Below are 57,671 nucleotides of genomic sequence, written 5' to 3'. Positions count from 1 at the left end.
CGTCAAAGAGATGAAGGAACAGGAAGTCTACATGGGCGAATTGCCGCTCATGACGACCACCGGTTCGTTCGTGATCAACGGCACGGAGCGGGTTATCGTTTCCCAGTTGCACCGTTCGCCTGGCGTGTTCTTCGAGCACGACCGCGGCAAGACCCACTCGTCCGGCAAACTGCTGTTCTCCGCGCGTATCATTCCTTACCGCGGTTCGTGGCTGGACTTCGAGTTCGACCCGAAAGACATCCTGTTCTTCCGCGTCGACCGCCGCCGCAAGATGCCAGTGACGATCCTGCTCAAAGCCATCGGCATGTCGCATGAGCAAATCCTGGCGAACTTCTTCGTCTTCGACAATTTCAACCTGCGCTCCGAAGGCGCGGAAATGGAATTCGTTTCCGAGCGTCTGCGCGGCGAAGTGGCGCGTTTCGACATCGTCGACAAGTCGGGCAAAACCTTGGTGCTGAAAGACAAGCGTATCAACGCGAAACACGTGCGTGATATCGAAGCTGCCGGCATCAAGCACATTTCCGTACCGGAAGACTACCTGCTGGGCCGCGTATTGGCGAAGAACATCGTCGATGGCGATACCGGTGAAGTCGTCGCTTCCGCGAACGATGAGCTGACCGAAGATCTGCTGGGCCGCCTGCGCGATGCCAACATTTCCGAAATCCAGACCTTGTACACGAACGACCTGGATCAGGGCGCCTACATCTCGCAAACCCTGCGTATCGACGACACCGCCGATCAGATGGCTGCGAAAGTGGCGATCTACCGCATGATGCGTCCAGGCGAACCGCCAACGGAAGATTCCGTTGAAGCGCTGTTCAATGGCCTGTTCTACAACTCGGACCGCTACGACCTGTCGGCCGTGGGCCGCATGAAGTTCAACCGCCGCATTGGCCGCGATGAACTGACCGGCGCCATGACCCTGTCGAACGAAGACGTGCTGGCCGTGATCAAGATCCTGGTGGAACTGCGCAATGGCCGCGGCGAAGTCGACGATATCGATCACCTGGGTAACCGTCGCGTACGTTGCGTGGGCGAACTGGCCGAGAATCAATTCCGCGCCGGCCTGGTGCGTGTTGAGCGCGCCGTCAAGGAACGCCTCGGCCAAGCCGAAGCGGACAACCTGATGCCGCACGACCTGATCAACTCGAAGCCGATTTCGGCCGCGATTCGCGAGTTCTTCGGTTCGTCCCAGCTGTCGCAGTTCATGGACCAAACCAATCCTCTGTCGGAAATTACCCACAAGCGCCGCGTATCGGCTCTGGGACCCGGCGGTCTGACACGCGAACGCGCCGGCTTTGAAGTGCGCGACGTGCATCCGACCCACTACGGCCGCGTCTGCCCGATCGAGACACCGGAAGGTCCGAACATTGGTCTGATCAACTCGCTGGCTCTGTATGCCCGCCTGAATGAATACGGCTTCCTGGAAACCCCGTACCGCAAGGTCGAAGGCTCCAAGATTACCGATCAGATCGACTACCTGTCCGCCATTGAAGAAGGCCGCTACATCATCGCTCAGGCGAATGCGACCATCAACGACGAAGGCATGCTGTCCGATGAACTGGTCTCGGCCCGTGAAGCCGGCGAAACCATCCTGGTCTCCCCGGAACGCATCCAGTACATGGACGTGGCGCCAGGCCAGATCGTTTCCGTCGCTGCCTCGCTGATTCCGTTCCTCGAACACGATGATGCAAACCGTGCATTGATGGGCGCCAACATGCAACGCCAGGCTGTGCCTTGCTTGCGTCCGGAAAAAGCGCTGGTCGGTACCGGTATCGAACGCACTGTTGCGGTCGACTCGGGCACCACCGTGCAAGCGCTGCGTGGCGGTATCGTCGATTACATCGATGCGGGCCGTGTCGTGATTCGCGTCAACGATGACGAAGCTACCGCTGGTGAAGTGGGCGTCGACATCTACAACCTGATCAAGTACACCCGTTCGAACCAGAACACCAACATCAACCAGCGTCCTATCGTGCAAGTGGGCGACCGTGTTGCCAAGCGCGACGTGATCGCCGACGGCGCATCGACCGACCTGGGTGAATTGGCTCTGGGCCAGAACATGACCGTGGCCTTCATGCCATGGAATGGTCTGAACTTCGAAGATTCGATCCTGATCTCGGAAAACGTCGTCAAGGACGACCGCTACACCTCGATTCACATCGAAGAGTTGTCGGTTGTTGCCCGTGACACGAAACTGGGCGCGGAAGAAATTACGCGCGACATCTCGAACCTGGCTGAAAATCAGCTGGCACGTCTGGATGAGTCCGGTATCGTCTACATCGGCGCTGAAGTACAAGCCGGCGATACCCTGGTTGGTAAAGTGACGCCAAAAGGCGAAACCCAGCTGACCCCGGAAGAGAAGCTGCTGCGCGCGATTTTCGGCGAAAAAGCCTCGGACGTGAAAGATACGTCGCTGCGCGTGCCTTCGGGCATGATCGGTACCGTGATCGACGTGCAAGTCTTCACCCGTGAAGGCATCGTGCGCGACAAGCGTGCCCAGCAAATTATCGATGACGAACTGAAACGCTTCCGTCTGGATTTGAACGACCAGATGCGTATCGTTGAAGGCGATGCCTTCCAGCGTCTGGAAAAAATGCTGATCGGCAAAGTTGTCAACGGCGGCCCTAAAAAGCTGGCCAAAGGCGCCAAGATCACCAAGGATTACCTGGCCGATCTGGACAAATACCACTGGTTCGACATCCGCCCTGCGGACGACGATGCAGCGGTAGCGCTGGAAGCGATCAAGGAATCGATCAACGAGAAGCGTCACCAGTTCGATCTGGCCTTCGAAGAGAAGCGCAAGAAACTGACGCAAGGCGATGAGCTGCAACCAGGCGTGCAAAAAATGGTCAAGGTGTACCTGGCCGTGAAACGCCGCCTGCAGTCGGGCGACAAGATGGCAGGTCGCCACGGTAACAAGGGTGTGGTTTCCCGTATTGTTCCTGTGGAAGACATGCCATACATGGCCGACGGCACGCCAGCCGACGTTGTGCTGAACCCGCTGGGCGTTCCTTCGCGGATGAACGTTGGTCAGATTCTCGAGACTCACTTGGGCTGGGCTGCCAAGGGTCTGGGTATCCGCATCGGCGAAATGCTGAAGGCGCAAACCAAGGTCGAGCAAGTGCGCAAGTACCTGACGACGATCTACAACGACAACGGCCGTGCCGAAGAGCTGAACGACTTCGACGACGAAGAGATCATGAAGCTGGCGGAAAACCTGAAAAAAGGTGTTCCATTCGCCACGCCAGTGTTCGACGGCGCCAATGAAGAAGAGATCCGCCGCATGCTGGACCTGGCGTATCCGGACGACATCGCCAAGAACCTGGGCATGACCGCTTCGAAAAACCAGGTGACCATGTATGACGGTCGCACCGGTGAAGCGTTCGAACGCAAGGTCACTGTCGGCGTCATGCACATGCTGAAACTGCATCACTTGGTGGATGACAAGATGCATGCGCGTTCGACCGGTCCTTACTCGCTGGTGACGCAACAGCCACTGGGCGGTAAAGCCCAGTTCGGTGGTCAGCGTTTCGGTGAGATGGAAGTCTGGGCACTGGAAGCGTATGGCGCGTCGTATGTCTTGCAAGAGATGTTGACCGTCAAGTCCGATGACGTGAATGGCCGTACCAAAGTGTACGAGAACCTCGTCAAGGGCGACCACGTGATCGACGCCGGCATGCCGGAATCGTTCAACGTGCTGGTCAAGGAAATCCGTTCGCTGGGTATCGATATCGACCTCGAACGCAACTAAACGACAGGCTTATTGACCCAATAAGCGTCATTTGGTTTGGGAAACACAAAGCCCGGCTGGGAAACCACGCCGGGCAATGTAGTCTCAGGAATATAGAAATTTAATCACCTCTGGAGTGATACATGAAAGCACTGCTCGATCTATTCAAGCAAGTACAGACCAACGAGACCTTCGATGCAATCAAGATCGGTCTCGCTTCGCCTGAGAAAATCCGTTCGTGGTCCTACGGCGAAGTCAAGAAGCCGGAAACCATCAACTACCGTACCTTCAAGCCTGAGCGCGACGGCCTGTTCTGCGCCAAGATCTTTGGCCCGATCAAGGATTACGAATGCCTGTGCGGCAAGTACAAGCGCCTGAAACACCGCGGCGTGATCTGCGAAAAGTGCGGCGTCGAAGTCACGCTGGCCAAGGTGCGCCGCGAGCGCATGGGCCACATCGAGCTGGCCTCGCCGACCGCCCACATCTGGTTCCTGAAGTCGCTGCCGTCGCGTCTGGGCATGGTCCTGGACATGACCCTGCGGGACATCGAACGCGTGCTGTACTTTGAAGCATACGTCGTGACCGATCCAGGCATGACTCCGCTGAAAAAGTGCCAGATCATGTCGGAAGACGACTACGCCGCCAAGTACGAAGAGTACGGCGACGACTTCACCGCCTTCATGGGCGCCGAAGGTATCCGTGAACTGCTGCGCTCGATCGACATCCACCGCGATGCCGAAACCCTGCGCGTGGAACTGAAGGAATCGAAATCCGAAGCCAAGATCAAGAAATACGCGAAGCGCCTGAAAGTGCTGGAAGCGTTCCAACGTTCGGGCATCAAGCCTGACTGGATGATCATGGAAGTGCTGCCAGTGCTGCCGCCGGAACTGCGTCCGCTGGTACCGCTGGATGGCGGCCGTTTCGCGACCTCGGATCTGAACGATCTGTATCGCCGCGTCATCAACCGTAACAACCGTCTGAAACGCCTGATGGAGCTGCGCGCTCCAGAGATCATCACGCGCAACGAAAAGCGCATGCTGCAAGAAGCGGTCGATTCGCTGCTGGATAACGGCCGTCGCGGCAAAGCGATGACCGGCGCCAACAAGCGTCCGCTGAAATCGCTGGCAGAGATGATCAAGGGCAAGGGCGGCCGTTTCCGTCAAAACTTGCTGGGCAAACGCGTCGATTACTCCGGTCGTTCGGTCATCGTCGTGGGCCCGCAATTGAAACTGCATCAGTGCGGCTTGCCGAAACTGATGGCGCTGGAACTGTTCAAGCCATTCATTTTCAATAAACTGGAACTGATGGGTCTGGCGACCACGATCAAGGCCGCGAAAAAGCTGGTCGAGATCCAAGAGCCGGTCGTGTGGGACATCCTGGAAGACGTGATCCGTGAACATCCGATCATGTTGAACCGCGCACCTACGCTGCACCGCCTGGGTATCCAGGCATTCGAGCCAGTCCTGATTGAAGGCAAGGCCATCCAGTTGCACCCGCTCGTCTGCGCCGCATTCAACGCCGACTTTGACGGTGACCAAATGGCGGTCCACGTTCCTCTGTCGATCGAAGCGCAGATGGAAGCACGCACTTTGATGCTGGCATCGAACAACATCCTGTTCCCATCGAACGGCGAACCATCGATCGTTCCTTCCCAGGATATCGTGTTGGGTCTGTACTACGCGACCCGCGAAGCGATCAATGCGAAGAACGAAGGGATGATGTTCCCTGACGTATCGGAAGTGATCCGCGCCTACGACAACAAGGAAGTCGAACTGACGACCCGCGTGACCGTGCGTATTACCGAATACCCGAAAAACGCCGAAACGGGCGAATTCGAGAAAACGGTAACGCGTTACGAAACGACGATCGGCCGTGCGATCCTGTCGGAAATTCTGCCTAAAGGCTTGCCGTTCTCCGTCCTGAACCGCGCGCTGAAAAAGAAAGAAATTTCCAAGCTGATCAACACGTCGTTCCGCAAGTGCGGCCTGCGCGCCACCGTGGTGTTCGCAGACAAACTGATGCAATCGGGTTTCCGCCTGGCGACACGCGCCGGTATCTCGATCTGTGTCGACGACATGCTGGTACCGCCTCAAAAAGTCACGCTGATCGCGACGGCCGAGTCGGAAGTCAAGCAGATCGAACAGCAATACGCCTCGGGTCTCGTGACCGCCGGCGAGCGTTACAACAAGGTAGTCGATATCTGGGGCAAGACCTCGGATGAAGTCGGCAAGGCCATGATGGACCAGCTCAAAGTCGAAGACGTGATCCGCCGCGACGGCACCAAGTCGACGCAAGAATCGTTCAACGCCATTTACATGATGGCCGACTCCGGCGCGCGCGGTTCCGCAGCCCAGATTCGCCAGTTGGCCGGTATGCGTGGTCTGATGGCCAAACCGGATGGCTCGATTATCGAAACGCCGATTACCGCGAACTTCCGCGAAGGTCTGAACGTTTTGCAGTACTTCATTTCGACCCACGGCGCTCGTAAAGGTCTGGCCGATACGGCGCTGAAAACGGCTAACTCCGGTTACCTGACGCGTCGTCTGGTTGACGTGACGCAAGACTTGGTGGTGATCGAGGACGATTGCGGCACCATGAACGGCGCCGTCATGAAGGCACTGGTCGAAGGTGGTGAAGTCATCGAACCGTTGCGTGACCGTATCCTCGGCCGCGTGGTGGTGCATGACGTCGTCAATCCTGAAACCCAGGAAACGCTGTACGAAGCCGGCACGCTGATGGACGAAGACATGGTCGAAGAGATCGAGCGTCTGTCCATCGATGAAGTCAAGGTCCGCACGCCACTGACTTGCGACACGCGCTTCGGCCTGTGCGCCAAGTGCTATGGCCGCGATCTGGGCCGCGGCATGCTGGTCAACGCCGGCGAAGCCGTCGGTGTGGTGGCAGCGCAGTCGATTGGTGAGCCTGGTACCCAGCTGACCATGCGTACGTTCCACATTGGTGGTGCGGCATCGCGTGCAGCAGTGGCATCGTCGGTGGAAGCCAAGTCGAACGGTACCATCCGCTTCACGGCAACCATGCGTTACGTGACGAACGGCAAGGGCGCGCAAATCGTCATTTCCCGTTCCGGCGAAGTGCTGATCACCGACGACCATGGCCGTGAGCGTGAGCGTCATAAAGTACCGTACGGTGCGACCCTGATCGTCAAGGACGGCATGGTCATCAAGGCCGGTACGGCCCTGGCAACGTGGGATCCGCTGACCCGTCCGATCATTACCGAATACGCCGGTCAAGTGCGTTTCGAGAACGTCGAAGAAGGCGTCACCGTAGCCCGTCAAGTCGACGAAGTGACCGGTCTGTCCACCCTGGTGGCGATCGATGCGAAACGTCGCGGTTCGTTGACGAAAACGTTGCGTCCGCAAGTCAAGCTGATCAACGACGCGAACGAAGAAGTCAAGATCGCCGGCACCGAACACTCGGTGGCGATCGGCTTCCAGGTCGGCGCGCTGATCATGGTCAAGGACGGTCAACAGGTATCGGTTGGTGAAGTGCTGGCACGTATTCCTACCGAATCGCAAAAAACGCGCGATATTACCGGTGGTCTGCCACGTGTTGCGGAACTGTTCGAAGCGCGCTCGCCGAAAGATGCCGGTATGCTGGCGGAAGTCACGGGTACGGTTGCGTTCGGTAAAGAAACCAAGGGCAAGCAGCGTCTGGAAATCACGGACATGGACGGCAACAAGCATGAGTTCTTGATCACCAAGGACAAACAAGTGCTGGTGCATGACGGCCAAGTCGTGAACAAGGGCGAGATGATCGTGGACGGCCCAGCCGATCCGCAAGACATCCTGCGCCTGCTGGGTATCGAAGCGCTGGCACGTTACATCGTTGACGAAGTGCAAGACGTGTACCGTCTGCAAGGCGTGAAGATCAATGACAAGCACATCGAAGTGATCGTGCGTCAGATGCTGCGCCGTGTTCAGATCGTCAATGCCGGCGACACCAACTACATCGTTGGCGAGCAGGTTGAGCGTTCGGAACTGCTGGACGAGAACGATCGCATGGCCGTTGAGAACAAGATTCCAGCGACCTACGAAAACGTCTTGTTGGGTATTACCAAGGCATCGCTGTCGACCGATTCGTTCATCTCGGCCGCATCGTTCCAGGAAACCACCCGCGTGCTGACCGAAGCTGCGATCATGGGCAAGCGCGATGGTCTGCGCGGCCTGAAAGAGAACGTCATCGTCGGCCGCCTGATTCCTGGCGGTACGGGCCTGGCCTTCCACCGCGCACGCAAAGAGAAAGAAGCGTGGGAAGTGGAAGAGCGTCAAGCACTGCTGCTGGCCGAGAAAGCCTCGATGGCTGGCGAAGCTGCCGAAGCGCTGCAGGACATCGAAACCCAGCAACACCACGGCGACGAAGCGTAATCTACGCTACTAGCTGACAAGAACGGCACCTTCGGGTGCCGTTTTTTTATGCGCGCTGCCGTAATTTGCACCGGTAAATTGCACCGAATACGCAAAGAGCTAGCAGCGTGGGAAAGTGAAGAGCGTCAGTTGCCACGCTGCTAAAGGGGAATCGGCTACCTCGGCAATTAATAATCACGGTACCTGGGAGAAATTCCTGGTGCCGTTTTTTTATGCCCGTGTTTCCTTCCTGCGCCGATTTGTCCGGTATCGGGCATTCAATGAAAAGCTGGCCAATTTGAATCATGCAAGTGTTAATCAATTGAATGGAACGGGTTTCCTGTTTTATTAAGGCGGGCTATTGAATGGCATTATTGAAGAACGGAGCATTCAATAATCTGTTGCACGGACATGGCAAATACAGGCATTGATCCTGGCGGTTTATCGGGTGGCATTGCCCGGCGTTTTATCGAGTTGCCGCGGTTGCCGCTGCGTGGCGAGGCGAGGCGCGGAAAGTTGCGGTTGGAAGCCGTCATAGTAGTGAGCGCTCACAAGCTTGCCTGGTGCCGTCCGCTTTTCTGCCGGCGCGGCCGGCCGGAGACGGCGTGGCGGCGCACTGTTGCGCCACCGCCTGCGATTAGCCCTGCCGCGCCAGTTTCCAGTTTATTCATGCTAAGATTTGGCACATGATTGCCCAAGCCCTGTTTACTCCCGCCCAGCAGAAATTGTTGGGACTGCTCTTTGTCCGCGTGAATGAAGGCTTTCACTTGAACGAGATCATGCGCTTGACGGGATTGGGCAGTGCGTCGGCGCAGCGGGAACTGCGCCGGCTGCATGAGTCCGGGCTGATCACGTCGGAGCGGATCGGTAATGTGCGGCGCTTTTGGCCCAACAAGGAAAGTCTCGTGTATCCGGAGTTGAGCGGACTGGTGCAGAAGACCTTCGGCATCGTCGGCGTGCTCAGCATGACGCTGGCGCCCTTGCGTGCCCAGCTGCACCTGGCCTTCGTGTCTGGCGCAACGGCGAAGGGACAGGACATGCCTGGCAGTGCCATCGATTTGCTGCTGGTGGGCGAAGAAGCCAATTATGGCGATCTGTTGACGGGATTGGCCCCGGCCGAGCGAACCTTAAGGCGTAAAATCAATCCCAACTTATATACGCTGGCCGATTATCGCCGACGCCTGCGTGAAGGCCAGCCATTTCTGCTGCAGGTATTACAGCAGCCGAAGTTGTTTGTCATCGGCGATGAATCGCTATTGCAAGCGCTGGCTTTGCCAGATTCCTCAATGCAGACGAATGACATGCCATCTGTATTTTAAAGGCCGGGCCTGGCATTCAATTTTTAATGCATGACATTGTTGGCCAGGAAAATATCTGAGGCGGATTGATCGTATGATGAATAAACTACAGGCTTTCGGTTTAATTGTTTCCCAGGCGGTGCGCGGTGAATTAACATTTCCCACAAGTGTTAATTCCGCACTGCAATTGCAATTGGCCCTGGCTGAACCGGATTGCCATATCGACCATGCCATCAAACTGGTACTGGCCGAGCCCTTGCTGGCGGCGCGCACGGTCGCGTTGGCCAACTCGGCCGTGTACAGCCGCGGCGATGCGGCGCCCGTGACCAGCGTGCGCGCCGCCGTCATGCGCATGGGCTACCGCAATCTGTACGCGCTGGTGGCGGCCATGGTGGTGCGCCAGTTCGGCAGCAAGATCATCGACCCCATCCTGCGCCAGAAGGCGACACAGCTGTGGGAGCACACGGCCCACGTGGCGGCGCTGGCGCACGTGCTTGCGCGCCGCGTGACGCACGTCGATGCCGACACGGCGCTGTTCGCCGGCATCGTGCATGAGGTGGGCGGTTTTTACCTGCTGTCGCGTGCCGATGAATTCCCCGGGCTGCTCGATGACGATGCGGATCACTGGATGGAGTCCGCCGAAGAGATCATTTCCCGCGAAGTCATGAAGAAGCTGCTGATCCCGGCGGCCGTGAGCGAGGCCATCGAAGGCTTGCGCGATGGCTTGCTATCGATCCCGCCCGATTCCCTGCTCGATACCTTGTTGTTGGCCAAGCAACTGTCGCCCGTGCCGTCGCCCTTGCAGGTGACGTACGTGGAAATGCTCACCCCATCCGATTCCGTCATCGATTTCATTATCGACAACGAGACCCTGCAAAGCATCCTGGCCGAATCGGCCGAGGAAGTGCGCTCGATGAGTGCCGCGCTGCTGGTGTAATATCAAACGCTCAGGCGAAAAAAAACGGCAACCCCGTCAAGGGTTGCCGTTTTGCTTTCAGGTGCGGTCGCTTACTTCTGTTGCGCGATCCACCGGTCGACCTTGGCTTCCAGCAGTTTCAAGGGCAGGGTGCCGTCGCCGAGTACCACTTCGTGGAACTTCGGCAGGCTGAACTTGTCTCCCAGCGCTTGCTGCGCGCGCTGGCGCAGTTCGACGATCTTCAGCGAACCGATCTTGTAGCCCAGGGCCTGGCCAGGCCACGCCATGTAGCGCTCCGTCTCGCTTTTCGCCACGGCGTCATAGCCGAGGGTATCGCGCATGTACTTGATCGTCTGTTCGCGCGTCCAGCCCTTGGTGTGCAAGCCCGTGTCCACCACCAGGCGCACGGCGCGCAGCATCTCGTCGTTCAAATGGCCGAAATACTGGGCCGGATCCTCGAACAGGCCCATTTCCTTGCCCAGGGTTTCCGCATACAGGGCCCAGCCTTCCGTGAAGGCATTGTTGCCGCCAAAACGGCGGAAGTTCGGCAAGTCCATCTCTTGTACCAGCGCCAGGTGGAAATGGTGGCCAGGCTTGCCTTCGTGCAGGAACAGGGTGGTCATGCCCGTGTCGCCATACAGTTTCGGATCGGTGACGACGGACCAGAACACGCCGGGGCGCGAACCGTCGGCGGCCGGCGCCGTGTAGTGGTCGGCGGCCGTGTCGCGGCTCAGTTCAGGCTCCAGGCGCAAGTCCAGCGGCGCCTTCGGCACCAGGGTGAACAGGGCGGGCAATTTGCTGTCGAGCAGCACGTTCAGCTTGCGGTAGACGTCGAGCACTTCCTGTTCCGTCTTGAACGGGCGGTATTTTGCCTGTTCCGAGACCCACACGGGCAAGCCGGCAGCCGGGCCGTTGTAGCCCATCTTCGGGCCAACGATCGCATATTGTTCCTGGATGCGCGCCACTTCCTTCAAGCCGATGGCGTGGATCTGCTCCGGCTTCAAATCCGTGGTGGTGCTGCTGGCCACGCGCGCCTGGTACCAGGCTGCGCCATCGGGCAGGGCGCTCCAGCCGCTGCTCGCGCGGCCGGCCGGCAGGTAATCGCGTTCCATGAAGGTGGCCAGGCGCTGCAGCGCGGGCATCAGTTTGGCCCCGATGATGACGGTGTAGGTTTGTGTCAGGCGCGCCTTGTCCGTGTCGGAAAAGCTGGCCGGCAAGTTCTTGATCGGCGTGTAATAGACGCTGTCCTGCGGCGTGGCGCTGACGAGCTTTTTAAATTGCGGCAAGGCCGATTCCGTCAGCGCCTTCGGCAGCACGATGCCCTTTTGCATGCCGACTTTCATGTTGGCGATGGCTTGGTCTATCCAGCCCGGCAACTGGCCAATACGGCTCAGGTAAGCGTCATACTCCTTGACCGTGGTCAAAGGCTGCGATGCCTCGCCGCCCGCATAGTTGGCCAGGGTGACGGGCATGCTGTCCATCTGGTTCAAGGGCAGCAGGTATTCGGGGAAGCGCTCGAAGCTCAGTGCCGTGGCCAGTTCATAGTCGAGAATATCGTAGTTGATCTGGTCCTGGTGCGACAGCTGTGCGCGGGCAATGCTGCGCAGGGTCTTCTGGTACTGGCGGTACAGCGCGAACTGTTTCGCGCGCGCGGCGGGCACGATGGCTGAACCGAGCTGGTCGTCAAAACGGTTGTCGCCGCTCTCGGTGGCATTGATCGGCTCGAAACGGGCCAGCGCATCGTAGTACTGATCGGCCACGACCTGCAATCGCTGCTTGGCTTGCGGCGCGCTGACGGCGACGGTTTTGGTAGCGGGCTGGGCCGCTTGCGCCATGGGCGCATGGGCGAGCAACAGGGAGATGGCCAGGGTGCCGAGGGTGCCGGCGGCAATACGATGCTTCATGCGCGATGTCCTTTGTAAGGAAGGGGAATGAACGGAGGCGTAGCGAGGTCGGGGTGGCCGGTCGCGATGGAACAGCCGGGGCGTAAGCATACGCGATTGCCCAGTGCGTTTGGACAAATTATTGGGGAGGAATGTTGCTATTTGTCCGCTGGCGCGACCACGGCTTTCATCGCCTGCCAGTGCTGGCTGTTCAAGGGGACGCAGGCGGGGCAGGGCGTGGCGGCGATCAGGCTGCGGATCTGCTGCGCGCGCGCCGCCGTCTGCGGGTGAGAGGAAATCCATCCCGGCACGCTGGCCTTGTCCTTGTCGTCGAGCTTCTGGAAAAAGCGCAGCATGCCGTCGGGACGGATCTGTGCGCGCTGCAAGGCAAGCAAACCCAGGCGGTCCGCCTCTTCTTCCATGTCGCGGCTGAAATACAGGGTGCCGGCCTGGTGCGCCAGCATGGCGGCCACGGCGCTGATGTCGCCGATGGTCACGCCCACCAGGGCGCCCCAGCCCAGGCTGCTGATCATTTGCCGCAGCGAATGGCGTTGCTCCACATGCTGCACTTCATGCGCCAGCACGCCGGCCAGTTCGCCCGGGTCGGCTGCCTGGCGCAGCAAGCCCGTATGCACGACGATGATGCCGCCCGGCATGGCAAACGCGTTGACCGTGTCGTCCTGCTTGACCAGCCAGCGGTACTGGTAGCGCGAACCGGCCGTCAGCTTGCGGCCGATCTCCTGCACCGTCTGCTGCGCCACGCCGCTTTCGCTGATGCCGCCCTGCGCGCGCACTTGTGCCAGGGCCAGTTCGCCCAGTTGCTTTTCCGTCGACAGGGGAATCAGCCCTGCCAGCGCGCCAACGGCATGGCCGCCCTGCCACCACAGCAGGGCGGCGGCGATGATGGTCGCGCCCGTCAAGCCGGCGAGCCAGCCCGATACTTGCCGTCGGTTGCGCTGGCGCTCGCCCCACAAACGCTGCAGTTGCGGCTGCAGCGCGGCCGGCGCTTCGCGCAAGACGGTGGCGATGTCGTCCGCTGTCAGCGGCTTGAGCGAGGCTTGCCGGCCTTGGCCGTCGAGCCAGTTCAGGAACAGTTCCGGTCCGTCGACACCGCCCACGCTGACGACCAGCTGCGTCACATCGACAGTGGAGCCGGGTGCATCGATGGCCAGCTGGCTGCCGAAGAAGTGCGCGCTGACGGCCGTGCCGGCGGAGCCGCCATCGGGGCCGGCCAGCAGTGCCTGGAATGGCGTCATGCCACCGCCTCGGCAAAGCGGCTTTCGTACAGGGCTGCCATCAGGTCGGACTGGCTGATGATGCCGGCCAGGCGCTCTTCATCGTCGAGGATGGGAATGTGATGGTAGCCGGCATCGGCCATCAGGGGCACGAGGTCGATGATGGGCGTGCCCAGGCGGGCCGTGTGCGGCGACGGCGTCATCAGCTGGCCCACCACTTCCGGTTTGTCGCTGTGGGACAAGCCGCTGCGCTGCAGCAGGCCGCGCAGGCGCTGGCGCATGCCTTGATAATCGTCGAGGCCGCCGTGGCGCAGGAAATCCGTCTGAGTGATGATGCCGATGACGCGGCGCGCCCGGTTCAGCACGGGCAGGGCGCCCACCTGATGCTCGCGCATGGTGCGCCAGGCAACATCGAGCGGCGTGCCGAATTCCACGCTGAGCACGTCTTTCGACATGATGTCGGCGCAGGTGACGACGCCGAAGCGGCGCTGGTAGGCGCGCATTTCCGTTTGCAGGAAGATGGCCTGCAAGTCGTCGCGGCTGATGTCGAGCACTTCGCTGTGCTGGCGCAGCACGGCATCGAGGTCGTCCGGCGAAAAGCCCAGGCGGTTGCTGGGTACCTCATCCTTGGTGTCGTGCGGATGCGGCGCGACCAGTTGCTGGATGTGCGGATAGCGGCGCCCCGTCAGGTTGTTGTACAGCACGGCGCAAGCGACCAGCACGGCGGAATTGAACAGCACGGTGATGAAGACGAATTCGAAGCCGGCCGCATGCACGCTGGCGCCGCCAACCACCGTGGTCAGTGCCACGGCGCCGCCCGGCGGATGCAAACAGCGCAGGGCAAACATGGCGCCGATGGCCAGGCAGGCGGCCAGCGCCGCCACGCCCACGCTGGGGCCCAGCCATTTCACGCAGGCCATGCCGACCAGGCCGGAGACGACATTGCCACCCACCACGGACCACGGTTGCGCCAGCGGGCTGGCCGGCAGGCAGAACAGCAGGACGGCCGAGGCGCCCATGGGTGCGATCAGGTAGACGCTGGCGCTGTCGGGGGCCAGCAGGAAATGGCAGATCAGGCCCGTCAGCAGCAAGCCGCAGATGGCGCCCGCGCAGGCGCGTAATTGTTCGCGGCGGCTGCCGTTGTTCGGTTGCGGCAGCCAGCGTGCCAGGAAAGAAGTCGTCATGGGGGAGGGCGCGTTCGGGCCGCGTTGCTCAGTGTGAGCCCCATATTATCCCATGCGTTCCATTTCGCTGCCTGCGGGCACTAATCCTCGGCGCAGACGGCCTGCAAGCCATGCTGTGCCAGCAAGTTCTTGGCGGCCTCGACGCTGGACGGCTCCGGCTGGCTGCTGGCGCAGGCATAGATGTCATTGAGGACCGTCTCAGCATCCTTGTGCGTGACGGCGGCCATCAGCTCGGCCAGGTTGCGGTCGGAAAAGTGCTCATACAGCAGGGCCAGCACGGCGAAATACGCCGTGTCTGGCATGCCGCCGGAATAGGCGCTGCGCAGCATGCGCGCGGCGCCGGACAAAATCGGGGGCAGGGTATCTGGCGTGCTCAAGCGGCTTCTCCTTGGCGGTGCTTATACGTTTTCCGCATAAGCACAGTGCAATTAAATGGTGGATATTTCCTACAAGCAGGCATATTCTAGACAATCACGCCCGCTGGCAGTTGTTCAGCTGGCCTTACGATTTCTCTCAGGAGCCCCGCATGCGCGTTTCCCGTTTCGTTTCCCTTTTCCTTGCCAGCCTGCTGCTTGCCGGCACCGCCGTTGCCGCCGCCCCCACACCGGGCAACCCTGTCGCCACGCCGCATTTGCCGTACAACGCGGCGGCCGACGCCAAGGCCGACGTGGCGCGCGCGCTGGCCGAGGCCAAGACGGCGCACGTGCCTGTCTTGCTGATCTTTGGCGCGAACTGGTGCGAGGATTGCCGCGCGCTCGACAGGGCCTTGAAGGAAGGCAAGAACGCTGAGTTGATGCAACAGCAGTTCAAGGTCGTCAAGGTCGACGTGGGTAACTTCGACCATAACCTCGATGTGGCGCAAGCCTATGGCAATCCGCTCAAGAAAGGCATCCCCGCTGCCGTGCTCGTATCGAGCGACAACAACCAGGTGCTGTACGCCACCAAGGGTGGCGAACTGGCAAATGCCCGCCGCATGAGCGAAAGCGGCATTTATGATTTCTTCAAGCAAGCGGCGAGCGTGAAGTCACCTGCCCTGTAATTTCCTTAAAACTCTTCCCGCGCATCGCTGGCCGGCACTGTCGGGCGGGACGGCGTGGGCAGCATGGGCTTGTGCGCCGGCGGCTGCGGTGCCACATGCCCGCTTTCTTCCAGCTTGAAGACGCTGACCACCTGCGCCAGCCGCCCAGCCTGATCCTGCAGGGATTGGGCTGCTGCCGCCGCTTCTTCCACCAGGGCCGCGTTTTGCTGGGTGGCGTCATCCATCTGCGTGACCGTGGCATTGACTTGCGCGATGCCCTGGCTTTGCTCCTGGCTGGCCGAGGCGATTTCGCCCATCAGGTCGGCGACTCTCTGGACGGAGACGACGATGTCCTGCATGGTGGCGCCGGCCGAGTCGACCAGCTTGCTGCCCGCTTCCACCTTGCTGCCCGAGTCGACGATCAAGTCCTTGATTTCCTTCGCCGCCTGGCTTGACCTCTGCGCCAGGTTGCGCACCTCGGTCGCCACCACGGCAAAGCCGCGGCCCTGTTCGCCCGCGCGGGCCGCCTCGACCGCCGCATTCAGCGCCAGGATATTGGTTTGAAAGGCAATGCCGTCGATCACGCCGATAATGTCGGCGATCTTGCGCGAACTTTCCGTAATCGCGCCCATCGTCTGCACGACTTGCCCGACCACTTCGCCGCCCTTGACGGCGTGGCTCGACGCCGACACCACCAGCTGATTGGCCTGGCGCGCATTGTCCGCGTTCTGTTTCACCGTCGACGTCAGCTCTTCCATGGCTGCCGCTGTTTCTTCCAAGCTCGACGCCTGGGCTTCCGTACGCGCCGACAGGTCCAGGTTGCCAGACGCAATCTGGCTCGATGCGCTGGTAATGGCCCCGGTACTGTCGCGAACTTCGCGTATCGTCACGTTCAGCGATGCGACGAAGCGGTTGAAGGCGGCGGCCAGCGCACCGACCTCGTCTTCCGATTCGACAGGCATGCGGCGGCTCAGGTCGCCATTCCCGCTGGCGATCTCGCTGAGCATGTCGGCCGCCCGCGCGACGGGGGCGGCGATGGCGCGGCTGATGACATAAATGATGAGCAGGGCGATGCCGCCACCGACCAGGCCGGCGATCAGGGCGGCGATCAGGGCCGATCGCGTCACATTGCCCAGTACTTCCGCTTCCGGTACTTCAGCCATCACATACAGATTCAATTCCGGCACGAAGGAAGCGGCGACGAACTGGCGTCCCGCGGGCGCGTCATAGATGGCGTACGCGTATTTTTTGCCCGTCAACAGGCTCTGGCTCAGGGTATCGCTAAAGCCCGGCAAATCCTTGAGTAGATGCTTGCCGTCGGCCAGGGCCGTGTCGCGGTGCACCAGCAGCACGCCGTTGGCGCGCGACAGGTAGACATGCCCCGTCTGGCCGATCTTGTAGCTGCGGATGGTGTCGACCAGCGCATTGATGGACAGGCCCAGGCCGGCTGCGATCTGCTTGCCGCCCGCCGTTTGGCCACGCGCATTCAGGTACAACATCAGGTCGCTGGAGTTTTCCGCCTTGTCGATGTCGAGCGTATAGGCCTTGTCGCCGGCCAGCAAGCCATAAAACCACTGGTCGGCCGCCTGGTTCTTGTCCAGGGTGCGCAGCAAGCCGTCCGTGGTGAAGTATTTGCCCGTGCTGGCGGAAGCCCAGTTGATCGAGGCCGCCTTGTTCTTTTCCTTGACCACGCTGGCGTAGCGCTGGAAGGTGGCGATGCCGCTGTCGGGCAAGCCAGCGTCTTCCCAGTCTTGCAGGTAGACATCGTTGGCCATGGTCTGCACCACGGACAGCGGCTGGCTGATCTGGCGCAGCACGTCGTTGCGGATCTCGCCCAATTGCGCCGGCAATTCCTGGCTGACGACGCGTTCGCGCACGTAGCCGCTGCTCATGCGCACGCTGAGGAAGGACGAGATCGCCATGAAGAGCAGCAGGCACAAGCCCATGCTGAACAGGAGTTTTTTCTGGATGGAGAGGCGGCGGAGCAGAGACATGGAAGACCTTGGATGGTGGCCTGCACAAGGTGCAGAAAAGCGGGCAGACAAGCGGACAGTATACCGGCCGCGCTGTGCGTCCCGCCGCACCATTGCTGCTTTTCGTTCATTTATGTTGCATTGCAGCAACGTGATTTTCCACGTCCGCCCGGCGTGGATGGAAAACGCTTCAGGCAGGCAAGCCGTGGGCGATCAATTCCAGCGGCAATTCCGTGCTGCATTTGATCTGTTCCATGGAAAAGGCGGAGGACACGCCCGTCAGCTGCACGGCCTTGATGAGCTTTTTATAGAAGGTATCGTAGCCCTTGATGTCGGTGGTGACGACTTTCAGCAGGTAGTCGATGTCGCCGCTCATGCGGTGGAATTCCTGTACTTCCGGCAAGACGATGACGGCGGCGGCAAAGCGGCGCAGCCATTTCTCATCGTGCTGGCCCGTGCGCACGCTGACGAAGACGGTCACGGGCAACCCCACTTTTTGCCGGTTGATGATGGCCACGCGGCTCTCGATATAACCCTCTTCCTCCAGGCGCTTGACCCGTTTCCAGCATGGCGTGCTGGACAGACCGATCTTCTCGCTGAGGGCGGCGATCGACAGGGTGCCGTCCTGCTGCAGGGCTGCGAGGATGGCGCAGTCGAATTTGTCGAGCGAGGTGTTTGGTGAATTCATTTTATTATTCCGGTTTTTATGGCATGAACATGCTGCATAGTACCGTAGTTGCAGTGTCTTTTGGCATATCTTCACGGGCGGGTGCCGGTAGACTGTTCATACGTTCCAGCCGCAGGTGCTGCCCCTTTATTTATAGAATCCCCAGACTGCCATCATGAAAGAAATCTACCTCGACAGCAATGCCACCACCTGCGTGCTGCCCGCCGCCGTTGCCGCCGCCCGGCAAGCGATGGAGCAGGGCTATGGCAATCCCAGCAGCACTCATGCCACGGGATTGCAGGCCAAGGCCATGATGGATGGCGTGCGCCGGCGCGCCAGCGGCTTGCTGGGCGTGGGCGACGGCCGGTTGATGTTCAATAGCGGCGCCACCGAAGGTATCCAGACGGCCGTGCTGTCCGCCCTGTGCGCGCTGCGCGAACGGCGCGATGCGGGCAAGCGCATCGGCAGCCTGCTGCTGTATGGCGCGACCGAGCACAAGGCCGTGCCGGAAAGCCTGGCGCACTGGAACCGCTTATTGGGCCTGAACCTGGAAGTGCGCAAGCTGCCTGTCGATGCGCAAGGGCGCCACGATCTGCAGGCCCTGGGCGCGCTGATCGGCGACGCCGCCATGCTGTGCACGATGGCGGCGAATAATGAAACGGGCGTCGTCAGCGATTTGTCCGCCATCGCCCAGTTGCTGCAGGAACGGGGCGCCGACGCCTACTGGATGGTCGATTGCGTGCAGGCGCTGGGCAAGCTGAAACTGAACCTGGCCGCCACGCGCATCGATTACGCGCCGTTTTCCGGCCACAAGCTGTATGCGCCCAAGGGCATCGGCATGCTGTACGTGCGCGCCGGCGCGCCGTTTACGCCCCTGATGATGGGCGGCGGCCAGGAAGCGGGCCTGCGCTCTGGCACGGAAAACATGGCCGGCATCGCCGCGCTGGGCGCCGTGCTGGCCGCGCTCGACGATGGCAAGACCTTCCGCAGCCACGCCGACCTGGCCGCTTTCCGCGAGCAGCTGGTGGCCAGCCTGGAACGGGCGTTTCCCGGCATCGTTTTCAATATGCCGTTCGACTTGTCCTTGTCGACGACGCTCAATTTTTCCGTGCCGGGCCTGTCCTCAAAGGAGCTGCTGGACCTGTTCGACGCGGCGCGCGTGCGCGTCAGTTCGGGCAGCGCCTGCTCCGCCGCCAAGGCGCTCCCCAGCTATGTCCTCGAAGCGATGCACGTGCCGCAATGGCGCGCCAGCTCGGCCATCCGCCTGTCGTTCGGCCCCCTGATCGACGCGGCGACGATAGCCGCTGCCTGCGCGCGCATCGAGCGTTGCGGCGAGGCCCTGCGCAGCAGCTGTCTGCTGCCGTCGGCGCTGGCGCCATCGCCGCAGGACGGCGCGCAGGACGGCATAATCCAGCTGAGCGTGGATGGCCAGTGCACCTGGCTGATCAGCAACGCTGCCAGCGCCAGTTGTGTCGTCATCGATCCGGTCGCCGCGCTCGTGCCGCGCCTGGCCGCCTTCATCCGCTGCCAGCAGCTGGCCTTGTGCGCCATCGTGCACACGGCGCCGCCAGCCGACCATGGCGTGGCGCGCCTGGCATTGCTGCAGGAACTTGCCATCGAACAGGTGGGCCGCATCGATATCGACGGTGAGCTGGCACTGGGCCAGCAGCGCCTGCGCCGCGTCGAGTGTGGTGAAAACCATGTGTACCTGCTCGATCAGCGCTTCGCCTTCATCGGCAACCTGGCGCCCGAGGCGCTGGCGCCCCTGCTGGATGCGGCGCTGCTGACGCAAGGCACCGTGCTGTGCGCGTCAGGCGACGACGGCAGCATTTGCGGCACCGTACGCAGCGTGCAGGAAGGTATCGTGCCTGCCGCCGAACTGCAGCTCGATGCGGCCGCCTTGCCCGCCTTCCTGCGCCAGCATCCCGACGCCATCCTTGTCGATGTGCGCGAAGCGTATGAACACGCGGCTTGCGCCGGCACGGTATTCGAGGGCTGCGCCGTGCGCAGTGTGCCGCTGAGCCGCCTGGCGGGCCAGGTAGCCGCGTGGCTGCAGCAGCCGCAGCGCCCGCTGGTCTTTTTCTGCCGCAGCGGCAACCGCAGCGCGCGCGCCGCCGCCTGCCTGCGCCGCCTCGGTCACGGCGCGGCATGGCAACTCAACGGCGGCATGGCGATGGCGGAGGCGACGCGCCACCCGCTGGCCATCGCTGCCTGAGCGGCTTGAACTTTCTTTCGTGAAATATTGCACCGTGCCATCATTGGCACGGTGCTGCTACTCATTTCCCTCTGTTCATTTCCTCCAGGAATTTTTCTCCCGTTTTACTCGCTGATTTCTTTGCCGGCACGCCCCTAAAGCGCCGGGTATGTACGCTAGCGCACGGTCTTGCGCACAGGGCGCCCCTACGATGAAGTTCAGAAAATCTCCCTATACCCTGAGATTCGTCGCAACGCTCCGGCGCTTCGCTTTCCGTCTTCGCCAGTGTCCGATCGTGTTCTTCAGACTGGGCCAGCGTGACGGCGGCCGCTGGCTGCCTGCGCGCACCTAGCGAGGCCAAGTTGAAAGAGTACACAGCAGTTGTCACGCAGCAGATCAAGGAACAGATTTCCAAAGTCAGGGAAATCTTCCGCGACCATTCCCTCGCACCGGACACCTTCGACGCCGCGCGCGACGACGCCTTGCCCCTGCGTTCCGAATTATTCAGCGCCATCCAGATGGCCGCCCACGGCAAGCACGTGGCCGCCGGCCATGCGGTAGGTCGGCATCATGGCCGCGACCGCCTGCTGGCGCGCCTGGCCGACAATGCGGCCCTGATCACGGCTACCGTCAACGAGCTGACGGCCACGGTGAAAAGCGGGCGCCAGGTCACGCCCGCCTCGGAATGGCTGCTCGATAATTTTTACCTGATCGAAGAGCAGATCCGCACCACGCGGCGGCATTTGCCGAAGAACTACAGCAAGGAGCTGCCACGGCTGACCTCTGGGGCGGATGCTGGCTGTCCGCGCGTGTACAAGATCGCGCTGGAAATCATCTCGCATGGCGATGGCCGCGTCGACCTGGAAAACCTGTGCCACTTCGTCGAGGCTTACCAGGACGTGGCCACCTTGACCCTGGGCGAGCTGTGGGCCGTGCCCATCATGCTGCGCCTGGCCCTGATCGAAAACCTGCGCCGCGTCGCCGTACGCGTGGCCGATGACCGCATGCAGCGCGACCTGGCCAATACCTGGGCCGACCAGATGACGGAGATCGCCGAGCGCAATCCCAGCGGCTTGATACTGCTGGTGGCAGACATGGCACGTTCGAATCCGCCGATGACCAGCGCCTTCGTGGCCGAATTGTCGCGCCGCCTGCAGGGACAGAGTTCCTCGCTGACCCTGGCGCTATCGTGGCTGACGCACAAGCTGGCCGAGTCGGGCCTCACCATCGAGCAGCAGATCCAGTCCGAGATCGGGCAGCAGGCGGCCGACCAGGTGTCGATCGCCAACAGCATCGGCAGCCTGCGTTTTCTCGGCACCATGGATTGGCAGGAATTCGTGGAAACCATGAGCGTCGTCGAGCAGACCCTGCGCCTGGACCCGGCCGGCACATATGGCTTGATGGATTTCGCCACGCGCGACAGCTACCGCCATGCAATTGAACGCATCGCCAAGCGCAGCGCGCGCAGCGAAGTGGAGGTGGCCGAGATGGTGGTGCAACTGGCGCACACGCACGGCAACGGCAATGACGCGCGCCGCGGCCACATCGGCTTTTACCTGGTGGGGCGCGGCGTGCTGGTGCTGGAAAAGCAGGCCGGTGCCAGGCTGCCTTTCATCGAGGCGCTGCAGCATACGGCGCGCGCCGCGCCGCTGGCCGTCTACCTGGGCGCGATTTCGTTCCTGACCCTGGCGACGAGCGCCTTGCTGCTCGAGCGCGCCGTGCGCCATGGCGTGCAGGGCTGGCCCCTGGCGGCGCTGGGCGCGCTGGCGCTGCTGGGCAGCAGCCAGCTGGCCGTGGCCGTGGTGAACTGGCTGGCGACCCTGATGACGTCGCCGCATCCGCTGCCGCGCATGGATTACCAGGCCGGCATTCCATCGGATGCGCGCGGCATGGTCGTCGTGCCGACCCTGATCTACAGCCAGGAAAACGTGGCGGCCCTGTGCGAGGCGCTGGAAGTGCGTTATCTCGCCAACCGCGATCCGAATTTGCGCTTTTGCCTGCTGACCGACTTCGTCGACGCGGAAGCGCAAACCATGCCGGGCGACGAAGCCTTGCTGCGCCAGGCGCAGGAGACCATCCGTGGCTTGAACGAGAAATACCGCGTGGAGGGCGTGGCGACCAAGGAAAACGGCGACCCGGCCGACCCGGAACAGCTGGGCCAGGTGGGGCCGTTCCTGCTGCTGCACCGTCCGCGCCTGTGGAATTCGCAGCAGAATGCGTGGATGGGGCAGGAGCGCAAGCGCGGTAAATTGTCCGACCTGCACGCATTTTTGCGGGGCGGCGCGCGCGACAAATTCTCGCTGGTGGAAGGCGAGTTGCGCGGCCTGCGCACGATCAAATACGTGATCACGCTCGACACGGATACGCAGCTGCCGCGCGACGCGGCGCGCGAATTCATCGCCACCATGATGCACCCGCTGAACCGTCCCGTGCTGGACGCGGCCGGCACGCGCGTGGTGGCCGGCTACGGCATCTTGCAGCCGCGCGTGGCCGTGGCGCTGCCCAGCGCCAACGCCTCGCGCTATGAACTGCTGTGCGGCGGCGAGCCGGGCATCGACCCCTACACGCGCACCGTCTCCGACCTGTACCAGGACGTGTTCTATGAAGGCTCTTTCATCGGCAAAGGCATCTATGACCTCGACATGTTCGAGCGCGTGCTGGGCCAGCGCCTGCCCGACAATAAAATCCTCAGCCACGATTTGCTGGAAGGCTGCTACCTGCGCGCCGGCTTGCTGAGCGACTCGCAGCTGTACGAGGAATATCCGGCCCGCTACGACGCCGACGTGAGTCGCCGCCAGCGCTGGATCCGCGGCGACTGGCAGCTGATCGGCTGGCTGCTGGGCCGGGTGCCGGGCCGCGCCGGCAAGCGCGAACGCAATCCTTTGTCGATGCTGTCGCGCTGGAAGCTGTTCGACAACCTGCGCCGCAGCGTCGTGGCGCCGGCCACCACCTTGTCGCTGCTGCTGGCGTGGGGCTTCCTGCCGCAGGTGGCATTCTGGAGCGCGGCCGTGCTGGCCATCATCTTCCTGCCGCCCGTCTTTTCAGCCCTGTACGATTTGCTGCGCAAACCGCGCGACACCCTTTGGCGCCAGCACCTGGCCGCCTTCGAGCGGCGCTGCGGCGTGCAGTTTTCGCACGCCATGCTGACCCTCGTCTTCCTGCCGTATGAAGCGTGGATCAGCCTGGACGCCATCGTGCGCACCCTGTGGCGCCTGGGCGTGTCGCACAAGCACTTGCTCGACTGGCGCGCGTCGAATCTGCATGTATCGTCGGGTTCGCAGGCCGACAGCTGGCGCGCCATGTGGTGCTCGCCCGCGCTGGCGCTGGCCGCCTTCGGCGCCTTGCTCTACTGGCGTCCCGAGGCCTTGCCCGCCGCCGCCGTGGTGCTGCTGCTGTGGCTGGCCGCACCCGCCATCGCCTGGTGGATCAGCCGCCCCATCGAGCGTGCCGTGGCGCGCCTGTCGGCCGAACAGGGACGCTTCCTGCATGGCGTGGCGCGCAAGACCTGGGCCTATTTCGATACCTTTGTCGGGCCGGACGACCACTGGCTGCCGCCCGATAACATGCAGGAGCATCCGAACCTGGTGGTGGCGCACCGCACCTCGCCGACGAATATCGGCCTGGCGCTGCTGGCCAATTTGACGGCCTACGATTTCGGCTACCTCACCCTGGGCCAGTTGATCGAGCGCAGCCGCGCCACCCTGCACAGCATGGGTGAGCTGGAACGTTTCCAGGGCCACTTCTATAACTGGTACGACACGCAGACCCTGAAGGCGCTGCAGCCGATGTACATCTCGACGGTCGACAGCGGCAACCTGGCCGGCCATCTGCTGACCTTGCAGCCGGGACTGGTGGAACTGTACGACGCCCCGATCATCGGCGCGCAGGTGGTGCAGGGCATCCGCACGACGGCGCAGGTGCTGCAGGAATTCATCGCCGCCGAAGGCGAGAGCAAGGCCATGCGCGAGAGCATGAGCCTGCTGCAGGCGCAGGCCGCGCCCGCCAGCCTGGCCGAATGGCATGCCTATCTCGCCGCCGCGAATGGCGCTGCCGACGCGCTGCTGTCGCTGACCTTGCAAAGCGAGGATGGCGAGCTGTCCATGTGGAGCGGTGCGCTGGCGCGCCAGTGCCGCGCGGCGCTGGCCGAGTTGCTGCAGCTGGCGCCATGGGCGGCGCAGGCGGGCGTCGATCCGGCGTGGCTGCGCGTGCCGACCCTGCGCGAACTGGCCAACCTGGAAACGCCGGAAGGCACGCCTTCGGAGCTGGCCGCCTTGCTGGCGCAGGGCCGCGAACAGGCGGGCCGCCACATGCGCGATATCGCCCACGCGGCGGGCCAGGCGCGCGACTTCGCGCAGATCGAGTACGCGTTCCTGTACAACCCATCGACCAAACTGCTGGCCATCGGCTACAACGTCAGCGAGCGGCGCCTGGACCCCAGCTACTACGATTTATTGGCTTCCGAAGTGCGCCTGGCCAGCTTCATCGCCATCGCCCAGGGCCAGCTGCCGCAGGAGCACTGGTTCGCCCTGGGCCGCCAGCTGTGCATGGTGGCCGGCCAGCCCGTGCTGCTGTCGTGGAGCGGCTCGATGTTCGAGTACCTGATGCCGCTGCTGGTGATGCCGAACTACCCGAATACCCTGCTTGACCAGACCTACCACTCCGTCATCGAGGCGCAGATCGACTATGGCCGCCAGCGCGACGTGCCATGGGGGATTTCCGAATCCGGCTACAACACGGTCGACGCCAGTTTGAACTATCAATACCGCGCCTTCGGCGTGCCGGGACTGGGTTTGAAACGGGGCCTGGCCGACGATCTGGTGGTGGCGCCATATGCCAGCATGATGGGCCTGATGGTCCAGCCGGAAGCGTCTTGCCAGAACCTGCAGCGCATGCAGGCGGCCGGCTACATGGGCCGTTACGGCTTCTTTGAAGCCATCGATTTCACGACGGCGCGCCTGCCGCGCGGGCAGGGCAGCGCCATCATCCGCTCCTTCATGGTGCACCACCAGGGCATGGGCTTTCTGGCCCTCAGCTACCTGCTGCACGACCGTCCGATGCAGCGCCGTTTCGAGTCCGATCCGCTGCTGCAATCGGCCTTGCTGGTGCTGCAGGAACGCACGCCGCAGGCCGGCGCGTTCTACTCGAACACGGCCGAACTGGCGGTGCTGCGCAGCGGCGCGCCCGAGCAAGCCATGCCGATGCGCATCCTCACGCAAGCCAACAGCGCCGTGCCGGAAACGCAGCTGCTGTCGAATGGCCGCTACCACGTCATGGTGAGTAATGCGGGCGGCAGCTACAGCCGCTGGAAAGACCTGTCCGTGACGCGCTGGCGCGAAGACAGCACGCGCGATAACTGGGGCAATTTCTGCTACCTGCGCGACCTCGACGACGGTGCCGTCTGGTCCACCATGTACCAGCCCACCTTGGCCGAACCGAAGAAATATGAAGTGATCTTTTCCGAGGGGCGGGCGGAGTTCCGCCGTGCCGACCATGGCCTCGACCTGTACACGGAAATCGTCGTCTCGCCCGAGGACGACATCGAAATCCGCCGCACGCGCATCAGCAATAATTCGAACCGCCAGCGGCGCATCGAGATCACCAGTTTTGCCGAAGTGGTGATGGCGCCGGCGGCGGCCGATGCGGCCCATCCCGCGTTCAGCAAGCTATTCGTACAGACGGAAATCCTCGCGCATGAAAAAGCGATTTTATGTACGCGCCGGCCCCGCTCCAAGGAAGAGCAGATGCCGTGGCTGCTGCATGTGATGACGGTGCACGATATCGAGCGCTACGAAGTATCGTTCGAGACGGACCGCGCGCGTTTCATCGGCCGCGGCAATACGGTGCAGCTGCCGCAGGCGCTGCAGGAAAGTGGCCCGCTCAGTGGCGGCCACGGCTCCGTGCTCGATCCCATCGTGGCCATCCGCTATGTCATCACGCTCGAACCCGACCAGGCCGTCACCGTCGACAGCGTCACCGGCATGGTGGAGCAGCGCGACGCGGCACTGCACCTGATCGACAAATACCAGGACCGCCACCTGGCCGACCGCGTGTTCGAACTGGCCTGGACGCACAGCCAGGTGGTGCTGCGCCAGTTGAATGCCAGCGAAGCGGACGCGCAGCTGTATGCGCGCCTGGCCAATGCCGTGATCTATCCGAATGCGGCCCTGCGCGCCGAGGCCAGCATCCTGATCAAGAACCAGCGTGGCCAGTCGGGCCTGTGGGCGTATGCCATTTCCGGCGACTTGCCCATCGTGCTGCTGCAGATACGCGACGCGGCCAATATCGAACTGGCGCGCCAGATGGTGCAGGCGCATGCCTACTGGCGCCTGAAAGGCCTGATCGTCGACCTGGTGATCTGGTATGAAGAGCAGTCGGGCTACCGCCAGCTGCTGCACGACCAGATCATGGGCTTGATCGCCTCGGGCATCGACGCGCAGGCGATCGACCGCCCGGGCGGCATCTTCGTGCGCCTGGCCGAGCAGATCGCGAACGAGGACCGCATCTTGCTGCAATCGGTGGCACGCGCCATCATCAGCGATCTGCGCGGCACTCTGGCCGAGCAGGTCAAGCGTCCGCCGAGCCCCGTGCTGCGCATGCCGCCGCTGCTGCAGGACCCGGCCCGCGAACATGGCGGCGTGCCGCACCGGGCGCAGGCGCGCGAGCTGATCCTGGAAAATGGCCTCGGCGGCTTCACGCCCGATGGCCGCGAATACGTGATTACCACGGGAGAGGGCAAGCAGACGCCGGCGCCGTGGTCGAACGTGCTGGCCAATGCGCAATTCGGCACGGTGGTGTCCGAAGCCGGCCAGGCGTATACGTGGAGCGAGAATGCGCATGAATTCCGCCTCACGCCATGGCAGAACGACCCCGTGTCCGACCTGTCCGGCGAAGCGTTCTATGTGCGCGATGAGCAAACGGGCCAGTTCTGGTCACCCTCGTCCCTGCCCGCGCGAGGCAGCGGCGACTACGTCACGCGCCACGGCTTCGGCTACAGCGTGTTTGAACACAGCGAGGGCGGTATCGCCACGGAACTGTGCACCTATGTGGCGCTCGATGCGGCCGTCAAATATTCGGTCATCAAGGTGCGCAACGACAGCGGCGTGCCGCGCCGCCTGTCCGTCACGGGCTATGTGGAATGGGTGATGGCCGACCTGCGCGCCAAGTCCGGCATGCATGTGGCCACGGAGGTCGACACGATCAGCGGCGCCCTGTTTGCGCGCAATAACTACAATACGGAGTTTTCGGGCCGGGTCGGCTTCTTCAATACGGATGCCAGCATCCGCTCCATCACTTGCGACCGCAATGAATTCATCGGCCGCAATGGCAGCCTGGCGCAGCCGGCCGCCTTGCGCCGCGTGCGCCTGTCCGGCAAGGCGGGCACGGGACTGGATCCGTGCGCGGCCATCCAGGTACCGTTTGAATTGCAGCCGGGGCAGGAACGTGAAATCGTCTTCCTGCTCGGCGTGGGCGGGCGCCGCAATGCCGACGCCAGCACCATGGTGCAGCGCCATGCGGGCAAGGATGCGGCCCGCAGTGCGCTCGACGCGGTGCGCGCGCACTGGGAAGGCACTCTGGGCGCCGTGCGCATCGAAACGCCCGATCCATCGCTGGACGTGATCGCCAATGGCTGGCTGATGTACCAGACCATCGCCTGCCGCCTGTGGGCGCGCAGCGGCTACTACCAGTCGGGCGGCGCCTATGGTTTCCGCGACCAGCTGCAAGATGCGATGGCGATGATCCACACGGCGCCGCAGCTGCTGCGCAATCACTTGCTGCTGTGTGCGGCGCACCAGTTTGTCGAAGGCGACGTGCAGCACTGGTGGCATCCGCCATCGGACCGCGGCGTGCGCACGCATTGCTCCGACGATTACCTGTGGCTGCCGCTGGCCGCCTGCCGCTATGTGATCGCTACGGGCGACGTCAACGTGCTGTCGGAAGTGGCGCCCTTCATCGAGGGCCGCGCCGTCAAGCCGGAAGAGGATTCGTATTACGACTTGCCCGTGCGTTCGGGCGAGTCGGCCGACCTGTACGAGCACTGCGTGCGCGCCATCCGCCATGGCTTGCGCCTGGGCGTGCACGGCTTGCCGTTGATCGGTTCCTGCGACTGGAACGACGGCATGGACAAGGTGGGTGAACATGGCAAGGGCGAGAGCGTGTGGCTGGCCTTCTTCCTGTACGAAGTGCTGCAGCGCTTTGCCGAGGTGGCCGTGCTGCGCGGCGATGCTGCGTTTGCCCAGTTCTGCCGCGACGAAGCCGTGAAACTGGCGGCCAGCGTCGAGGAACATGCGTGGGATGGCGAGTGGTACCGGCGCGCGTATTTCGACGACGGCACGCCATTGGGTTCGCACACGAACGAGGAGTGCCAGATCGATTCGATTTCGCAAAGCTGGGGCGTGCTGTCGGGCGCGGCCAACAAGGAGCGGGTCGCCGGCGCCATGCGCCAGGTCGATGCGCGCCTGGTGCGCCGTGATTCCGGCGTGATCCAGCTGCTCGATCCGCCGTTCGACAAAGCCGACCTCAATCCCGGCTATATCCGCGGCTATGTGCCGGGCGTACGCGAGAACGGCGGCCAGTACACGCATGCGGCCATCTGGACGGCGATGGCGTTTGCGCGCCTGGGTGACGGCGAAAAGGCGTGGGAATTGCTGCGCATGATCAATCCCGTGCGCCATGGCATGGACGCACAGGCGGTGGCGCGCTACAAGGTGGAACCGTATGTGGTGACGGCCGATGTGTATGCCGTCGCGCCGCACGTGGGACGCGGCGGCTGGAGCTGGTACACGGGATCGTCGGGCTGGCTGTACCGGCTGATCGTCGAATCCCTGCTGGGCTTGACGCGTGAAGCGAACGTGCTGCGCATGGCGCCCACCATGCCGGCCGAATGGGACAGCTTCAAGCTGCATTACCGCTTCGGTGCCAGCAGTTATGCCATCACGGTGGAGCAGGCGCAGGGGCGGCCTGCGGGATTGTCGCTCGATGGCGTCGCGCAGGGCGGCAACAGCATTGCCTTGCGCGACGAGGGCCGCGAGTATGCGGTGCTACTGCTGCTCTAGTATTGTCCAGGTGTCGTGTTCGGGCCGGCGCCGGCCAGCCAGCAGGATCAAGCCGGCGCCGAACAGCAGCAGGTCGCGCGTGCGTACTTCGGGCGCGGACTGCGCTGCTGTCTGGCGGTGGTAGTTCAAGGGTATCGCCAGGGCGGCGATAGGCTGGCTGGCGCAAGCGGCCAGGCACAGCGCCGCCACTTTTCTGTTTAACTGCATACATTCCTCAAGAAGGCGCGCTGCCCGCTCGGGATGGGCGCGCCGGTACTCATGTCGCCGACATTGTAATTATGAGCATGAATATTGTAAATGAGAAATTATATAAAGCTGCCTCAGAACCCTAGTGCCGCGCCCGCACCCAGCAGGGTGGCTACGCCCAGCACGGCAAAGACCAGCGCCGCGATGCCGTGCACGAGGCGCAGCGGGACGCGATTGGCGATCCTGTCGCCCAGGTAGACGGCCGGCACGTTGGCCAGCATCATGCCGAAGGTGGTGCCCAGCACAACAGAGACAATGTCGTGATAGCGCGCCGCCAGCGCTACGGTCGCCACCTGCGTCTTGTCTCCCATTTCCGCCATGAAGAAGGCGATCAGAGTGGTCAGGAAGACGCCATACCTGGCCAGCTTCGTTTCGCCTTCATCGAGCTTGTCGGGGATCAGGGTCCAGGCGGCCATGGCGAGGAATGATACGCCCAGTACCCAGCGCAGCACATCGGGCCCCAGCATGCTGGTGATCCAGGTACCGACGGCGGCGGCAAACGCGTGATTGGCGATGGTGGCGACGAAGATCGCCAGCACGATGGGCAGGGGCTTGCGGAATTTGGCGGCCAGCAAAAAGGCCAGGAGTTGGGTTTTGTCGCCGATTTCAGCGAGACCGACGATGCCGGTGGAGATGAGGAATGCTTCCATGAGATTGCAAGAGTACGCGGGCCGGACGAATTAACCAATGATCCACGGGCGACTCCGGCCCATGCGGCCGCCCTGGATCAATGGTCTCGTCAAGTTCTGCAACCACCTGCACCATGGCCTGCGGGCCAATCATGTTGATACAGGTTCCCGCGGCAGGACCGCGGGACGACTACTCCCCAATGTTCGAGGCGCATCATACGCCAATGCCCGCGCCGGCGCCAGTACCGGCGGGGCACGGCACGGCCTGGTGTGTGGGACTTCGACAACAATGATCGATTTGCAAACAGACTCGACTTAGAATGCAGTGTGCCCACGACTCCCAGATGGAATGCGCCATGCCGGTCCTTGTCCGCTTGCTTGCCTTATGTGTGACCTTGTTTGCTCCCTTGCCGGGCCTGTGCGCCGCCGCGCCCTTCGACGACAAGTTCCGCCAGCTGGAAGAACTGCTGCCTACGCCGAATGCCTACCGCACGGCGTCCGGCGCGCCGGGTCACGCCTACTGGCAGCAGCGCGCTGATTACGTGATCCGCGCCACGCTCGATGAGGCACGGCGCGCCATCACGGCCAGCGAACAGATCACCTACCACAACCGCTCGCCCGACAGCCTTGCGTACTTGTGGCTGCAGCTGGAGCAGAATGGCTTGCGCCAGGATGCCGACCAGCGCCGCGTATTGAGCGCGCCATCGCGCCAGGCCTGGTTGAGTGGCAGCGAGGACGAAGCGCTGAAATTCGAGGACTTGCGCGCCATCCATGCGGGCCGCGAATTCGACGGCGGCTTCAAGCTCACCGCCGTGAAAGCGGCCAACGGCAAGCCGCTGCCGCATGTGGTCAACCAGACCATGCTGCGCATCGATCTGCCGGTGGCGCTGGCGCCTGGCCAGAGCGTCACTTTCAGCATCGACTGGTCGTATCAGATCAATGACCAGAAGGTGCTGGTCGAGCGCTCCGGCTATGAGTACTTTGAAGACGACAAGAACGCGATTTTCCAGATCGCGCAATGGTTCCCCCGTATGGCTGCGTATTACGACGCCGTCGGCTGGCAGCACAAGCAGTTCCTCGGCTCCGGCGAATTCACCTTGGAGTTTGGCGATTACGAGTTGTACCTGACGGTGCCGGGCGACCATGTGGTGGCCGCCACGGGCGAACTGCAAAACCCTGCTAGCGTGTTGAGCGCGGCGCAGCGCGAACGCCTGGCGCGGGCGAAGAACAGCAATACGCCGCTGCTGGTGATCACGCCCGCCGAGGCGCTGGTGGCGGAAAAGAGTAAAGCGGTGGGCATGAAAACCTGGCACTTCAAGGCGGCCAATGTGCGCGACGTGGCGTGGGCCTCGAGCCGCAAGTTCATCTGGGATGCGCAGGGACTGGACAGCGGCGGCAAGCGCGTGATGGCCATGTCCTACTATCCTAACGAGGGCAATCCGCTGTGGCAGCAGTACAGCACGCGCGCCGTCGTGCACGCGATCGAGCAGTACAACAAGTACAGCTTCGACTATCCGTATCCGAACGCGATCTCCGTCAATGGCGCCGTCGGCGGCATGGAGTACCCGATGATTGCGTTCAATGGCGGACGCCCCGTGAAGGACAAGAAGACGGGAGAACTCACGTATTCGAAGACGGCCAAATATGACCTGATCGGCGTGATCATCCACGAGGTAGGCCACAATTATTTTCCCATGATCGTCAACTCGGACGAGCGCCAGTGGACGTGGATGGACGAGGGCCTCAATTCCTTCCTGCAGTACCTGGCCGAGCAGGCGTGGGAAGAGCATTTCCCCTCCTGGAATGGCGAGCCGCGCAAGATCGTCGACTACATGCGCAGCCAGAACCAGGTGCCCATCATGACCAATTCCGAGTCCTTGCTGCAGTTCACGGCGAATGCCTACGACAAGCCGGCCACGGCACTCAACATCCTGCGCGAGACCATACTGGGGCGCGAATTGTTCGACTTCGCCTTCAAGCAGTACGCCTTGCGCTGGAAGTTCAAGCGCCCGACTCCCGCCGACTTTTTCCGCACCATGGAAGACGCTTCCGGCACGGACCTGGACTGGTTCTGGCGCGGCTGGTTCTATACCACGGACGCGGTTGACATCAGCATCGACGGCATCAGCGAATATGGCGTGAGCACGAAGAATCCGGAAGTCGAGAAAGCGTGGAAGAAGGCGCAGAAGGCCGCGCAGCCCATCTCGATCTCGGACCAGCGCAACAAGGCGCTGCCGAAGAAGGTCGATGTCGATCCCGCGCTGAAGGATTTCTATAACCGGCACGATGAATTCACGGTCACCAACAAGGACCGCAACAGCTATGCGGAAGAGCAGGAAGCGCTGGAGCCGTGGGAGAGACAGCTGCTGGAACAGCGCAACATGGGCAAGCATCTGTACCTGGTCGACTTTTCGAATCTCGGCGGCCTGGTGATGCCGCTGATACTGGAGATCGAACTGAAGAGCGGCAAGAAGATCATCGAACGCGTGCCTGCCGAAGTGTGGCGCTATGCGCCGCACAAGATCAGCAAGGTCATCGTCACGGACGAGCCGATGGTGGGACTGGTGCAGGACCCGTACTGGGAGACGGCCGATATCGACACCAGCAATAATGCGTGGCCGAGAAAAATCACGCCGTCGCGCCTCGAACTGTTCAAGCAGGACCGCGACAAGAACAACCTGATGAAGGATTTTAATGCGCCGCTGAAGGCACCCGAGGCCAAGCCGGAAGCCAAGGCCGAGACGAAATAGGGAAACGGCGCCGGCCAGTCCGGCGCTTTTTTCTGCCGGCCTGCGCCGGAAGTGCTATTCTGCGCGACGCCCCGGCGCACACGGACCGGGGCTTTCGCAAATCATTCAAAAGACGACCATGCAAACTTTGACCTTCCTGCGCGCGCTGGGCTGTGCGCTACTTTGCCAGGTAACCCTGGCCGCGCACGCCGACCCCCTCAGCTACGCGCGCTACGACCAGGTGCGCACGCGCGACCTGCAGCTGGACCTGAAAGCGGACTTCAAGCAAAAGACCCTGTCCGGCTATGCGGAGCTGTCCTTGAACTGGATCGATCCGGCGGCGCGTACCCTGGTGCTCGATACGCGCGATTTGTCGATCGCGAAAGTGCAGGTACAGGACAAGCGCGGCGCATGGCAGATGGCGCCGTACCAGCTGGACAAGGCCGATCCGGAAAAAGGCCAGGCGCTGCGCATCACCACCACGGGCCAGCCGGGCAAGGTGCGCGTCTACTATCACACGGCGCCGAACGCCATCGCGCTGCAGTGGCTCACGCCGCAGCAAACCATGTCGGGCAAGCTGCCTTTCATGTTCAGCCAGTCGCAAAGCATCAACGCCCGCTCGTGGGTGCCGTCGCAGGATACGCCGGCCGTGCGCTTTACGTACAGCGCGCGCATCGAGGCGCCAGCGGGCATGCGCGTCGTGATGAGCGCCGAGAATGACGAAAAGGCGACGGGCAAGGGCGGCTGGAAATTCAGGATGCCGCAGCCGATCCCCTCGTACCTGCTGGCCATCGCCATCGGCGAACTGGAAGTGCGCAAGCTCGGTCCCCGCTCCGCCGTGTATGCCGAGCCGCCGCGCATCAAGGCGGCCGAATACGAGCTGGCCGACACGGAAAAGATGATCCAGGCAGCCGAAGCGCTGTACGGTCCGTATGGCTGGGGCCGCTACGACATGATCGTGCTGCCGCCATCGTTTCCCTACGGCGGCATGGAAAACCCGCGCCTGACCTTCCTCACGCCGACCATGATCGCGGGCGACCGCAGCCTGGTCGACCTGATCGCGCATGAACTGGCCCACTCGTGGTCGGGCAACCTGGTCACCAATGCGTCGTGGAAGCACATGTGGCTCAACGAAGGCTTCACCACCTATGTCACCACGCGCATCGTCGAGCAGCTGTATGGCAGCGAAGTGGCGCAGATGGGCGTGCAGGTGGACCAGGAAGAACTGGCCGCCTCGATCCGCGAATTGCCGGCAGCAAAAACGGCCTTGATCACGCGCGATGCGGACGCCAATCCCGCTGAAACCTACACGGACGATGGCATCATCTACCCGAAAGGCGCCTGGTTCCTGGCCACCATGGAGCGCCGTGCCGGCCGCGCCGTATTCGACCCCTTCCTGCGCGGCTGGTTCGACCAGCACGCGTTCCAGAGCGTGACGACGGAGCAGTTCATCGCCTACCTGCGCAAGAACCTGCTGGCGCAGCATCCGGACGTGATGCCGGAAGCGGAACTCGATGAATGGCTGTATGGCACGGGCGTGCCGGCCAGCGCGCAGCGCGTCGTCTCGCCGCGCCTGGCACTGCTCGACCAGCACCGCGACGCCTGGCTGAAAGGCGAGCTGGCGACCAAGGACCTGGGCATGGACAAGTGGATCGCCATCGAATCGATGCACTTCCTGAACGATATCAACAACAAGGCCAGCGCAGCGCAATTGCGTGAGCTGGACCAGGCCTACGGCGTGGGCAAGAGCGGCAACAATGAAGTCGCTTACCGCTTTTATCTGGCCTCCGTGAACGCCGGCTACGATGTGCGCCAACCCTTGCAGGCATTCCTGATGAGCGTGGGCCGCCAGAAGTTCGTCGTGCCCCTGTACAGCGCCTTGATGAAGACGCCGCAAGGCCATGCCTGGGCCAAGGACGTGTATGCGAAGGCGCGTGAACGCTACCACCCGGTGACGCAGGAGAGCGTCGATAAATTGATGGCCGCGCAAGCGCATTGAACCTTCTTTGGACATCCTGACCATGCATACCATGAACCGTCTTGCCGCCGCCATCGTGCTGGCGTTTGCCAGCATCGCCGTGCCGGCGCTGGCTTTGGACGCCGCACCCGTTGTTGCCGCTGCGCCGGCGCCCGCGCCCGCCTTCGATCTTGAGCGCGACGTTGCCACCGCCCTGAAAGTGTTCGACGTGCCCGGCATGGCGATCGCCATCGTCAAGGATGGCAAGGTCGTCACCGCCAGGGGCTTTGGCGTACGCAAGCTGGGTGAACCGGCCGCTGTCGATGCGCAGACCCTGTTCGAAGTGGCATCGAACTCGAAAGGCTTCACGGCCGCCGCGCTGGCCATGCTGGTCGACGAGGGCAAGCTGGCCTGGGACGATCCCGTCACCAAGCATTTGCCCGGTTTCCAGATGCACGATTCCTACGTGACGGGTGCCATGACCATCCGCGACCTGCTCACGCACCGCAGTGGCCTGGGCCTGGGCGCGGGCGACTTGCTGTGGTGGCCGACCACCACGTTCAGCACCGACGAAATCATCGAGAAGCTGCGCTACATCCGTCCGGCCACGAGTTTTCGCAACAGCTATGCCTACGATAACCTGCTGTATATCGTGGCCGGCAAGATCATTGCCGACAAGGCGGGGAAAAGCTGGGGCGAGGCCATGCATGAACGCATCCTGGCGCCGCTGGGCATGACGGGCACCACCACCAGCCTGCTTGAAAACGCGGGCAAGTCCGACGTCGCCAGTGCGCACAGCAAGATCGACGGCAAGATCGCCGCCGTCAAGTCCATGCCCGTGCCGAATGCCGTGGGTGCCGTCGGCATCAACACGAATGCGGAAGATATCGCCAAGTGGATGATGGTGCTGCTCGACGGCGGCAAGATCGCCGGCGTGAAGGACAAGGATGGCAAGGACGCGCGCCTGTTCAGTGAAAAGCAGGGCCGCGAGATGTGGACGGCGCAAACGCCGATCAAGATTTCCGAGCCGAAGCCGGCGCTGGCCGCAACGAAACCGAATTTCAGCGCGTATGGACTGGGCTTCCAGCTGCGCGACTACAAGGGCATGAAAGTGGCCATGCACGGCGGCGCGCTGCAAGGATTTTATTCGCGCGTGGTGATGGTGCCGGAAGCAAAGCTGGGCGTGGCCATTCTGACCAATGCGGAAAATGGCGGTTCCATGACGGCGCTGCAATGGCGCATCCTCGACCATTACCTGCAGGCGGTGCCGTCGGACTGGCTGGCGCTGGTGGCCAAGGTGGAGCAGGACCAGCATGCCGAGGAAGTGAAAAAGCAGGGCAAGGCGTCGAGCGCGCGCGCGGCCAGATCGCAGCCATCGCTGCCGCTGGCGGCGTATGACGGCGAGTATGAGGATGCCTGGTATGGCAAGGTCACTATCCGTACGGAAGGCAAGAAGCACATCCTCAGCTTTACGCGCACGCCGGACCTGACGGGCGAGCTGGAACACTGGCAGCACGACACCTTCATCGTGCGCTGGAAGGAGCGCAATTTCAACGCCGATGCCTACGTGACGTTCTCGCTCAATCCCGATGGCAGCATCGACCGGGTAAAGATGGCGCCGGTGTCGGCCGAGACGGATTTCAGCTACGACTTCCAGGATCTGAGCCTGGTGCCGGTAAAGCCGAAGGAAGCAAAGAAATAGGGTATCGATACAAGAACCGCAGCCTGTGCTGCGGTTTTTTTCGCCTGTTTCCATGCAAATGCACGGCGGGAGGGCGGCGGGCCAGTTTTTATTCCATGAAATGGGATGAAAAAGAAACGTTATCTTGTTTTATTGTTTGCGTATTTATTAACTTTTCAAGGTGTTACTATTTCCGTGCGCCATGAAATTCGTCTCTCGACAGGCAGTTTCTGGCGGCTGGCGTCTTTGTCTTCCAGTGGTTTTATATAACAACTCAACTCTTTGGGAACGGGATAAAAATGATCAATGTGAAAAAAGCCGTATTTGTCTTTTGCGCCGCCGTCGGTTTTGCCGGCGCCATCAGTTCTTCCGCATATGCCCTGCCAACCCGTGAAACCTGCGAGGAAGCCTATACCGCGTGCGTGACGGATGGCGATGCCAGCTCCTGCTCCCTGGTCAAGCGCCTGTGTGGCGTTTACGGCATTTACCTGTAAGGCGCGCTGCGCGCACAGGACGATGGCGGCGCGCCGCCATCGTCTTGTCAGTGACTCAGGGTTTGACGAATTTCAGGGTCATGCGGTCGCTCTCGCCGATGGCCGTGTATTTGGCCCGGTCCACATCCTTGTTGGCATAGGTCGGCGGCAGCGCCCACACGCCGCCCTGGTGGTCGGCATGGTCTTTCGGATTGGCGTTGATGTCCGACTTGGCCGCCAGTTTGAAACCTGCGCCTTCGGCCAGCTTGATCACATACGCTTCGTGCATGTAGCCGCTGCTGGCCGTGGCATCCTGCGCCTTGTTGGCCGGCAGGCGGTGCTCGACGACGCCGAACACGCCGCCCGGTTTCAGGCTGTCGTACACTTCCTTGAACAAGGTCTGCATGCCGGCTTCGCCGATGGGTATCCAGTTGTGGATATTGCGGAAGGTGAGCACCATGTCGGCCGTGCCCTTGGGCGCGATGCGGTAGGTGGTGGGGGGCGCGAAGGCGCCGATTTCCACCTTGCCGAAAGCCGCCGGGTTGGCGTCGAGCTTTTGCTGGAAGCGCGCCGCGCCGCGGCGGGCGCCTTCGCTGCTTGACTGCGGGTCGTTGCCGGCGGCGATCAGCTTGCCGTTGTCGCGCAGGTAGGGCGCCAGGATCTCCGTGTACCAGCCGCCGCCGGGCGCCAGTTCCACCACCGTCATGGTCGGCTTGATGCCGAAGAACGCCAGCGTTTCATACGGATGGCGGGCGCTGTCGCGCAGCGCGTTGGCCGGCGTGCGCGCACTGCCGGCGATGGCCGCCTTCAGGGCCGCGTCGCCCGCATCGGCGGCCAGTGCCGCACCGCTGCCGCCACAGGCCAGCATGACCGTCAAGGCCGCGGCCAGGGATACTCGCTTCATCATCATATGCTCCATGCGTGATTGGATCGGTTGCTCAATTGGTGGCGATCGCCATCAACGCCGATCATCGGGCAAGCACGCTGGCCGGTCAAGCGGATTCCGTCCCCCATGCGGCGGCATATGCGGGCATTTCGCTGGTGTTGAGCGCATCGGCGATGGCCGTGCCCCGCCCGTGCGTAAACGGCAGTTCGCCCGTCCAGACGGCATGCGCCATGTCGCCCGCGTCGTCGAGCGGGCCGCCCTTGCGCTGCTTGACGGCGCATTCGTCGAGCGCGATGCGCAGCACGGTGGTGGCCGCGTATTCCTTGGCGCTGCCGCCGCGCACCTGCGCCAGGCGTCCCGGCGCCAGCTTTTCCATCAGCGCATCCATGGCCGCATGCTGCTGGCCGATATCGCTTACTTTTTCAAACTGCCCGTACACCATCGCCGAGCGGTAGTTCATCGTGTGATTGAAGGCGGAGCGCGCCAGCACCAGGCCGTCGAGATGGCTCACCGCCACGCACACATCGGTATCGTGCAAGAGCTGCTTGAGCATGCGGCTGCCGTTCGAGCCATGGATGTACAGGTAGCCGCCGATGCGCCAGCAGGCGGTCGGGATGCAATGGCTGCCCGTGTCGTCGCGGAAGGCGATATGGCACAGGTAGGCGGCATCGACGATGGCGTACAGGGTGGCTTGCTCGTAGCTGGCCAGTTCGGCGACGCGGCGCACGCGGGTACGGGGGCTGGGAGGCAGGGCGGTAGCGGTCATGGCGGAAGTCCGGTTGGTTGAAGAAGCAGGCCGCACTATAATCGGCATCTGGCCCTGAAAAAAGATCCAGAACCGACAAATAATTTGGAGCCACCAAGGAGGCGCATGGATTTTGCTTTACTGCTTGATGCATTCGAGCGCACGCACCGCGAGCGGGGCTGGCCGCGCCAGCGCCTGCTGCATGAATGCCTGCGCGCGGCGATCCGCAACGGGCAGCTGGCGCCCGGCACGCGGCTGGCCGCCACGCGCGTGCTGGCCGCCGAACTGGGACTGGCGCGCAATACCGTGCTGTACGCCTACGAGCAATTGGCCAGCGAAGGGTTTGTCTTGCCGGACCGTCGCGGCACTGTCGTCGCCGGCAGCGCCGGCATGCCGGAATCCGTGCCGGCGGCCGGCAGCAAGGATGGCTTGTCGCGCCGCGCCCGGCATTTGCGCGGCGTGGCGGGACAGGATGTGAATGCGGCGCTGGTGTTTCCCGCCGACGCCATGGGCGCGTTCGCGCCTGGCGTGCCGGCGCTCGATGAATTCCCGCTGGCGCAGTGGCGGCGGATGCTGGACCGCGCATGGCGCGCGCTGACGCCGCGCCAGCTCAATTACGGCGACCCTGCCGGCGAGCCGCAGCTGCGCATGGCCATCGCCGAGCATTTGCGCGCCGCGCGCGGCGTCGTCTGCGATGCGGGCCAGGTGTTCATTACGGACGGCACGCAGAGCAGCCTCGATGTCTGCCTGCGCGCCTTTGCCGACCAGGGCGATACCTTGTGGATCGAGCATCCCGGCTATGGCGGCGCGCTGGCTGCGGGCCGCGGCGCCGGCTTGCAGGTGACGGGCATCGCCGTTGACATGGATGGCATCGCGCCGACGGATGACGACTGGCGCGAGACGCCGCCGCGCCTGATCTACACCACGCCGTCGCACCAGTATCCGACGGGCAGCGTGCTCAGTCCCGCGCGCCGCATGGCGCTGCTCGAACGCGCGCGCGCGGCCGGCGCCTTGATCATCGAAGACGATTACGACAGCGAATTTCGCCATGGCGGCCCGCCCCTGGCCGCCATGCAGGGACTGGTGGCCGACGCGCCCGTCGTGTACCTGGGCACCTTCAGCAAGACCATGTTTCCCGCCTTGCGCATCGCCTTTATCGTCGTGCCGTCCGCGCTGGCCGGCGCCTTCGCGCAGATGCAGGCGCAGGGCGCCGCGCGCGGACGGGTAGCCGAACAGCTGGCGCTGGCCGACTTCCTGCGCAGCGGCCTGTTTGCGCGCCACGTGCGCCGCATGCGCCGCCTGTACCGCCAGCGCCGCGACGCCTTGAGCGAGGCCTTGCAGCGCCATGCGTGTGGCGGCGCGGCCATCCATGGCGGCACGGCCGGCATGCACCTGGCGCTGCGTTTTCATGAAACGGAATGGGATGACCTGGCGCTGAGCCGGAGCGCCGCGCAGGACGGCATCGTGGCGCTGGCCCTGTCCGCGCATGGCACGGGAGAAGGGATGGGCTGGAACGGCTTCCTGCTCGGTTATGCGCAGGTGCCGGCCGAGAACATGGACGGCCTGGCACGCCGCCTGGGCGCGCTGCTTGCGCAAGCTGGCGCGGCTGGGCAGGCGAAGCGGTCACAATAGGCCTTTGCCAGGACGAGGAAGAGGACTACCCATGATACTGAGCTGGAAAGCCCCGGTTGATTACCATGACAAACTGATCGGCTCCTACGACAAGGAAGGTGGATCCTATGAGACGGCTGGATCGAACTTCGACTATCTGGCGCTGCTGCAGGGGGCTCCGTATCCGTTCGGTATGGACAGGCCCCCCGTGCATTTCGTCTGCACCCGGGAAAGGCTCCTGAAACATGACTGTCTGTGGCTGCTGGGGGACGTGCCGCTGGTCTCGGCCCGCCTGGCCGGGTTCCTTGCCGGCGCCGCCGGCCAGGACGTGGAATTGCTCGCTCCCGCCTGCATCATGGCGGGCGGTGAACCTGTGGAGCAGCCGTTTTACATCTTGAATGCGACGCAAGACGTACAGACGGTGGACCTCGAACGTTCAATCGCGGAAAAAGATGACAAGGGCAACGTCATCTACTTCACGCGGACGTTTTTGCGCGACGAGGAACTGGCGCCCAGGCAGATCGCCAGGGATGCGCAATCAGGCGACCTGTTGATCTCCAGCGAGCTCGCTGGCCTGATGAAAGCCGCGCGCTTCAACGGCGGCAAGAGCCTGGGGTTTTATCGCGCCGCAGGAAACTGGCAGCCTGTCCTGGAATGAGATCGCATGGCTTACTGCTGGTCCTGCATCCACTGCTTCAAGCCATTGACCCAGTTCTTGGCGGGCAGGTTGAACTGCTTCCTGATGGTGGCGGCGCGTTCGTATAAATCGCTGAAGTCGAGCGATGGCGATTTTTTGAAGGCCAGCACGACGATGTTTTCATCTTCCATTTCCGGCACCCAGACGACGGCGTCGAAAACCAGTTCCATCGCCTGTAGATTCTTGTCGTAGTTGGGGAAGTCGCCGAAGACATTCGTGCACATGATGCCGTCGTCCGCCAGGCAGTCGTGGCAAGCCTGGTAGAACTCTGGCGTGTCGAGCACGGGACCGCGCGCGTCTTCGTCGTACAGGTCCACTTGCAGCGCGTCGACCGTGCCGTGGTTGGCAGGATCGAGCACAAAGTCGAGCGCATTCATTTCACGCACATCGAGGCGCGCGTCGTTCGGCGGCAGCGCGAACTGGGCGCCGCAGATGGCGATCACGTTCGGATTGAGTTCAATGGCCGTGACCGTGGCGTCGGGGAAGCGGCGGTAGCTGAATTTGGTCAGCGCGGCGCTGCCCAGTCCCAGCTGTACGATGCGTTTGGGCTGCGTCTTGAACAGCATCCACATCATCATCATCTGCACGTATTCGAGCTCGATGGCATCTGGCTTGTCCAGGCGCATGGCGCCCTGCACCCACTTGGTACCCAGGTGCAGGTAGCGGATGCCGCGGTGTTCGGTGGTGGTGGCAGGCGGGTGGCCCGGGTGGCTGAAAGCGGTATGGCTGGTGGAGGTAAAGTCGGTCGTCATGGCGCCAGTTTAGCAGCCGGGTGAAAAAAAGACGCCGCAGCGTCTTTTGGGTGGTGCGCTCAAGATTGCTTGCGGCGTCGTGCCAGGAAGCCCAGTATGCCCAGGCCGGCCAGCAGCATGCCATACGTTTCCGGTTCAGGAACGGGCGCCAGGTTCAGGTTGAAGGTGCCGCCATAGCTGCCGCCGTTGCTGTTGCCCATGACGGTGAGGACCATCGGACCGTTGAACAGCAGTGTGGTTGGCGCCAGCACCTCGCCCTGGGCATAGCCGAAGACGGTGGGGCCGCCAAAACCGGTCAGGGAGATGCCGTTCAGATTGGCGCTGGTGAAGTTGATGGAAGCCGGGTCGCTGCCCGTGACCGACAGGTTGGCAAGGAAGGCTTGCGCGGTCGAACCGAAAGTCGCGTCGGGAGTGAACGTGAACGTATCGGTAAAGGCGCCTAGCGGCGTGGGAGTGGCGTTGAAGCCCCCCGTCCACAGGTTGCCCGTGGTGTTGGTCAGGTTGATGGTGTACGACGCAGCATATGCGCTACTGATGGTTGCAGCGCCCAGTACCGCTGCTGCGATGAGTGATTTCAGTTTCATATTTATCCCCGCGAAAAAACGATTAATGTTTCAAAAAAAACCGTGCCGCTCAGATAAATTATCGCCAGGACATTTCATTGTCAATGAGCTATTTTTATATCATTATGCAAACTTAAATAGCTTATTTCTAACACACGGGCATGGCGCTCATGAAGTTGCAATATTAAAAACTATAATTATCAATATTGTACCGAAAAATAATTGCGCATCGTGTGATGAAAAAATCGTTACGCCAGTAACTAATTTCTGTCCAGCAAGGGCAGAATCAATGTCACCGCCAGGCCGCCACCTTCGCGGTTGGCCAGGGTGATGCGCCCGCCATGGGCTTCGGCGATTTCGCGCGCCAGCGCCAGGCCAAGTCCCGTGCCGCTGCGCTTGGTGGAATAAAACGGTACCAGCGCGTTTTCCAGCACGGCGCCGCTCATGCCCGGGCCGCGGTCTCGCACTTCGATGCGCAGCTGCCCTTGCGCCTGGCTGACGTGCAGGCCGATATGCTCTTGCCGCGAACCGGATTCCAGCGCATTCTTGAGCAGGTTCAGCAGTGCCTGCTGCATTTGCGCCGCATCGAACACGGCCGCCTGTGCGGGCGGTACGCAGTCGAGCGCGAAAGCCGCCTGCGAGGCCAGGCTGTCGAGAAAGGGCTGCCACTCGCACGGCGCCAGGCGTGGCGCGGGCAGCTTGGCAAAGCGCGCATAGCCGAGGATGAAGGTTTCCAGGTGGCGCGTGCGCTCCTCGATGGTGGCAAGGATTTGCGGCAGGCGCTCCGTCTGGCCGCGGCGCACCAGCTCGGCGCCGGAATGGGCCAGCGAGGCCAGCGGCGCCAGCGAGTTGTTCAGTTCATGGCTGATGACGCGGATGACTTTTTTCCAGGTCTGCACTTCCTGGCGCCGCAGTTCCAGGGTCAGCTGGCGCAACAGCAGCAGTTCGTGCTTGCGCCCGTTCAGGCTGAAGCTGCGCCGCGCCAGGTGATATACCTCTTCCTGCTCCCCTTCGCCGCTGGTAAACAAGCCGTCGTTGCGGCGCGCCAGCGCTTCGGCCAGGGCCGGCGCCGCCTGTTGCACGATGTCGGCCAGGTGATGCCCCTCGAGCCGGCGGCCGTGGTGCAGCAGCTGGCGCGCGGCCAGGTTGGCGTAGACGATAGCGCTGCCCTCGGCCACCAGCAGCATGGCCACCGGCGTGTTTTGCACCATGGTGTCGAGCAGCAGTTCGCGCTGCACCAGGTCCAGGCGCTGCTTGCGCAGCACGTCGCCCAGCGCATTGTGGGCCGCCACCAGGTCGGCCAGTTCGTCGTTCTGCGGCCAGCGCAGGCTGAAGCCGAAGTCGCCGTCCTGGTAGCTGGCGACGGTGCCGCTCAAGGCGCGAAACAGCGACAGCATCGCTTGCAGCTGCGCGCGGATGGTAATCACGGCCACCGGCAGCACGCACAGCAGGGTACCCGCCAGCACCAGCAGCGGCTGGCCGGGTAAAAAATGCGCGAGCAGCAGGGCGATGACGATGCCCAGCACCAGCAGGGTGACGATCAGCGCCGTCCAGCGCGTGAGCAGGGAAAGGCGCATGGGACGGTAGGCCATCAGCCGCGCGCGATGCCCAGGCGTTCCATGCGCCGGTACAGCGCCTGGCGCGACAGCCCCAGTTCCTGTGCCGCCTGCGCTACCACGCCGTGCGCGCGCGCGAGCGCCGCGGTGACGCTGTCGCGGTCCGGCTCCGTCGCGGCGCCATCCTGCGGCGCGCGCAGCGATGGCACACCCGCCAGCGGCAAGCCCGTTTCCTGTGCGCGGATCACGGGACCGACCGTCAGCAGGCTGGCGCGCTGCATGACGTTTTTCAGTTCGCGCACGTTGCCGGGCCAGCCGTGCGCCAGCAGGGTGGCCTGCGCTTGCGCGTCCAGGGTTTTTTCGCTGCCCAGGAAATGCTGTGCCAGCACCAGGATGTCGAGCGGGCGCTGGGCCAGCGGCGGCAGGCGCAGTTCGATCACGTTCAGGCGGTAGAACAGGTCTTCGCGAAACGTGCCGGCCTTGATCATCCCAGGCAGGTCGGCGTTGCTGGCGCTGATGACGCGCACTTTCACTTGCCGCTCGCGGTTCGAGCCGAGGCGCTCGAAGCGTCCCGTTTCCAGTACGCGCAGCAGTTTCATTTGCCCGGCCAGCGGCAGGTTGCCGATCTCGTCGAGGAACAAGGTGCCGCCGTCGGCCGCGTCGAACTTGCCGTCGCGCGCGCGCGTGATGCCCGTGTAGGCGCCCGCCTCGGCACCGAACAGTTCCGCCTCGATCAGCTCGACCGGCACGGCGCCGCAATTGAGCACGACGAAGGGGCCGCTGGCGACGTGGGAATTGGCTTGCACGATGGCGGCGATGCGTTCCTTGCCGCTGCCGTTCGGCCCCGAAATGAGCACGGGCACGTCAGCCCGCGCCACCTGGCACGCCAGGTGCACGACTCTTTCCGTGGCCGGGTCTTGCCACACCATGCCGCGCAAGTCGAAGTCTTTTTCCAGCGCGTGGCGCTGGCGCTGCTCGGCCACCACGCGCTGGCGCAGCGCGCGGCTGGCCTGTCCCAGTTCCAGCAGGTTCTGCACGGAAGCGATCAGGCGCCGGTCATCCCATGGCTTGGCCAGGTAGTCGGCCGCGCCGGACTTGATCAGGTCGACGGCCGCGTCGAGCTGTGTCCATGCCGTCAGCAGGATCACGGGCAGATCCGGGTAGCGCGCGCGGATCGCGTGGAACAGCGCGCTGCCTTCCTCTCCCGAAGTGGTGTCGGCCGTGAAGTTCATGTCCTGCACCACCAGGTCGATGGCGTGGCGCTCGAGCAGCTGCAGGCCTTCCTCGGGCGAGGCGGCGCGCACGGCGTCGATCTCGTGCAGGGAGAACAGCACGTCCAGCGCGATGGCCACGGCGGCATTGTCGTCAATAATCAGTACGGTAGGCATGCGCGCAGCATATCACTCAGGTGCAGGCTCAGGTACTGCGTGTGGCCGTGGCCGGCGAAATACTGGCAGCGCGCCAGGCTGGACCATACACGGCGCCCACGCCCAGCAGCCAGAATACCAGTGCGCCGGCCAGCAGGTAGCCGGGCGGCAGGCGCGCCATTTCCAGCTGGCTGACCAGCAGCTGATTCAGGCCCAGCGCCAGCACCACGCCAGCCGCCACGCCGACGCTGGTGATCATGAAATTCTCCGTCAGGAAGTAGCGCAGGATGTCGATGCGGCGGGCACCGAGCGCGCGCCGCACGCCGATCTGCTTGCGCCGCTGCGAGACCCACAGGCTGGCGATGCCGACGATGCCGCTGGCCGTCACCAGCAGCAGCAGGGTGCTGACGGCGATGAGCATCCAGGACAAGCCCTGGTCGGCCAGATAACGTGTCTTGCGGTGCTGCTCCAGGGTATCCGTGCGCACCAGCAGGCGCTCGGTGCTGGACGTGCGGATGGCTTGTTCCGCCTCCTTCATCAGGCGGTTGCGCTGGCCTGGTTCTGCCCGCACGGCAAATAGCAGCGAATCGCGCCCGCCCGTCAGGCGCGCCGGCAGGATGATCGAATACTCGCCTTGGGCGCTGACCTGGCCGACCTGCGTCTGCAGCCGTTCCACCACGCCGATCACGCGCATCTCGTCATCGTTGTCGCCGGTGCCATTGAACAGGGGTTTGCCGACAAAGCTGGTTTCGCCTGGCCAGATTTTTTGCGCCGCGGCGCGCGTCACGATCACCACCTTGGGGAAGGTTTCATCGACGTCTTCATTGATTTCCGGGACCTCGTCGGGATGGAAATCGCGCCCTTCCACCAGCTTCAGGCCATATGTCCTGACCAGCGAATCGGGCGTGACGTACATCGAGGTGCTGGCGCTGGCCTCGGCCTGTCCGCGTTTGGCCGCGACGTTGGTGCTGCTGCCGGAACGCGACAGCACGGCCTGCGTGGTTTGCGCCACGGAGACCACGCCCGGCAGGGCGCGCAGTATCGCGGCCTGGCGCTTCTGTTCGGCTATCTGGCGCTGCGGGCTGCCTTTGTCCATGCTCTGGATTTTGACATAGAAGATGTCGTTTTCGGCCGCTACGCCGGTGGGACGGGCGGCGATGGCCTGCCGCAGGTTGACGATGTACAAGGCGTTGGCCAGGATGGCCAGGCTGATGGCAACTTGCACGGCGACGAGCACGGCGCCGGTCTTGTTGCGCATCAGCGCCGACAGGATGGGGCGGATTTCCATGTGGGGCCTCATTGTGAAAAGGTGGGTGTCATTGGGATTTGAGCTGCATCGCCGGCGTGACCTGGCAGGCGCGCCAGGTGGGCAACAGCCCTGCGAGCAAGGCCGCCAGTACGGAAACGGCAAACGTCAGCAGCAGCATCGGGACATCCAGGTGCGCCACGGTGCCCAGCTCCCTCGATTGCGCGCTCACCACGGCCAGGGCGGCATAGGCCAGCAACAGGCCCAGTACGCCGCCGGCCAGGCCGATGACGCCGGTCTCGATCAGGAACTGGCGGAAGATGTCGCGCTGCGTGGCGCCCAGTGCGCGGCGGATGCCGACTTCCGCCGCCCGCGCGGAGAACTTGGCCAGCAGCAGGCCGATGGTGTTGACCAGGCAGAGCAGCAGGAAGCCGAAGGCCAGCCAGGCAGCCAGCTTGTTGTCGTTGTCGACCACGTTCAGGAAATCGAGCCACTGCCTGACGTCGTACAGCATGTTGGGCGCATGGCGTGGCATGCGGCCCAGCTTGCGCTGTTCGGCCGCATAGCTGTCGAGATAAGCCTGCAAGTCGCTGCGTTCGCCGGCGCTGGCCATTTCAAACCAGAATTGCAGCCAGGTGCAGTCCGATGCCAGGATACCCTGGTAACCGGGGCTGCGCTCGACGCCGCTGCAGGCCATGCCGCCGTCATGTCCCGTTTCGTGGCGGATGGCACTGGCAAACGGAATGAAGAATTCATCTTCCGTGCCGAAGGCGCCCTTGCTGCCGATGATGCGGTGCACGCGCGGCACGGGATCCCAGCGATCAAGCACGCCGCTGACCAGATAGGGGCGTCCCAGCACCGTCACGCGCTGGCCCACGGGATTGACTGTGCCCAGCAGCTTTTCCGCCAGGGCGCGGCTCAGGACGATGACGTCGGCGCCGCTGGCGTCGTCGGCCTCGCTCCATGGCTGGCCATACAGGAACGGTACTTCAAACATGGCGAAGAAATCGCGCGTGGGGGCCAGGCCCTGGGCCCGGAAGGCGCCGAGGTCCCTGCGCGCCGGCTCCACGGGTCCGGCCACGCCGTACATGACACTGCGGCGGATGCCCATCTTGCTGGCCATGAAGTTCTTCGCATCGGTATAGGCGAGCTGTGACTGGCCAAAGCTGGGTTTGGTGCCCGGCGTATAGCCTTTCAAGGGAACTACATCGATCATCGGCACGAACAGGCGGTCGCTCTTGTGCGGCAGCGGATCGCCCGACATCGCATGCAGGATGGTGACGGTGGCCACGCTGGCTGCCACGCCGACGGCCAGGGTCAGCACCATCAGCGCCGTCAGGGCGGGATTGCGGCGCAGGTTGCGCAGGCCCAGCTTGAAATAGTATTGGAACATGGCGGCTCCTAGGCGGTCGCGTGCTGCGGCTTGAGCGACAGCGTGGCGCCATGCTGTACCAGGTCCGACACCTGGCCGTCGATGATGTGCACATTGCGCTGGCTGCGCAGCGCCAGTTCCGGATCGTGCGTGACCATCAGGATGGTGGTGCCTTGCGCATTGATTTCTTCCAGCAGCTCCATCACGCCGCGCGCCATCTGCGTGTCCAGGTTGCCCGTCGGTTCATCGGCCAGCAGCAGTTTCGGCGAGCCGGCCAGTGCGCGCGCGATGGCCACGCGCTGCTGCTGGCCGCCCGACAATTCGGCCGGATAGTGCTTCATGCGCGACGCCAGGCCCACCTTGGCCAGCGCCTCCTCGATGCGCTCCTTGCGTTCGGCGCGGTTGAAACCCCGGTAGCGCAGCGGCACGTCGACATTGTCGAACAGCGACAGGTCGGGAATCAGGTTGAAACCCTGGAAGATGAAGCCCAGTTTTTCATTGCGCAGGCGCGAGCGGGCATTGTCGTCCATGCCCCTGACGTTGACACCGTCGAGTATGTATTCGCCATCCGTAAATTCCTCGAGCAGGCCGGCGATGTTCAGGAAGCTCGTCTTGCCGGAGCCGGACGGTCCCGTGACGGTGACGAATTCGCCCTGGCGGACGTGGATCTCGAAGCCGCGCAGCGCGTGCGTTTCGATCATGTGGGTGCGGTAGATCTTGCTCAGGTTTTGCATGCGCAGCATGGGAAGCCTCCTTGTTGACTGAAATTAATTGAGTGCGACGCGGGCCGCGTTCGCGAAATTTTCCGTACCGGCGACCACCACCTTGTCGCCCAGTTTCAGGCCGCCGAGAATCTCGACGGCAGAGATGCTGGTGGCGCCCAGCTTGATGGGCGTGCGGACGGCCACGCCATCGCGCACCACGTAGGCAAAGCGTCCGCCTTCGGCTTCGACGAAGGAACCGCGCGCCAGCATCAGCACATTGGGCCGCTCGTCGATCAGCAGGCGTGCCGAGACGCGCTGGTTCTGGCGCAGGCCGGCCGGCTGTTCGCCGTTGAAGCGCACGCGCGCCAGCACTTGGTTCTTGACCACTTCGGGCGACAGCGCCGACAGCTTGCCGGTCGCCTTGATGGCGCCCGTCTCGATCTCGGCGCTCATGCCCAGGCCGATGTCGGCCACATACGTTTCCGGCACTTCCAGCTCCACTTCCAGCTGCGACAGGTCGACCAGGGTCATCAGGGCCGTGTTGGCCTGCACAACGCTGCGGTTGGCCACCGACAGCGTGCCGATGAAGCCATTGACGGGCGCACGCACGGTCAGCTCGTCGACCCTGCGCTGCGCGTTGTCGCGGCTCAGGCGCTGGCGTTCCAGTTCGTTGACCCGGGTCTTCAGCGCCAGGGTCACGTCCTCGCCTTCCAGGCCCGCCGCCTGCGAAGCGTGCTTGCTGCGGATCTCGGCGGAATTCAAGGCGTCCTTGGCCTTCTGGTAATCGATCTTGGCGATGATGCCCACCTGCGCCACGCTTTCATAGCGCTCCAGCGTGCGCTGGGCGGACAAGCGCTCGATTTCCGCCGTATCCGCTTCGCGCCGGGCCAGCAGTTTCTGTTTCTTGGCCAGGATCTGCTGGCGCGCCACTTCCGCTTCCAGCTGCTGCACGCTCGACTGCTCGCGTTTCAGCGCGTCCGACAGGTCGGGCGATTCCAGGACGGCGAGGATATCGCCCTTTTTGACGGTGTCGCCCGCCTTCGCTTTCAGCGTGACGGTGGCCACCGTGGTCGAATACAGCGTGGGGCTGATGGCGGCCACCACGCGTCCGTTCACGGCGGCGTCGCGGATCAGGGTGCCGCGCGTGACGTCGGCGATGCGCAGGCGGTCGGCATTGACGGAATGTTCGCTGTTGCGCCAGCCGGCAACGGCAGCGATGGCGGTGCCGATGACGACGGCGGCGCCGGCCAGCAGCAGGGCGCGTTTCTTGTGGCGCTGGCCCGGCGGGGCGGACAGTACGGCGTCTTGGGAGGAAGTATCGCGGATCATGGTCAGGTCTCGTGAAGGATGCCTTTTCCAATGCACGATCCATGCCAGTTGTTAAGTCATTGATTTGAATCGGGAAAAATTCTGGCGTCCGGCTGTCCGCCGTGTCCGCGCCGTCCAGGCGGTGTCCGCGTGCGGCGCACCGTCGCGGCGTTTGCGTATGGATCTTGATATTCTGGCAATCGACCTGAACTGCTGCCCAGGCAGTGATGGCGCGCGGCGCCATGCTGCCCCCCCCTTCTTTGGAGCATGATGTCGCCTTCGCCCTCCCTTTTTGCCCGCCTGCGCCCTTGGCTGCGTCAGTTTGCCAGCCTGCCCGAACCGGCGGAACTCGATTATCCATTTGTCGCCAGCGACATCGCCATGTTGCAAAGGATCGAGGGTGGTTTGCCCCAGCTCGATAGCCAGACGTGGGATGAAATGCTGCTGGACGCCTACCATACGCGGCTTGCCACGCAGGTCAGCATTCTCGGTCAGCAGCGATTGCATCAGCGCCTGGCAGGTGGCACGGCAGACGCCGCCTCGCGGGCGCGCATCGCTGAGTTGCTGGCGGCGCCGGCACAGCTGGCGGTGCTCGAGCAAGCCATGCTGCCGCTGCGCACGGCGGACGCGGAAGTGGCGGCGCTGCTGTGCGGCGCAGCGCCACCAGCAGTACCGTGGTGGAGCCGCTGGTTGCTGCTGCCGACACTGGTGCTGCTGGCGTCGCTGCTGGCCGCGTGGCTGTTTGCGCCGCTGGCATGGGCCGTCGCGGTACCCGTCTGGTTCTTGCTGATGGCGTTGCAGATGCGTTTTCACGACCGTTGCAAACCGTGGGAGCGCAGCGTCTTTACGTTACAGCAGATACTGCTGGTGCATGGTCGACTGGGGGCGCTCGAGACTGCGTTCACGGCGGACCTGCGGGAAGGCGGGCGGGCTGCCGGCGTGATCAACCGGCAGATCACGCCAGTGCGCTGGATCAAGATGATTCCCCTGCTGAGCGAATATGACGACTGGCTTATGCTGGGCAATATCCGGCGCTACTTTCACAGCCTGCGCGTGGTGCGGCGCGAACGCGCCTTCTTGCGTCAGAGTTTCCTGCTGCTGGCCGACCTGGAAGCGGACCTGGCCCTGGCGCGTCATCTGCGCGGCCGCGCGCAGTTCTGCTGGGCGCAGGACGCCGGCGCGCGGCAATTGTCGCTCGACGCCATGGTGCATCCGCTGCTCGATGGCGCCGTACCGCTATCGTTGCGGCTCGATGGCCGCGGCGCCTTTATTTCGGGGCAGAATGCGGTGGGAAAAAGTACCTTGCTGCGCGGTGTGGGGCTCAATCTGATCAGTGCACGCGCCTTTGGCTTTTGTTATGCCCATGCTGCCCGGGTACCCATGCTGCCGCTGTATTCGAGCATGCAAAACGAGGACTCGCTCGACGGCGGCGAAAGTCTATATGTCGCCGAATTGCGGCGCGCGCGCGAATTGCTGGCGCTGGCCGGGGAGGGCGCGCCGGCGCTGTTCCTGATCGATGAAATCTTCCGCGGCACGAACCATCTCGAATCCGTGGCGGCGGCCGCTGCCGTGCTGCATTCCCTGGCCGCGCGCCACCTGGTGATCGTCTCGTCGCACAATCTGGTATTGGGGCCGCTGCTGGAAGACTGTCTGGCGCCGTGGTGCGTGGGCCGCGATGACGCCGGCGCGCTGCTGCTGGCGCCGGGCGTGCTGCAGGCCACGAATGGCATCGCCCTGCTGGCGCAGCGCGGCTTTGACGCCGGTATCGCAGACAAGGCCGGGCGCGTCTTCGACTGGCTCAGCACGCACATGGCGCAGCCGGCCGACTGCGGCGGCGTGCTCGAACGGTCCTGATGGCCGCGCTTATTTGTCCTGCTTTTCCGGCGTGCTCTTGTCGATCACTTCGCGGCAATCGCCGCGGATGATGGCGTTGTCGTAGTTGGTCCAGCCGTAGCTGTCGACGTAGCGCTTGTGCTGCTTGAAGCGGGGGCTGGCGATGCTCCACTCGGGCTGTTCGCCGGCGAAGCGGATGTCGCCCAGATCGAGCAGCGTATGGAACATGTTTTCCGTCGACAGGCGCGCCTTTTGATGGCGCTGCAGCTGTGTCACCTTGTCCGGATAGTGCCGCTGGAATTGCGGCGAGTACCAGACGAAGGCGGGCACGTGGAATTCGAACTGCGTGTTGTGGCCGTGGAAGGCCAGGCGGCAGGTGCCGTCGTACAAGGTCTGGCCATGGTCGGCCACATAGACGAGCGAGCTGCGCAGGGCGGTGCGCTGGCCATCGTCCTTCAGCATGCCGATCACGTTCGACAGGAACCAGTCCGTGTACAGGATGGAACTGTCGTAGCTGTTGTTCAGCTGCGGCTTGATGGCCGTGTCCGTGTAGACGGGCTTGTCGACGCCGAACAGCGACGGTTGCCACTTGTCGAACGCTTTCGGATAGCGCTGGCTGTAGTTCCAGTGGCTGCCCAGGGTGTGCAGCACGATGAGTTTTTTCGGCGCCGGGTCGGCCAGCGCGTTCTTGAACGGGTCGAACAGGATCTGGTCGAAGTTTGAATTGTTGGTAAAGCCGCCCAGGTTCAAAAATTGCACCACGTCCGCTTCCTTGGCAAAGACGGACACGGGCGTGTCGAACTGGCCGAACGAAATCTGGTTCGACAGCCAGTAGGTCTTGAAGCCCGCTTCCTTGTAGGCGGTGAGGAAGGATTTCTCCGAGAAGCCATCCTTGAGGCTTTGCGTGGCCGGCTTGCGCGAGATGATGACGGGTACGGACAGGCGCGTGGCGGAAACGGCCGTGATGACATCGGCCAGCGGCACCAGGTTGGCTTCCTGCTTCAGCAGGGGATTGGTGTCGCGTTCATAGCCGTTCAGGCTCCAGCGGTCGTAGCGCGACGATTCACCGATTACCATGACCACCACTTCCGGATGGGGATCGGGTTGCTGCTGGTGCGCGCCGAAACGGAAGCTGCTGCTTTTCTGTCCCAGCTCGGCCAGGTAGCGACGCTCCTTGTAGAAATCGAAGCCGCGCGCGGCCAGGCCGAAAGGCCAGGAGTTGCTGACAGTGTCGAAGGCGTAGGGCAGGCGCGCCCAGTGGGGCAGGCTGGGCCAGCCCAGGCCCGTCTCGTCGGCGCCGGCGATGCTGGCGTTTTCCGGCTTGCTGCTTTCTTCGTCTTCCTCGGCCGTTTCATCGTCGGCCGAGCTGGCGTCGCCGAAGCCGGAGGCGCCCGCCTTGCCGCTGACCGCCGGCCCGCTGGCCTTGGCCGATGCGGCGGTGCTGTGCAGGACCTTGGCCTCGAAACCGAATTCATAGCCATACCACCAGAAGCCGCCCAGCAGGATCAGCAGCACGAAGGCGGCCGGGCGCGTCTTGCCGCGCCAGTCGAGGTCGCGCGTGCGCGTGGCCGCATACCAGCCGAGCAGGCACCAGGCGATCACGCCCAGCATGACGGCGCCCATCAGCCACACTTTTTGCCCGAGGAATTCCATCGCTTCCTTGGGGCTGGTTTCAAAGATGATGCCCAGGTGGTGCGTGGAAATGCCCTGGCCATAGAAGATGAACAGGTAGATTTCCGTCGGCAGGGCCAGGAAGGCAGGCACCAGCAGCCAGTGGAAATACGCGGGGCGCTTGAACACGCTCCAGACGGCCAGCCAGGCCAGCAGCTCGAAGGTGAGCATCTGCCAGGGATGCTCGGGGGCGCGTCCCAGCAGCGCGGGAATGAAGGGCACGGCCGTCAGCAATGCATACGTCAGGAGCAGGAACAGATTGGCGGGGCGAAGCAAGGAGCGCATAAGGGAGGGCAGCGAAAAATGTCCGCTATTATCAATCCTTTTGTTATCTTGCGGTCATACAAGAATGTGCGCGTCCGGTGCTTGGCCGCAGAGAAAGAATGCCAAATCATCAATTGCCGCGTAGCGCCGGCGTCCGCGCGCTGCGGCCAAAGATTAGTCAAAATGCCACAAAAGCGCCTCTTTTTTGCCTTTTTTTATAGCAAAAAGCGGTAAACTGATTGACCCCCTGTAACACAAGGTCTAAACTAGCGAGTTCTCGATTTTATTCTGCTCATCGTTTACGTATTGCTTGGCATTTCATGGCCGCTCCTTATCGAGTGGCTGCGGGCGCCTCCGGTGCGCAGTAGATGAAAGCGGGACGAGGTTTTAGTCGCCGGGCATCTTGCCCGGGTTATTAATCGTAGTTTTTTGTTGGATTTATAACGATGCCAACCATCAATCAATTGATTCGCAATCCACGCGTCGCTTTGACCGTGAAGAGCAAATCGCCGGCGCTGGAAAACAGCCCGCAAAAACGTGGCGTCTGCACACGTGTTTACACCACGACTCCAAAGAAGCCAAACTCGGCTCTGCGTAAAGTCGCTAAAGTTCGTCTGACCAATGGTTTCGAAGTTATTTCGTACATTGGCGGTGAAGGCCATAACCTGCAAGAGCATAGTGTTGTGCTGCTGCGCGGCGGTCGCGTTAAGGATTTGCCGGGTGTGCGTTACCACATGGTTCGCGGTGCCCTGGATACCCAAGGCGTTAAAGACCGTAAGCAATCGCGTTCGAAGTACGGTACCAAGCGCGCTAAAGCAGGCAAGAAGTAATAAGTTGTACGCAGCAAACCCAAGTTTCGCTCAGTGGCAACTAGCTAAGTGAATGTAGTCGACCGCATCTGGTCGAGTAAGTGGAGGACTATGATGGTCGTCCGCGAGTGTGCGAAGAACGCGCGCTCAACTGAAGATTGAAAGGAATTGATATGCCACGTCGTCGTGAAGTACCCAAGCGCGAAATTTTGCCAGATCCAAAATTCGGCAACACTGATGTCGCTAAATTTGTAAACGTGCTGATGCTGTCCGGTAAGAAATCGGTTGCAGAAAACATCATCTACGGTGCTTTCGAGCACATCGCAGCAAAATCGGGCAAAGATCCACTCGAAGTTTTTGCTACCGCAATCAACAACGCCAAGCCGTTGGTTGAGGTGAAATCCCGTCGCGTCGGTGGTGCAAACTACCAGGTGCCGGTTGAAGTTCGCCCAGTCCGTCGTATGGCTCTGTCCATGCGTTGGTTGCGTGAAGCTGCTAACAAGCGCAGCGAAAAATCGATGCCACAACGCCTCGGCGGTGAGCTGATGGAAGCGGCTGAAAGCCGCGGCGGCGCGATGAAAAAACGCGACGAAGTCCATCGTATGGCTGAAGCGAACAAAGCGTTCTCGCATTTCCGCTTCTAATATAAAGCCAGCTACCGCAAGGCGGCTGTCAAGCATCTGTTGTTCGAGGCCGGGCTCATTTTTGCAAAAAAATGCTGCTCGGTTTTGTCCATTCATTTAGGATTAATTATGGCCCGCAAGACCCCCATTGAGCGCTATCGTAATATCGGTATCTCCGCTCACATCGATGCAGGTAAGACGACCACGACCGAGCGCGTCCTGTTCTACACAGGCGTGAACCACAAGCTGGGCGAAGTCCATGATGGCGCTGCCACCACCGACTGGATGGCACAGGAGCAAGAGCGCGGTATCACGATTACCTCGGCTGCTGTTACGTGCTTCTGGAAAGGCATGGCTAACAACTTCCCAGCTCACCACATCAACATCATCGACACCCCAGGCCACGTTGACTTCACCATTGAAGTGGAACGTTCGATGCGCGTGTTGGATGGCGCCTGCATGGTTTACTGTGCAGTCGGCGGCGTGCAGCCACAATCGGAAACGGTATGGCGTCAGGCTAACAAGTACAAAGTGCCACGTCTGGCCTTCGTGAACAAGATGGACCGTACCGGCGCCAACTTCTTCAAGGTCTACGATCAGATGCGTTCGCGTCTGAAAGCCAACCCAGTACCTATTCAGATGCCTATCGGCGCTGAAGACGTCTTCACCGGTGTTATCGATCTGGTCAAGATGAAAGCGGTTATCTGGGACGACGCTTCGCAAGGCATGAAGTTTGAATACGGCGACATTCCTGCACACCTGGCCGCCGATGCTGCCAAGTGGCGCGAAAACATGGTTGAAGCCGCTGCTGAAGCGTCGGAAGACCTGATGAACAAGTACCTGGAAGAAGGCGACCTCTCGGAAGAAGAGATCAAGGCTGCCCTGCGTCAGCGTACCATCGCCAGCGAAATCGTTCCAATGTTGTGCGGTACCGCCTTTAAAAACAAGGGCGTGCAAGCCATGTTGGACGCGGTCATCGAGTACCTGCCATCGCCAATCGACATTCCACCTGTTCCAGGTCTGGACGAGGACGAGCAGCCAGTCGAGCGCGCAGCTGACGACAATGAGAAATTCTCGGCATTGGCGTTCAAGATCGCAACCGATCCGTTCGTGGGCCAGTTGTGCTTCATCCGTTGCTACTCGGGTACCCTGAATTCGGGCGACTCGGTGTTGAACTCCGTGAAGCAGAAGAAAGAGCGTATCGGCCGTATCGTGCAGATGCAAGCGAACGAACGCGAAGAAATCAAGGAAATGCGCGCTGGCGACATCGCCGCCGTTGTGGGTCTGAAAGACACCACCACTGGCGATACGCTTTGCGACGAAAAAGCCAGCGTAGTTCTGGAGCGCATGGTCTTCCCTGAGCCAGTGATTTCGCAGGCAGTCGAGCCAAAAACCAAGGCCGACCAGGAAAAAATGGGCCTGGCGCTGAACCGTCTGGCAGCAGAAGATCCATCGTTCCGCGTGCGTACCGATGAAGAATCGGGCCAGACCATCATCGCCGGTATGGGCGAGTTGCATCTGGACATCATCGTTGACCGCATGAAGCGTGAATTCAACGTTGAAGCGACCGTCGGCAAGCCACAAGTGGCTTACCGCGAAACGATCCGTAAAGTGTGCGAAGAGTCGGAAGGCAAATTCGTCAAGCAATCGGGTGGTCGTGGTCAATACGGTCACGTGGTTCTGAAGATCGAACCGCAAGAACCGGGCAAGGGCTTCGAATTCGTTGACGCGATCAAGGGCGGTACCGTTCCTCGCGAATACATCCCTGCAGTTGAAAAAGGTGTGCGCGACACGCTGACTTCGGGCGTGATGGCTGGCTACCCAGTCGTTGACGTTAAAGTCACGCTGTTCTTCGGTTCGTACCATGATGTTGACTCGAACGAAAATGCATTCCGCATGGCCGCTTCGATGGCATTCAAAGATGGCTGCCGCAAAGCATCGCCAGTCATCCTGGAGCCGATGATGGCCGTGGAAGTGGAAACGCCGGAAGACTACGCCGGTACCGTGATGGGCGATCTGTCGTCGCGTCGCGGCATGGTGCAAGGTATGGATGAAATTGCTGGCGGTGGCGGCAAGATCATCAAGGCCGAAGTGCCTCTGTCGGAAATGTTCGGTTACGCCACGTCGTTGCGTTCGTCGACCCAAGGTCGTGCGACTTACACGATGGAATTCAAGCACTATGCTGAAGCACCTAAGCATGTGACTGAAGCAATCGTAAGCTCGAAAGCTAAGTAATAGAAGTTCCGGGCCGGCTTTCACGAGAATGCCGGTCCCTACATTTAAATCATTGTTCTAAGGAAGAATAAAATGGCAAAAGGTAAATTCGAACGGACCAAGCCGCACGTCAACGTCGGCACCATCGGCCACGTCGACCACGGTAAAACCACGCTGACCGCTGCAATCGCAACGGTTCTGTCGAAGAAATTCGGCG

Annotated in this window: 37 protein-coding genes and 1 riboswitch (1 of these 38 running past the window's edge); of the genes, 18 read left to right on the top strand and 19 right to left on the bottom strand. The window is 62.4% G+C overall.

The window, feature by feature from the left end; all coding sequences use genetic code 11:
- The 4 genes from rpoB to CSQ92_RS28180 all read left to right on the top strand — a co-directional run.
- Positions 1-3,754, top strand: the 3' portion of a protein-coding gene (gene rpoB, locus CSQ92_RS28195; protein ID WP_034783248.1) for a DNA-directed RNA polymerase subunit beta. It extends 353 nt beyond the left edge of the window; the window shows 3,754 of its 4,107 coding nt (coding positions 354-4,107); its start codon lies beyond the left edge, outside the window; its stop codon occupies positions 3,752-3,754.
- A gap of 122 nt (positions 3,755-3,876) precedes the next feature.
- Positions 3,877-8,118 carry a DNA-directed RNA polymerase subunit beta' gene (rpoC, locus tag CSQ92_RS28190; RefSeq protein WP_034753138.1) on the top strand — a complete coding sequence of 1,414 codons (4,242 nt, stop codon included), beginning with the start codon at positions 3,877-3,879 and terminating at the stop codon, positions 8,116-8,118.
- A gap of 665 nt (positions 8,119-8,783) precedes the next feature.
- Positions 8,784-9,416: a transcriptional regulator gene (locus CSQ92_RS28185; RefSeq protein ID WP_034783251.1), complete on the top strand. Its 633-nt coding sequence runs from the start codon at positions 8,784-8,786 to the stop codon at positions 9,414-9,416.
- Positions 9,417-9,492: 76 nt separating this feature from the next.
- Entirely contained in the window at positions 9,493-10,332 is an 840-nt protein-coding gene (locus CSQ92_RS28180; RefSeq protein ID WP_070259968.1) for an HDOD domain-containing protein, read from the top strand.
- Positions 10,333-10,403: 71 nt separating this feature from the next.
- Here the strand turns inward: CSQ92_RS28180 and CSQ92_RS28175 are convergent, their stop codons facing one another.
- The 4 genes from CSQ92_RS28175 to CSQ92_RS28160 form a co-directional block, all read right to left on the bottom strand.
- Complete coding sequence (locus CSQ92_RS28175; RefSeq protein WP_099396037.1) at positions 10,404-12,215, bottom strand: DUF885 domain-containing protein; 1,812 nt, start codon at positions 12,213-12,215, stop codon at positions 10,404-10,406.
- 137 nt (positions 12,216-12,352) lie between these two features.
- The gene (locus tag CSQ92_RS28170; protein WP_099396036.1) at positions 12,353-13,450 is read right to left on the bottom strand and encodes a M48 family metallopeptidase; all 1,098 of its coding nucleotides are present in this window, start codon (positions 13,448-13,450) and stop codon (positions 12,353-12,355) included.
- On the bottom strand, positions 13,447-14,613 hold the full coding sequence (locus tag CSQ92_RS28165; protein ID WP_034783256.1) for an HPP family protein: 1,167 nt from the start codon (positions 14,611-14,613) through the stop codon (positions 13,447-13,449). Before CSQ92_RS28165 ends, CSQ92_RS28170 begins: the two co-directional genes overlap by 4 nt.
- Before the next feature lie 80 nt (positions 14,614-14,693).
- Positions 14,694-14,990, bottom strand: coding sequence for a DUF3349 domain-containing protein (locus CSQ92_RS28160; protein WP_218964101.1), 297 nt, complete (start codon positions 14,988-14,990; stop codon positions 14,694-14,696).
- A 149-nt stretch (positions 14,991-15,139) separates the two neighbouring features.
- Here CSQ92_RS28160 and CSQ92_RS28155 point away from each other — a divergent pair, with 149 nt between their 5' ends.
- Entirely contained in the window at positions 15,140-15,652 is a 513-nt protein-coding gene (locus tag CSQ92_RS28155; protein ID WP_034783258.1) for a thioredoxin family protein, read from the top strand.
- A gap of 5 nt (positions 15,653-15,657) precedes the next feature.
- On the opposite strand, the gene CSQ92_RS28150 is transcribed toward CSQ92_RS28155, so the two are convergent.
- Both CSQ92_RS28150 and CSQ92_RS28145 read right to left on the bottom strand, forming a co-directional pair.
- Positions 15,658-17,625 (bottom strand): methyl-accepting chemotaxis protein, encoded by a 1,968-nt coding sequence (locus CSQ92_RS28150; RefSeq protein WP_099396035.1) that lies wholly within the window; start codon positions 17,623-17,625, stop codon positions 15,658-15,660.
- 169 nt (positions 17,626-17,794) lie between these two features.
- On the bottom strand, positions 17,795-18,292 hold the full coding sequence (locus CSQ92_RS28145) for an Lrp/AsnC family transcriptional regulator (RefSeq protein WP_099396034.1): 498 nt from the start codon (positions 18,290-18,292) through the stop codon (positions 17,795-17,797).
- A gap of 154 nt (positions 18,293-18,446) precedes the next feature.
- On the opposite strand from CSQ92_RS28145, the gene CSQ92_RS28140 reads away from it, so the two are divergent.
- Together CSQ92_RS28140 and CSQ92_RS28135 are read left to right on the top strand one after the other, a co-directional pair.
- Positions 18,447-20,486 (top strand): aminotransferase class V-fold PLP-dependent enzyme, encoded by a 2,040-nt coding sequence (locus CSQ92_RS28140; protein WP_099396033.1) that lies wholly within the window; start codon positions 18,447-18,449, stop codon positions 20,484-20,486.
- Positions 20,487-20,890: 404 nt separating this feature from the next.
- A complete protein-coding gene (locus tag CSQ92_RS28135; RefSeq protein WP_099396042.1) occupies positions 20,891-29,518 on the top strand; it encodes a GH36-type glycosyl hydrolase domain-containing protein in 8,628 nt (2,875 codons plus the stop codon).
- Here CSQ92_RS28135 and CSQ92_RS28130 read toward each other — a convergent pair.
- Together CSQ92_RS28130 and CSQ92_RS28125 are read right to left on the bottom strand one after the other, a co-directional pair.
- Positions 29,504-29,725, bottom strand: coding sequence for a hypothetical protein (locus tag CSQ92_RS28130; RefSeq protein ID WP_070278878.1), 222 nt, complete (start codon positions 29,723-29,725; stop codon positions 29,504-29,506). The two genes, CSQ92_RS28135 and CSQ92_RS28130, sit on opposite strands and share 15 nt — an antisense overlap.
- 113 nt (positions 29,726-29,838) lie before the next feature.
- Positions 29,839-30,414 (bottom strand): TMEM165/GDT1 family protein, encoded by a 576-nt coding sequence (locus tag CSQ92_RS28125; RefSeq protein WP_070278880.1) that lies wholly within the window; start codon positions 30,412-30,414, stop codon positions 29,839-29,841.
- A 10-nt stretch (positions 30,415-30,424) separates the two neighbouring features.
- Positions 30,425-30,604, bottom strand: a riboswitch (yybP-ykoY riboswitch).
- A gap of 145 nt (positions 30,605-30,749) precedes the next feature.
- Between CSQ92_RS28125 and CSQ92_RS28120 the strand changes: the two genes are divergently transcribed.
- The 4 genes from CSQ92_RS28120 (at position 30,750) to CSQ92_RS28105 (ending at position 37,254) form a co-directional block, all read left to right on the top strand.
- Positions 30,750-33,143 carry a M1 family aminopeptidase gene (locus CSQ92_RS28120; RefSeq protein ID WP_099396041.1) on the top strand — a complete coding sequence of 798 codons (2,394 nt, stop codon included), beginning with the start codon at positions 30,750-30,752 and terminating at the stop codon, positions 33,141-33,143.
- 118 nt (positions 33,144-33,261) lie between these two features.
- Complete coding sequence (locus CSQ92_RS28115; RefSeq protein ID WP_034783265.1) at positions 33,262-35,121, top strand: M1 family metallopeptidase; 1,860 nt, start codon at positions 33,262-33,264, stop codon at positions 35,119-35,121.
- Positions 35,122-35,143: 22 nt separating this feature from the next.
- Positions 35,144-36,781, top strand: a complete 1,638-nt coding sequence (locus CSQ92_RS28110; protein ID WP_099396040.1) for a serine hydrolase — start codon at positions 35,144-35,146, stop codon at positions 36,779-36,781.
- A gap of 278 nt (positions 36,782-37,059) precedes the next feature.
- Complete coding sequence (locus CSQ92_RS28105; protein ID WP_034783267.1) at positions 37,060-37,254, top strand: hypothetical protein; 195 nt, start codon at positions 37,060-37,062, stop codon at positions 37,252-37,254.
- 55 nt (positions 37,255-37,309) lie between these two features.
- On the opposite strand, the gene CSQ92_RS28100 is transcribed toward CSQ92_RS28105, so the two are convergent.
- Both CSQ92_RS28100 and CSQ92_RS28095 read right to left on the bottom strand, forming a co-directional pair.
- Positions 37,310-38,140 carry a class I SAM-dependent methyltransferase gene (locus CSQ92_RS28100; RefSeq protein WP_099396039.1) on the bottom strand — a complete coding sequence of 277 codons (831 nt, stop codon included), beginning with the start codon at positions 38,138-38,140 and terminating at the stop codon, positions 37,310-37,312.
- Between the two features lie 85 nt (positions 38,141-38,225).
- Positions 38,226-38,885 (bottom strand): pyridoxamine 5'-phosphate oxidase family protein, encoded by a 660-nt coding sequence (locus tag CSQ92_RS28095; RefSeq protein ID WP_099396032.1) that lies wholly within the window; start codon positions 38,883-38,885, stop codon positions 38,226-38,228.
- A gap of 105 nt (positions 38,886-38,990) precedes the next feature.
- Here CSQ92_RS28095 and pdxR point away from each other — a divergent pair, with 105 nt between their 5' ends.
- A complete protein-coding gene (pdxR, locus tag CSQ92_RS28090; RefSeq protein ID WP_099396031.1) occupies positions 38,991-40,496 on the top strand; it encodes a MocR-like pyridoxine biosynthesis transcription factor PdxR in 1,506 nt (501 codons plus the stop codon).
- Positions 40,497-40,527: 31 nt separating this feature from the next.
- Positions 40,528-41,133: a hypothetical protein gene (locus CSQ92_RS28085; RefSeq protein WP_099396030.1), complete on the top strand. Its 606-nt coding sequence runs from the start codon at positions 40,528-40,530 to the stop codon at positions 41,131-41,133.
- Positions 41,134-41,144: 11 nt separating this feature from the next.
- On the opposite strand, the gene CSQ92_RS28080 is transcribed toward CSQ92_RS28085, so the two are convergent.
- From CSQ92_RS28080 to CSQ92_RS28045, 8 genes are all read right to left on the bottom strand, one after another.
- Positions 41,145-41,924, bottom strand: a complete 780-nt coding sequence (locus CSQ92_RS28080) for a spermidine synthase (protein ID WP_099390224.1) — start codon at positions 41,922-41,924, stop codon at positions 41,145-41,147.
- A gap of 59 nt (positions 41,925-41,983) precedes the next feature.
- Complete coding sequence (locus CSQ92_RS28075; protein ID WP_099396029.1) at positions 41,984-42,508, bottom strand: FxDxF family PEP-CTERM protein; 525 nt, start codon at positions 42,506-42,508, stop codon at positions 41,984-41,986.
- 239 nt (positions 42,509-42,747) lie between these two features.
- Positions 42,748-44,079 (bottom strand): sensor histidine kinase, encoded by a 1,332-nt coding sequence (locus CSQ92_RS28070; RefSeq protein ID WP_080753432.1) that lies wholly within the window; start codon positions 44,077-44,079, stop codon positions 42,748-42,750.
- Positions 44,079-45,431 (bottom strand): sigma-54-dependent transcriptional regulator, encoded by a 1,353-nt coding sequence (locus CSQ92_RS28065; protein WP_099396028.1) that lies wholly within the window; start codon positions 45,429-45,431, stop codon positions 44,079-44,081. The genes CSQ92_RS28070 and CSQ92_RS28065 overlap by 1 nt, the downstream gene beginning before the upstream one ends.
- A 28-nt stretch (positions 45,432-45,459) precedes the next feature.
- Positions 45,460-46,698: an ABC transporter permease gene (locus CSQ92_RS28060; protein WP_099396027.1), complete on the bottom strand. Its 1,239-nt coding sequence runs from the start codon at positions 46,696-46,698 to the stop codon at positions 45,460-45,462.
- 28 nt (positions 46,699-46,726) lie between these two features.
- Positions 46,727-48,049: an ABC transporter permease gene (locus CSQ92_RS28055; RefSeq protein WP_034783279.1), complete on the bottom strand. Its 1,323-nt coding sequence runs from the start codon at positions 48,047-48,049 to the stop codon at positions 46,727-46,729.
- 8 nt (positions 48,050-48,057) lie between these two features.
- Positions 48,058-48,771, bottom strand: coding sequence for an ABC transporter ATP-binding protein (locus CSQ92_RS28050; protein ID WP_070259929.1), 714 nt, complete (start codon positions 48,769-48,771; stop codon positions 48,058-48,060).
- 24 nt (positions 48,772-48,795) lie between these two features.
- Positions 48,796-50,061, bottom strand: coding sequence for an efflux RND transporter periplasmic adaptor subunit (locus tag CSQ92_RS28045; RefSeq protein WP_099396026.1), 1,266 nt, complete (start codon positions 50,059-50,061; stop codon positions 48,796-48,798).
- A 249-nt stretch (positions 50,062-50,310) separates the two neighbouring features.
- Here CSQ92_RS28045 and CSQ92_RS28040 point away from each other — a divergent pair, with 249 nt between their 5' ends.
- Positions 50,311-51,894 carry a MutS-related protein gene (locus CSQ92_RS28040; RefSeq protein WP_099396025.1) on the top strand — a complete coding sequence of 528 codons (1,584 nt, stop codon included), beginning with the start codon at positions 50,311-50,313 and terminating at the stop codon, positions 51,892-51,894.
- 9 nt (positions 51,895-51,903) lie between these two features.
- Here CSQ92_RS28040 and CSQ92_RS28035 read toward each other — a convergent pair whose 3' ends face one another.
- Entirely contained in the window at positions 51,904-53,829 is a 1,926-nt protein-coding gene (locus CSQ92_RS28035; RefSeq protein WP_143450460.1) for a phosphoethanolamine transferase, read from the bottom strand.
- A 425-nt stretch (positions 53,830-54,254) separates the two neighbouring features.
- Between CSQ92_RS28035 and rpsL the strand changes: the two genes are divergently transcribed.
- From rpsL to CSQ92_RS28015, 4 genes are all read left to right on the top strand, one after another.
- Positions 54,255-54,638, top strand: coding sequence for a 30S ribosomal protein S12 (rpsL, locus tag CSQ92_RS28030; RefSeq protein WP_010394376.1), 384 nt, complete (start codon positions 54,255-54,257; stop codon positions 54,636-54,638).
- Positions 54,639-54,790: 152 nt separating this feature from the next.
- On the top strand, positions 54,791-55,261 hold the full coding sequence (gene rpsG / locus CSQ92_RS28025) for a 30S ribosomal protein S7 (protein WP_010394377.1): 471 nt from the start codon (positions 54,791-54,793) through the stop codon (positions 55,259-55,261).
- Between the two features lie 108 nt (positions 55,262-55,369).
- Positions 55,370-57,475, top strand: coding sequence for an elongation factor G (gene fusA, locus CSQ92_RS28020; protein ID WP_034753184.1), 2,106 nt, complete (start codon positions 55,370-55,372; stop codon positions 57,473-57,475).
- Positions 57,476-57,547: 72 nt separating this feature from the next.
- Positions 57,548-57,671: GTP-binding protein (locus CSQ92_RS28015; RefSeq protein WP_017454492.1), on the top strand; the 124-nt coding region annotated here is incomplete at its 3' end.

Source organism: Janthinobacterium sp. BJB446 (assembly GCF_002735655.1).
In the GTDB taxonomy this organism is placed as follows: Bacteria; Pseudomonadota; Gammaproteobacteria; order Burkholderiales; family Burkholderiaceae_D; genus Janthinobacterium; species Janthinobacterium lividum.
Note: the sequence above shows the minus strand (reverse complement) of the source record. Positions and strands in the feature narration are given on the sequence as shown.

Bases quoted from the DNA above. Each gene is read 5' to 3' on its own strand.
- rpoC (WP_034753138.1), top strand. From the start codon at position 3,877: ATGAAAGCACTGCTCGATCTATTCAAGCAAGTACAGACCAACGAGACC.
- CSQ92_RS28185 (WP_034783251.1), top strand. From the start codon at position 8,784: ATGATTGCCCAAGCCCTGTTTACTCCCGCCCAGCAGAAATTGTTGGGA.
- CSQ92_RS28180 (WP_070259968.1), top strand. From the start codon at position 9,493: ATGAATAAACTACAGGCTTTCGGTTTAATTGTTTCCCAGGCGGTGCGC.
- CSQ92_RS28175 (WP_099396037.1), bottom strand. From the start codon at position 12,215: ATGAAGCATCGTATTGCCGCCGGCACCCTCGGCACCCTGGCCATCTCC.
- CSQ92_RS28170 (WP_099396036.1), bottom strand. From the start codon at position 13,450: ATGACGCCATTCCAGGCACTGCTGGCCGGCCCCGATGGCGGCTCCGCC.
- CSQ92_RS28165 (WP_034783256.1), bottom strand. From the start codon at position 14,613: ATGACGACTTCTTTCCTGGCACGCTGGCTGCCGCAACCGAACAACGGC.
- CSQ92_RS28155 (WP_034783258.1), top strand. From the start codon at position 15,140: ATGCGCGTTTCCCGTTTCGTTTCCCTTTTCCTTGCCAGCCTGCTGCTT.
- CSQ92_RS28150 (WP_099396035.1), bottom strand. From the start codon at position 17,625: ATGTCTCTGCTCCGCCGCCTCTCCATCCAGAAAAAACTCCTGTTCAGC.
- CSQ92_RS28145 (WP_099396034.1), bottom strand. From the start codon at position 18,292: ATGAATTCACCAAACACCTCGCTCGACAAATTCGACTGCGCCATCCTC.
- CSQ92_RS28140 (WP_099396033.1), top strand. From the start codon at position 18,447: ATGAAAGAAATCTACCTCGACAGCAATGCCACCACCTGCGTGCTGCCC.
- CSQ92_RS28130 (WP_070278878.1), bottom strand. From the start codon at position 29,725: ATGCAGTTAAACAGAAAAGTGGCGGCGCTGTGCCTGGCCGCTTGCGCC.
- CSQ92_RS28125 (WP_070278880.1), bottom strand. From the start codon at position 30,414: ATGGAAGCATTCCTCATCTCCACCGGCATCGTCGGTCTCGCTGAAATC.
- CSQ92_RS28120 (WP_099396041.1), top strand. From the start codon at position 30,750: ATGCCGGTCCTTGTCCGCTTGCTTGCCTTATGTGTGACCTTGTTTGCT.
- CSQ92_RS28115 (WP_034783265.1), top strand. From the start codon at position 33,262: ATGCAAACTTTGACCTTCCTGCGCGCGCTGGGCTGTGCGCTACTTTGC.
- CSQ92_RS28110 (WP_099396040.1), top strand. From the start codon at position 35,144: ATGCATACCATGAACCGTCTTGCCGCCGCCATCGTGCTGGCGTTTGCC.
- CSQ92_RS28105 (WP_034783267.1), top strand. From the start codon at position 37,060: ATGATCAATGTGAAAAAAGCCGTATTTGTCTTTTGCGCCGCCGTCGGT.
- CSQ92_RS28100 (WP_099396039.1), bottom strand. From the start codon at position 38,140: ATGATGAAGCGAGTATCCCTGGCCGCGGCCTTGACGGTCATGCTGGCC.
- CSQ92_RS28095 (WP_099396032.1), bottom strand. From the start codon at position 38,885: ATGACCGCTACCGCCCTGCCTCCCAGCCCCCGTACCCGCGTGCGCCGC.
- pdxR (WP_099396031.1), top strand. From the start codon at position 38,991: ATGGATTTTGCTTTACTGCTTGATGCATTCGAGCGCACGCACCGCGAG.
- CSQ92_RS28085 (WP_099396030.1), top strand. From the start codon at position 40,528: ATGATACTGAGCTGGAAAGCCCCGGTTGATTACCATGACAAACTGATC.
- CSQ92_RS28080 (WP_099390224.1), bottom strand. From the start codon at position 41,924: ATGACGACCGACTTTACCTCCACCAGCCATACCGCTTTCAGCCACCCG.
- CSQ92_RS28075 (WP_099396029.1), bottom strand. From the start codon at position 42,508: ATGAAACTGAAATCACTCATCGCAGCAGCGGTACTGGGCGCTGCAACC.
- CSQ92_RS28070 (WP_080753432.1), bottom strand. From the start codon at position 44,079: ATGGCCTACCGTCCCATGCGCCTTTCCCTGCTCACGCGCTGGACGGCG.
- CSQ92_RS28065 (WP_099396028.1), bottom strand. From the start codon at position 45,431: ATGCCTACCGTACTGATTATTGACGACAATGCCGCCGTGGCCATCGCG.
- CSQ92_RS28060 (WP_099396027.1), bottom strand. From the start codon at position 46,698: ATGGAAATCCGCCCCATCCTGTCGGCGCTGATGCGCAACAAGACCGGC.
- CSQ92_RS28055 (WP_034783279.1), bottom strand. From the start codon at position 48,049: ATGTTCCAATACTATTTCAAGCTGGGCCTGCGCAACCTGCGCCGCAAT.
- CSQ92_RS28050 (WP_070259929.1), bottom strand. From the start codon at position 48,771: ATGCTGCGCATGCAAAACCTGAGCAAGATCTACCGCACCCACATGATC.
- CSQ92_RS28045 (WP_099396026.1), bottom strand. From the start codon at position 50,061: ATGATCCGCGATACTTCCTCCCAAGACGCCGTACTGTCCGCCCCGCCG.
- CSQ92_RS28040 (WP_099396025.1), top strand. From the start codon at position 50,311: ATGTCGCCTTCGCCCTCCCTTTTTGCCCGCCTGCGCCCTTGGCTGCGT.
- CSQ92_RS28035 (WP_143450460.1), bottom strand. From the start codon at position 53,829: ATGCGCTCCTTGCTTCGCCCCGCCAATCTGTTCCTGCTCCTGACGTAT.
- rpsL (WP_010394376.1), top strand. From the start codon at position 54,255: ATGCCAACCATCAATCAATTGATTCGCAATCCACGCGTCGCTTTGACC.
- rpsG (WP_010394377.1), top strand. From the start codon at position 54,791: ATGCCACGTCGTCGTGAAGTACCCAAGCGCGAAATTTTGCCAGATCCA.
- fusA (WP_034753184.1), top strand. From the start codon at position 55,370: ATGGCCCGCAAGACCCCCATTGAGCGCTATCGTAATATCGGTATCTCC.